This window comes from Psychrobacter sp. JB385 (genome assembly GCF_900163785.1).
GTDB lineage: Bacteria > Pseudomonadota > Gammaproteobacteria > Pseudomonadales > Moraxellaceae > Psychrobacter.
Map to the genome: position 1 here is coordinate 1 of NZ_FUKN01000011.1, position 57,671 is coordinate 57,671.

Here is a 57,671-nt window from a genome sequence, read left to right on the forward strand (position 1 = left end):
AGGCGCTGGTGTTGTTGCTAACGTATTGAACTAATCATTAAGTCTCAGTAATGAGATTATGAGTTAGTCATAAAAAAGCCATCCTAAACAGGGTGGCTTTTTTTATACGTATTGAAATAGAGATATAGAGTGAATCACTTATTTATATAATTATATTTTCATACTACTGGATCATTAATTAGTAAACGCGCGATAAGCTTCATGTATATAATTTCAGCCTAATAAAGGGATAGTTATGTTTTTGATAGAATTGTTATCAACCAATACAGTAGAGCTTGAGCAAGTGGTTCAAGCCGTAGCGAATATCGAAGCCATCGTCCAGCCGCAAGATGCTTGGAGCTATCAGGCTTTGCTTGAACTGCTTGAGCAAGACAGCATTAATATGCTGGTAGTGTACACACAAGATAAAAGTGCAAAGAGCAACGTAATTGGTTACTGCTTATATCAAATGGTGTTTGAGCAAGCAGAGATTTTGCGTATTGGCACGCATCCTGATTATCAACGACAACGCATTGCTTCGCAAATTATTGATAAGTTGCATAAAGTATTGCAGAGTAATCAAGTGGAAAATTTGTTGTTAGAAGTACGAGCAGACAATCATGCTGCGATAGCGTTATATGAAAAGCAAGCATTTACTATTATTCATAGACGCAAAGGCTATTACCAGTTACCGAACCAGTCCGCAGTTGATGCGCTCATCATGCAGCATGTCTATGGTGAGTGAAAAGCGTAAAGTGTCATTAGGAGTGATAAGCGTAGTTTCTTTGAAGATAAATTACTTATCTCAACCAGCGCCATCGTCTTTAATTTGATGGTATTTTCTTCTTACAGATATTAGTGTCTAATTGATAGCTGCTGTCTGCTTTCATCCGTGCGAGAACATCTATACGCTCGCTCAATAGCTCTACCATCACGCTTATATTGGCTTGCTGTTTTCGTACTTGTTCCAATTTTTGCTGAGTCAGCATCAGCTGTAGATCAATATCAAGCTGGCCATCATAATAATCATTGAGGCTGTCTTTGATTTCAGTCAGGGTAAAACCAATAGCTTGTGCGCTTTTGATCAGCTCAATACGTTCCAAACATTCTGGATGGAACTCAGTATATAGACGTGAGCCTGCTTGACGTTTGCGAGATTTTAGCAAACCTAATTGATCATAGTGGCGTACGGTATCTTTAGTCGTATTGGCTTTTGTTGCTAGAGCACCAATCAATAAAAACGAATTGTCAGGGGACATAATACTCTCGTTGGAAACTATGAATGGGAATAAGGCAGTGGGAACGCTTAACTCAATTTAAGCTGCCAAGGGCTTGGTATATCAAGTAATGAGACAGCTAGTGGGAGATAAGTGTCTTTTTGCCATTTGACCGCGCCTGTACTTATTAAGGTCTCTAACTGAGTCAAAAACTCAGCTCGCGGTAGAGTAGTGGCACCCAAGCTCATGAGATGATGATTGGGTAATTGGCAATCAACAAGGGCGACCTGACTTTGTTCACATAGCCGCATCAACCCCCAAAACGCGAGTTTTGACGCATTAGAGGCGCGATGAAACATGGATTCGCCAAAATAGATGCCGTTTATTTTTAGCCCATACAGTCCGCCAATGAGCTGACCTTTTTCATCCCACACCTCAATGCTATGGGCAAAGCCTTGCGCATGCAGTTTGGTATAAGCCTCAATCATCTCTTCATGAATCCAAGTGTGCTCGCCTTCAGGCAAGTCATTATTAAGACCATCGCTACGCGGCAGACTACAGGCATGTATGACGTCATCAAAAGCTTGATTTAAGGTCAATTGCCAACGTTCGCGTCTTGCTTGCTTGCGCAGTGACTTACTCGGTTGGTAATTAGATGGGACAATCACACAGCGCGGCTCAGGACACCACCAAGCGATAGGCTCATCTTCATTGAACCATGGAAAAAGCCCCTGTGCATAAGCAGATATCAATGTGTCGGGTGCAAGATCGCCACCCATCGCGACAATGCCAATGCCATCAGGATCGATAGAGATAGGATCAGGAAAGTCATAACGCCCAAGACTTTTTAAAGTCTCAGGCGTGATGTATTGATGGTTATCATTGTGCTGTGTGAAGTTATTCATTTAGTCTTCTTGATCAGCAGTCAGGGTTGAGGCATACGTATGGTCTTTCGCGGTTGCTTCACCGATGGCATCTAAGTACTTCTCCGCATCCAGCGCTGCCATACAGCCAGTACCAGCAGAGGTGATGGCTTGACGATAGACATGATCAGCCACGTCACCTGCGGCAAACACACCTTCGATACTGGTTTGCGTGGCATTACCATTAAGGCCACTATTGACGACCAGATAGCCATCTTTCATATCCAATTGACCTTTGAATAGGTCGGTATTAGGCTTATGACCGATGGCGACAAACATACCCATTGTATCTAATTGTTTGGTGCTGCCATCAATCATTGATTCGATAACGACACCATTGACGCCCATGTCATCACCGACGACTTCTTTGACTTGATGGTTCCATTCGATTTTGACGTTACCGTTTTTGGCTTTTTCAAACAGCTTGTCTTGTAGAATTTTTTCAGAGCGTAAGCTATCACGGCGATGCACTAAAGTGACTTCAGAAGCAATGTTAGAGAGGTATAAGGCTTCTTCAACGGCTGTATTGCCACCGCCAATCACGGCGACTTTTTGATCCTTATAAAAGAAACCGTCACAAGTGGCACAAGCAGATACGCCAAGCCCTTTGAATTTGGTTTCTGACTCTAGCCCTAGGTACTGGGCAGAGGCGCCAGTTGAGATAATCAGGGCATCACAAGTATAGGTGCCGTTGTTACCTGACAGCTCAAAAGGTCGTACATTCAAGTTAACATCATTGATATGGTCATAAACCAATTCTGTACCGAAACGCTCAGCATGAGCTTTCATACGCTCCATTAATGCAGGACCGGTCAAATCATGCGCATCGCCTGGCCAGTTATCAACTTCGGTGGTAGTGGTCAACTGGCCACCCACTTCCATACCCGTAACCATAACAGGTTTAAGGTTGGCGCGCGCAGCATAGACCGCAGCAGAGTAACCGGCAGGGCCTGAGCCTAAAATAATGAGTTTTTCGTGACGTGGAGCAGTAGTGTCAGTTGCCATGAGTTGTTCCTTGCTAAATATACGAATGAAAAATAAGAATAATATATGTTATAAAAAATGTGATTTGTTTGGTTTGTTTAATTGCAATGTGATAATAACATAAGGGCATATACCCAAAAGTGCAAGTTTGCTAAAACAAACACAGGCATCACTATAATCAAAGCATGTTTGCCTTGACGTTTGGCCTTAATGAATAGTAGTTATTTTATAGCGTTTACGCAAAATTGTTAGCGCTATCCTATCAGCTGTTTGTACTAATTGTACGGTTTTATGCATAAATCGCAGATTGACTGACTTTCTTGCCTGCTTTCTTTAGAAGACTGTCGCCACTATACCTATCTATTTGTTATTATAAGAAGTTATGCCAAGTACAGTTAGAGTAAAAAGACCATCGTTATTCACCATTGTCGGAATCAATAATGGCTCTTAATCCTATTGCTAGGTATATTTATGTCAGCACTTTATGTCAGCATGATTAGGCTTAGTCATGCGGCGACCATTTAGTATTAATAACAAGGCAGATCTTACGTGATATCAGCACCGCTTATTGAATATTTAAAAAAAGGAATATTTACCCTTCTAGGGTCGATACTGGCTGTTTATCTGTTCGTCATTTTGATGACGTATACAGGTAATGATCCGAGTTGGTCACACATCAGTAGTGATATGACCACAATCAATAATATGGGCGGCGAGACAGGTGCGTGGTTGTCCGACTTGCTCTACAGCTTCTTTGGCTTTGGTGCGTGGTGGCTGCTGGCATTTTTGATTTATGAGTCTATTCTTATTTGGTGGGACAATAAGCCCACATTCTGGCTGATGCGGTTGGTCGCTTACGTATTTTTGTTATTGAGTGCCAGTGCCTTGTTTGCTCAAATCGTGGCTTTGGTACAACAATTCACCAATCCTACAGCGACAGCACTTGAAGGCGTGGCTGGTGGCATCATCGGTCTTGAGTTGCAGGTACGCTTGGCGCAGCTTTTGACGCAGTGGGGGAGTGCGATTTTCTTGCTGGTATTCGTTGTCCTCACCGCGACGTTTGCTTTCAATATTCATTGGATGGCGATTTATCAGAGAATTACCGCCTTGTCTTGGTTTGGCTCAGGCGTGAAAAAAGAAAACACACAAGATACTGCCGCAGTCACTCAAAACATAGGTGCATTGAACACAAAAGACAAGCTCACAACAGGGACGAATTCAGATCAAGAAGCGCCAGCGTATGAACAGTTGCCCTTAGCCTTGCAATCCTCTGAGCAGGCGGCCGATAAAAGCGGTCGATTTAGCAATGTCTTGTCAGACTTTTTGGTAAAGTCTGGGCTCTCTGACAGTGTTAGAGCCTCTATGGAAGCGGCGGCACAAGCTACAACAGCCACCCAGACTCCCTTATCGGATCATGAAAAAAGTGAGTCTGTAGAGGCCACGTCATTCAAAAATGGTACAACTGAGAATATAGACAATCAAACACAGCCATCATCAAATCCGAGTCCTGTGGTCGTACCTGTGCGTAAAGTGGAGCCAAGCTTTGCGTGGAATGATGCCAATACAGTCGATGATTTGTTGGCGAGTGAGCAAATGACGTATAGTGCCAGTAGCATGAATCATTCTGATACTACCGCTCTGAGCTCTACTGATATGAGTGCTGAACCGATAAAAAGCGAAGCGTTGCAAGATGAGTTCGTCAAAGACGTGCTAACAGAGTTAGAAGTGACCGCAGAATCTACGCCAATAGTAGAGGAAGCGTTGTCTGTGGAAACAACCACAGCAAGACCCAAAACCAGAATCGTTCAGCCCTCTGTTGAGGAGCAATTGTATAACGAAACAACGAGTACGGATGCGGTGGTATCAACAGCAGAAGACACTACCGTCGCTGTCGATGCCTTAGCAGACGCATGGCTAGCAGAGCATGCCGATGTCTTAGAACCTACTGCGACAACGGGAATCGTGCAGTCGAATGAGCCCGTGTCTGACAGTCAGGCTGAGCTATCACACCATGCTACGTCAACCGCTGTACCAGCGTTATCAGTCGCTTCGCCAGTACTAGACAGTGTAGCTGCCGTATCAGAATCAGTGGATATGACACCCACCAATACGCCCCCTACCAATCCAACAGCGGCACCAACAGTCGCTACTATAGATACCGATGCTGCAAAAAACACGCAACCAGTCAAACCGACGATGAGTTTTGCTGTGCCAGAAGGCGATAGTAGCAACCATATCACTGATATGATGCCAGAAGATGACGACGCTGAGGCACCAGTTATGCCGCATATCAGCGATGATGACGCCTTTAGTCGAAAATCACGCTCAATGCAAACGGCTGCTTATCGTAGTAGCCTAACCCCGATTCCAGAGATGTCTATTCTTGATAAGCCAGATCCTGACCGTAAGCCTAGCTATACCATAGCTGAGCTTGAACAGCTCTCTGAGCTGTTAGAGATCAAGTTGCAAGAGTTCAATGTCAAGGCCAATGTCGTCAATGCCATCCCAGGCCCAGTAGTGACTCGTTTTGAGGTAGAGCTTGCTGCTGGGGTGAAAGCCAGCAAGGTTACGGGTATCTCGCGTGACTTGGCACGCTCACTCTCAATGGCGTCTTTGCGTGTGGTTGAGGTGATTCCTGGTAAGCCTTATATTGGTATCGAAGTGCCTAACAAACAGCGTGAAATGGTGCGTTTGATTGAGCTACTTAATACGGAAAAATTCAAAGACCCCAAAGCGCAAATCAGTATGGCGATGGGTAAAGACATCGGCGGTAACCCCATCATCACTGATCTTGCTCGCGCGCCGCACATGCTGGTCGCTGGTACGACGGGTTCTGGTAAATCGGTATTGGTCAACTCGATGCTATTGTCGATGCTACTCAAATACACGCCCAATGAGCTGCGTCTTATCTTGATTGATCCCAAGCAGTTGGAGCTGGCTAACTATAATGACATCCCGCATCTACTGACACCAGTCGTCACGGATATGACCGAGGCGGCCAGCAGTCTCTCATGGTGCGTGGCAGAGATGGAGCGCCGTTATCAGTTAATGAGTCTGCTTAAGGTTCGTAAACTCAATGAGTTTAATAAGAAAGTCATTGCAGCCGAAAAAGCTGGCAAGCCGATGCTTGATCCTTTGTGGCGACCCAATGACAGTGTCAGTATCAGTCAAGCGCCAAAGCTCAAAACCTTACCGATGATTGTCATTGTCGCGGATGAGTTTGCTGACATGATTATGCAGGTTGGTAAGCAAGCTGAAGAGTTAATCACGCGCTTGGCGCAGAAATCTCGAGCAGCAGGTATCCATTTGATGCTCGCTACTCAGCGCCCATCGGTAGATGTGATCACTGGTTTGATCAAAGCCAATATTCCTGTTCGCGCTGCGCTACGTGTCAACTCAAAGGTCGACTCACGGACGATTTTGGACAGTGGCGGTGCAGAGGACATGTTAGGCAATGGCGATATGCTCTTTCTCGGCCCAGGTCAAATCGAACCAGATCGTGTACACGGCGCTTATGTCAGTGATGAAGAGGTCAACCGTGTCTGTGATGCGTGGCGTGAGCGCGGCGCTCCTGACTATATTGACAACATGGCTGGCAACTTTGAGCTATCTAGCCCAGGTGGCAATGGTGGAGGTAGCGCAAACAATGCTTCTGGAGAAGATGATGGCCTGTATAACGATGCGGTGGCCTTTATTATGGAAACGCGTAAAGTCTCGGCTTCTAGTATCCAGCGTAAGTTCAGCATTGGATACAACCGTGCCGCGCGCATTGTAGATTCGATGGAAGAAGCGGGACTGGTCAGTTCCATGGGCAAAAGCGGTAAGCGCGAACTGTTGATGTAGTGCTTAGTATTAGGTTCATAATGAAAAAACGAGTCATGAAAGTGGCTCGTTTTTTTTATGAAATCAGCGGAATCCTATTTTTATAAGCTGAGAATTTAGAGCGAATTTTTATCATCAATCATGCTTTGATTTATTAAAACTGGGTTTATTTACAAAGATATGAGCTTAATCAAATATCTAAATGACCAATCAGTTTGTTTATCGATTATAGGCAGCCATTTTTTATACTAAACTGACAGTGGTTTATAAGATAAGTAGGCACTGATTTTAGTAAATATTATTTTTATTACTCTCCAAGGAAGGTCAGTTATGTTTAAAGAATACACTCAATATGATGCACTCGCTCTAGCGGCACTGGTTAACTCAGGCGAGGTCAGTGCAAAGGAGTTATTGGACGCAGCTGTTTATCAGGCCAATAAACTCAATCCTAAATTAAATGCCATTATTCACCGTTTTGATGAGCGCGCTTATAACGCTGCGCAAGCAGGATTGCCAAAAGACGTATTTACAGGCGTGCCTTATCTGTTAAAAGACTTGTCATTTAGCTTCGCGGATGAACCAATTACGATGGGCAGTCGCAGCGTCAATATCCTCTCGAAAAACGATAGTGAAATCGTCAAGCGGATGAAAGCGGTAGGTGTCAATACCTTTGGTAAAACCAATACGCCTGAGTTTGGTTTGATTATTACCACTGAGCCAAAAGCGCATGGTGCGACTCACAACCCTTTCAAGAAAGGCTATAGTGCTGGTGGCTCATCGGGCGGCAGTGCAGCCGCAGTCGCGAGTGGTATTGTACCGATGGCAGGCGCTGGTGATGGCGGCGGTTCGATACGGTTTCCAGCGGCTTGGTGCGGTGTATTTGGACTCAAACCAAGCCGTGGCCGTAATCCACTGGGTCCCAATATTGGTGAAGGCTGGGACGGGGCAGTTGCCGATCACGTGATCACACGTTCGGTACGTGATAGTGCCGCAATGCTCGATGCCACAAGTGGCGCGGAGATTGGGGCGCCTTATGTCATTGCGCCACCAGATGGGAATTTTTTGCAAGCAGCGATGCGCGCACCAAGGCCACTGAAAATCGCTTTACAGCAGCAGCCATTGATTGCCAATACTATAGTCGACAAAGAAGTCCTTGCTGTACTAGAACAAACGGCTAAGCAATTAGAGTCGATGGGTCATCAGGTCGTACCCGCTGAGCCAAATATCGATATTGAGCAGTTTTGGCATGACTTTCTTGTTGTCGTCTGCGCACATACCGCCTTTACGATTGACAATATCGAGCGCGAGTTTGGGTCCGCCCATGTCAAAAACCTAGAGCCACAAACCTACAATATGGCGCTGCTTGGACGTTCTTTATCAGCCGCTGACTTGGTTCACGCCAAACACGGTTGGCATAACAGTCAATATCAAACGGGCCTGTTGTTAGAAAACTACGATATGATTTTATCACCAACCGTACCGACACCTGCGGTCAAACACGGCGTGCTACCGCCTAGCCGTATGGATGAGATGATGATGCGTAGCGCTGGGGTGCTCAATAAAGGTTTTGATATGGGCAGATACGCTTTTAAGTCAGGCATGATTGAAAAACTCAGCGCGCCTGTACTAGGAAAAATGGGCTTCACGTTGTTGGGTAATGTCACAGGATTGCCGGCCATGTCAGTGCCAGTCGGCATGAGTAAAAAAGGCTTGCCAATCGGTATGCAACTTATCGGACGTATGAATGATGAGGCGACGTTATTGAGTCTGGCAGGCGAGATGGAGCGTGCGGGTTTATTTACCAAACCTGCTTTTGAGAAATAGGTTTGTACGCTTTGATTAAATAGCTGTTATTTAATAGCTATTACTTAATCAAAGCGATAAATATCCATGCCCAAACTATGATGTGCCATGCTTTGATGCACGACAGAGACACGTTGACCCGCGCCTAACGCAAAAAACAGTGGCAGCAAATGCTCATCACTTGGGTGAACGTGCTTATAGTTGGGATACTGTTGCCAATCTAGCGCAGTAGGAATGTCTGTCTTAATATTCTGTAATAGCCAATCTTTAAAACTTTTTGCTGCTGTATCAATACTGCCCGCTTGCCAACGCAGGGCTTGTAAGTTGTGCGTGATGCTACCTGAACCAATGATAAGAATTTGCTCTTCGCGCAAACGTGCAAGCTGTGCCCCCAGCTGGTAGCAAGCGACACTGTCATAATGCTGTGGTAAGGATATCTGCACAATTGGTATGTCTGCTTGTGGATACAGGTGAATAAGCGGTGCCCAGACCCCATGGTCACAAGCGCGCATCGGATTGATGCTGCATCTGATACCGCGCGCTGTCAGCTGATGCGCGAGCGACTCAGCAAGCGCTGGCTGACCAGCAGCAGGATATTGTAGCTCATACAGCTCTGGCGCAAAGCCTGAAAAGTCATGCCATGTTTTTGGTTGTGGGTTGCTGCTGATCTCAAGCTTGGCCGACTGCCAATGTGCCGACATAATGACGATGGCACGAGGCTTGGGTAGGTTTTGACCGATACGTGCCAGCGCACTGGTCGTGGCAGATTGTTCAATGGCAAGCGTGGGTGCGCCGTGCGAGATAAACAAGGCTGGCAGTTTAGCCAAGTTAGCCGCTTTAGAGACTATAGCAGACTTGTCTTTCCAAGCATCGGCAGACGTGATGGGCTGCGACGTATGACCCTGATGATCGCCACGTTGGGAAGTAATCTGAGAGGCGTTAGGTGTTGCGCGTTTTGGATATTTCATGTTGCAGTTATTAGGGCGCACGCCAGTTTTTCAATCCGTTTTGTCATGGTTATTTTCAGATAATGTATCGCAAACGTCACTTTGCTTAATTACCACGATGATAGGGGTGGTTGTTATTGATACTCATCGCTCGATACAGCTGCTCCATCAAGACAACTCGTACGAGAGGATGTGGCAATGTCAGCGCGGATAATGACCATTTTACATCGGCTTTTGCCAGTACTTCAGGTGATACACCATCTGCGCCGCCGATGACTAAAGCAATATCGTCCCCTTGCTGCATCGCATCTGATAATTTATCCGCCAGCCCTTCTGTCGATAGCATTTTACCTTTGACGTCCAATACCCATAATTGTTCGCGTCCAGTGGCATTATGAGCCGCCAAAATAGCGTGACCTTCTTGTTCTCGGTACTGAGCCAAATTGGCATCCGATGGGTTCTTTGCTCGCTTAGCAGCCGCGATTTCGATAATGTCGGTACTGAGCATGGGTTGAATGCGTTTATGGTATTCATCAAAGCCTGTCTGCACCCAGTTAGGCATTTTATTGCCGACGCTCAAAATTCTTACTTTCATAGTCCATACCACGTCAATAATTAAATAAATATCACAAGGTTTTGCAATTGGTTGCGGTCAATTACTGCTTTTTTGACCTGTTATTACATCAAAGGTGAAATCGTTTCTGAAACAGTCTGCTCTGTCTGTTGGTGCTGCGAGTCACTCGAGCTTGGCTTTGGAATGATGGTAAGCTTGGCATCTGACTCGAAGACAATGGCTTCAACCTCATCGAAGCTGTTTATCCCATCAGAGCGCATCGCACATTCTATCTCCTGCCGAGTCAAGCGCTCATCGCGCATCGCATCTGGTAAAAACTGCCCTTGATAAAAAACAATTCGTGGCTCGGATAAGATAAAACTGCTAAATTGCGGTGAGATAGAGGCGTACTTTGTGACCAAAAACTGCAACAAATAGAGCACCAAAATAGAAGACGCCCCTTCAACAAAAGGAACGTTTTTGAGCAAAATAGTGCTGGCCCCCAATGAGCCAATCATGACGGTCACAACCCAGTCAAAGTTGTTGAGCTGAGAGGTAGAGCGCTTGCCTGAGACTTTCGTCACCAGCACGATCAAGACGTAAATCATGGCGGTCGTCAGTACGATACGCCCAAGTTTGTCTATATTATCAAAAAAAAGCATGTCCATTAAGCGCGCTCCTATGGTAAGAATAAAACCGTGTGCCGCTAGGCATTGATTCATAAAAGACAGTAACTGATAAAGCTTACCAATTGATACCGCTAGCCTAACGAATTTTAAGCTTCAAAAGGAAAAAATTTGTAGCCAGTCATGGTGGTTTTATGAGGTTCGAGTCGCTCTTTAGTAAATTCAAACAGTCTTACGTTTGGGATCAAGTAAACGATTCAACAGCCAAATACTGATGCGAGCGCTAACCAGCGTCATTACCAATATCAGCATCAATGAAAACAGTAGCGGTAGGGGCTGTTGTGTGGTCATCTCGAACAATACTTCGCGGCTCGCCGCGTCAAACAACCAAAACCAAATCCCCAAGAAATAAATCACTGTCAAAACCCAAACGACAGCAATGCCGCCAAATACTAGGCGATTACTCTCACCTCTATTTAAAGCGCGTTGCTGCTGCTTAGTAAACTTATGCACTGCAATATAAGCGCCAACAATGATGGAGATCACTGTAACCAATGGTGAGTTCAGCGCCACTTTGGTTTGGATCATCATAAATACGGCACTGGAAAGCACATAACCAATCGCAAAAAACCCAATATATCGAGCCAGTTTCGGTCGTGGCAATTGATGAGCATTAAGTGATCGATTGTGCCCTAAATGCGAGGTGGAGTCGTTGAGCGTGGGAGTCTTGCGTGACATAAGCGGACCTTTATAAAGGTAAAAACGAGAAAAGATAAGTAATATAAGTCAATCAAATAGCGAGGCGCTAATAGTAAGATAAAAGTGAGTAAAGACCGCTTTAGAGACAGTCTTACACCTTTGCGCCCGCTTTCTAAGATTTGCGCTTTCGTTGTTTAAATTAGTGCTGCGCTGTCCAGTCAAGTGCCACGTCCAATACCGTTCGAGCATTATAGGCATTTAGTGCTTTCTCGCTGTTGATTAGTCCTACAATGACGTAATCCTGCCCTGATAAGCCTTTGACATAGCCTGCCATCGACGTCACGTTGTTCAATGTGCCTGTTTTGATCCATGCACGTCCAATGGCTTTTGAGTCAGGCAATCTATCACTGTGCGCTACGATGGTGCCACTCACACCAGCCACGCCCAAAGAGTTGACGTAACTATCAAAGTTTGGACGATCATAGGCATACGCCAGTAGCTCGCTTAAATTAGCAGCAGTAATCGTACACTCACGGCAGAGTCCTGAACCGTTGGTTAAATACGGCGGGGGCGTGTCTAGATTGGTCTGCCACCACTGATTGATCGTCTGTAACGCAGTCGCATAGTCTGTCGTTGGATTGCCAAATTGATATAAGCTACTGTTATGCACGCTGCTATTGTTCAAATCTCTGTTTTTCAAATGCTCGTTCTTATTGTCAAGAGCATCATTGGTCATCCCTTGCTCATTCGTATTTTTAGGATTATTCGTTTTATTGACAGCGACTTTAGCATGATTGTCTTGATGATAGGCGCCTATCGATAGCGCCACTTGTTCAGCCATGACATTGTTTGAAAAATGATTGATGTCATAAATTTGCTGTGCCAGATTTAGTGATGCATAGCTCACAATGGGTAGCGGCGATATCGGCCATGCGGCTAGTCCCTTTGCAGGATTTGTTTTTTTGCTTGCATCATAAGGCGTTTCTTGTGAGATGACGTCGCCACTCAGCGTATTGCCTAGCGCCTGCCATTTTGCTGCAATGACACGTGCCGTGAATTCTTTGGCATCAGGATAAGCAATATAAAAGGCATGTTCTTGGCAGCTGTTTGGCAAAGCCGCATTGAGTACCAATCGATTGGGTTGCCACTGCGGCGCAAGGCTGTAGCGCGCTTGACCACAAGCCGCTGAGCGGGTCTCTATGGTACTTGGCATTTGATAGTCTGCTAATTGCGGCGTATAGACCAAAGCCGCTTTGCCATTGTCTGCCGGATAGCTCTTGATACCGATGGTGCTAAAGTTGACCAAAAAACCATCAGGACTGGCATTATAAGGGCGCAGTGGATCGTTATCAAAGGCGGCTGGATCTTTAGTCACATTGTGAAAAATGGCACTATCGACAATCATATCACCATCGATATGGCGGATGCCTGCTGCCTGTACTTGATATAGCAGTTGCTCTAAACGCTCATGCGTCATTTTTGGATCGCCACTTCCTTGAATAATCAAGTCGCCATATAACCGATCGTTGACAATCACACCCGTATGATAAACACGCGTGTGCCAAACAAAATCAGCACCCAGCGTATCTAAAGCGATAAAGCTAGGAACAAGCTTCATGGTGCTAGCAGGAGTGCGAGCGATATCGGGCTGATAACTCAGTAAAGGAGAAAACGAGATGTTGATAGACGACGTCTTATCTTGGCTGTTGTTTGAATCTTGACGGTCATCATTGAGAGCTGCTTGGTTGCTATTTGAGAGAGGATTAGAAGATGAGTAACTATCTGCTAATGGCGTACGAATACTCTCAAGACTTTGGTAAATATAAGGATCATCAGTATAAGCATGTATTTTTTGCTCATACTTTTTGATCGTGCGTTTCTCAATAGTTGTCAAAGCACTGTGATACTCAGTCGAGTTTTGAAGATTTTTTTTACCCTCTTTAACAGGGTTTTGAGTATTTTTTGGACTGCTGGCTTTAGTATCAGTAGTAGTGTCCGTTGTGCTTGACGCGCTTACGCTATCGGCAACCTGAATGGGCGATGGTAAGTGGCTGGCGTTTTTATCACCGACAGGCACGATGACAATGCTCATATCGGAAGCGGACAAATCTGCACGGGTCAAAGCCGCTTGTATGGCCTCAGGTAAGGCGGCTTGTGCAAACACTGGCGCTGCGGTAGCTAAAAGAGCAAGCAAAGACAAGCGTTTACCTGCTTGCAAAAACGGATTCAAACGTTTGTCAAAAAACTTTGGTTTGGTGTCAGTGTTGTGATTGATATTGGCATTATGATGAGGGGTGCGGCGACGTTGAGAAGTAGGGGACATGAGCATCTATCGTTAGGTAAAAAAACAGCCTATGGTAACATGAGTTGCCGTTTTCGCGTAGACGTAGAGCAGGGTTTGAGCGTCTCTTTTGCGATATATTATAACTGTGAGCGCAGGTGCAAAAACGCCATCGCTGTCATGATGGCATCATTATAAGCGTCGTGTGCACCCATTTCGGGAATACCGTAATGCGCCAAAATATTGGTCAGATGCTGTGATTGATGAGGAATACCTTGTGTACGGTCGCCCATACGCCGAGCGTATAACTGACGTACATCAATCACTTGATTCGGTAATGTCGTACCCATATAGCGTTTGACCATCGGATTTAAAAACCCAATGTCTAGCCGCGTACAGAATCCAACAATCGGTCGATTGTCTATAAATGGTAGTAAACACGCCAGCATCTCATCATAGCTCATCCCATGCTCAACATCAGCAGTGCGTAAGCCGTGAATCACAATCGTATCGCGGTCTGGCATAATTGGTGGTCTACATACCAGATGTATGCCATTGCCAGTATCAATCGTATTGTCATTAATATGAATGGCTGCAATAGACAATAAGTGATGCTTTTTTGGGTTCAGCCCCGTCATCTCACAATCAATGGCGACCCATTGTTTGGCAAGGGGTTTGGTAAACATAGAGGCCAATTCTGGACGCTGTAGCTGAGTTTTTTGCCAAGTGCCAGATAACTGTTTTAACCAATTCATATCCGTCACGCACCCTTTTATGATACTTCTGTAGTCATGATATCTCTAATTGATAGTGCTGGCGGAGTTGGTTTTTGAAGCTTTTGGCCACAGCCAAGCATTCTTTGAGTAAGTCACGCTCAAGCGCAGTTAGCATCATTGGGTTTACTTGACGCGCCTGTCTATCATCTGTTGAGAGCGCAACAGATAGGCGCTGCGCCATAAAAAACTCTAAGGCTTCTAACAAAGTATCAGCGCGTTCTTGATTCAAAGCATGCACTTGCACCAGAGCCTTGAGACGGTTTTTGGTACTTGGGACGTCCAAGATATCGTTTTCTAAGGCGAGCGTACGTATGCCATGAACCAATGGAAAAATACCAGCTTTTTTTAGGTCGATGTCTGATGAGGCTGACTTACCTGCTAGTAATGGTACAAACTTCTGCCACCACTGATTGACATCACCAAATTGTAAGGCAGCGCGTGCGAACTGACGTACAAACATAGGGTCTGACTGGCGATGAGCAACTTGTAAATGGTGGCGTACCTGAGTGAGCAAGGATTCGTCACCGCAGACATATTCACCATCGAGGATAGCGGACAGATAGATGCCATGCATGGGATCGGTATTTTTCAACCATGAACCAATCTGTTTATTGAACGACTTGAGCGGTTGTCGCCACATTGGATTGCTCATCATAATATTGCCATCACATAGTGGATAGCCGAGACTGGCCAGATGCTCATTAAAGGTAGCGGCAAACTGAGCCAAGTTTGGATGCGCGTAGCCGTCGCGTATGATAAGCGCGTTGTCTTGATCGGTACGCATGATTTGCTCACCGCGACCTTCTGAGCCCATGACGATAAGACAAGTGTTTGCGATGACATCATCAGGTACGATCAATTGCCAAAGTTTGGTAAATACCTGCGCGTTTAGCGTCTGTACCATGCGGCTGATATTGCCGATTTTGACACCGTTGTGATGCTGCGCACGAATATAGCGACCGATCAACTCAACAGCGGTATGTAAGCTTGATAAATCGTCTGCTTGTTCAATTTGAATACTAATCAGTTGTGAATGGTGGCTGATGTGAGCGAGCATATCGCTTTGTCCGAGGATGCCTATGACCTCATGGTTGGTATCAAGTACTGGTAGACGATGAACACGGTAGCGAGTCATGGTCAGTAGAGCATCCCCAATCTCATCGCGTGCGTTGATGGTACGCAAGTTAAAATTGGCATAACGCTGGCATGGCGTTGTATTAGGATCTTGCTGCTCACTCACTGCGCGGCAAATATCGGTGTCTGTTAAAATACCCAATGAATGAGTGGGAGTGTGGGACAAAGAGACGTCATGATGTGAATGATTGATGGGTCGCACCAAAACGTGTTTTAGCCCTGCTGTTGTCATGATGCTGGCTGCATCAAATAAGCTGCTATGAGCCTCGACGATGTGGACGGGTAACAAGGTCACATCTGTCACAGGCTGCAACATGATCTGCTGCACTTCTTGTTGGTTGTTATCGTAAGAGCGAGCAAAAGCTTTGCTATGGCGGTGCTGCTGTAAGGCTTTCAAGCGTTCAGGCAGCTTGTCTGATAGTAGCTGACGTACCAAACGGTTTTGGGCGCTGATTTTGTCGATTGCCTCGCCACTGACTTGTAGTAGCAAGGTATCCTCAGCGGCTCGATACTGATAAGTCTTTACCACCTCAATGTTAGCATTGCTTGTCCTATCGTCTTGCAGGTGGGATATTACGATAGATTCAGGCAAGCGCCGACTGTCGAACCAGTCGTTGTCATTATAATCATCGGCTTGGTTACTACCCAAGTAGGAGGCGATAAACTCACCATCAAGTGATTGTTCGATCTGTCCTTTGATGACCACATACAGATTCGTTAACGCTTCGACAGGTAGACTTTCGCCTTTGGCAAGATAGCGGATTTGGGTATGCTTTCTAATGCTTTGTCGCTCAGCCAGACTTAAGACATCAAACGGTGGCTGAGTAAAATCAAGATGGGGCATGGCATCATCCTTGATGGCATATCGGCCAGAGTATGTACAATCGCATTATTGAAGCTATCTATTATGCTCGATTATGCACCAAGCAGCTGGCGAATGCGACCAATCGCTTCACGGCTCTCATCGACACTAGCAACCAGCGCAACACGCACATAACCTTTTCCTGGGTTGTGGCCATTGACTTCGCGAGATAAGTATCTGCCTGCTAAGGCATGGATGTTGGCCTGCTCATATAACGCTTTTACAAAGACTTCATCATCCCCCTCAAACTGCTCAGGCGCTTTTATCCAAAAATAAAACCCTGCCTCGGGCATCCGCAGCTCTAGTAGCTCACCAAGCTCAGACATCCATAAAGCAAATTTTTCTTGGTACAACTGACGATTGTGCGCCACATGTTTCTCGTCTTGCCAAGCGGCGATAGAGGCAAGCTGATGCGGTATTGGCATCGCGCAGCCCTGATAGGTACGATACTGTAAATACGCCTGCAAAACTTTGGCATCGCCTGCCACAAACCCTGAGCGTAGACCAGGCAAGTTTGAGCGTTTGGATAAAGAGTGAAACACAATACAGTTTTTAAAGTCATGGCGACCTAGAGCGGCGCATGCTTGCAACAAACCAATCGGGGCTTTGTCAAAATACAACTCGCTATAGCACTCATCGCTTGCAATGATAAAACCATACTGATCAGACAAGCGAATGAGATACTCCCAATCTTCCATCGTCATGACTGAGCCTGTCGGATTATTGGGACTACAGACAAACAAGAGCTGCGTCCGCGCCCAAACCTCTCTTGGTACTGCGCGATAATCGCCTTTAAAATCGTTATCAAGTGTGCAAGGCACAAAATATGGCGTTGCTTGCGCCAATATCGCTGCGCCTTCATAAATTTGATAAAAAGGATTTGGCATCACGATGGTAGGCGGTTGATGAGAGCCAGACGGTGCAGAATTGACGTCATTATCTACAGTGTGGTCAACCACTGCTTGCACCATACTAAAGATGGCTTCACGCGTACCCATCACTGGCAATATTTGGGTATCAGGATCCACATGTGTTAAGAAAAATCGTTTTTCGAGCCAATGGGCAATGGTTTGACGCAGCTCAAACAGACCGTTAGTGGTTGGATAATGACTTATTTTGTCCAAGTTTTCTCGTAGTACGTCCAGCACAAACGCAGGTGGCTTGTGTTTAGGCTCGCCAATTCCTAGCTTGATTTCACTGTAGGTAAGGGCTGGCGCGCTATTAGCAAGCAGTTTTGCCATCTTTGCAAAGGGGTAAGGATGCAGGTGGGTCAAGTTGTGATTCATAATTAGGATAACTATAATAGACAATTAATAATAAAGTTATAAAGAAAAGTTACATTCTAGCAGTGTGGCAATTCTCTTATTTTTTCTTTTTTTCATGGTAAGGCTGTTTGTTGGATGACGAATGAGTATCGCTCATCGAACCTTTAAAAATGTAGTGGTATTCAAAACCGTTAAATAAAAATTATCAATGACTAACGGTCATGAGTACGGAAAACACTATCAGTCTTCATGATAAAATATTATAAGGATAATTTGATATGCCTGGTGTTTCAAAAAATGAAGAGATAAACGCTGAACATATCAATCATGATAATGTAGGTAGTCATCAGCATCATACTCGATTGTATGAATTATTAAAACAACGAGAGCAGTATTGGTGGCAGGCTCGACAACAATTGCTGATTCGTAAAGAAAGAAAAATGGTTTGGTACAGCGAAAACAGTTTGATGATGTGGTTGCTATGGCAATTGGTTGGCTATGTGGTCGTTGCTATGGTGCTGATGTTAATCAGTAATTTGCTCGGTATAGTGCTGCCTTTGTGGCAATACATTGCTTTATTTGTCTTACAAACCGTTATTTTTGTTTTTATGCTGATGGCTAAAGGGCGAGCGGCCAATAAATTACAGCATAAAATTGATAAAGATGAAATGGTGAGTGAAGAAGCGTTTAATGAGATGGTCATCTTAGCCGAAGACAGTCTGTTTCCGGATGTACATGCCAATGCGCCCATTTCTTTAAAACAGTTGTACGATTATTTTGAAGGGCAGTTTCATTTGACCAGTCTGCATCGCTTGCTACAAAAGGAAGTCGATACTGGGCGTTTGTTACTGACTCAGCAGCGATTGGATGCAAGTATATTGCCGCCAGATCTTGCTGATGATGAGCTGGATGATCATGCCAGCGAAATGATATACAAAAGCATGATTTAAGACCGTTTTCCTTCTTTCAAGTCACCTTCGTTACCGTCAAACACTTCCTTTATCGACAAGTTTGGTTATTCAGCCATCTCTTTATCAACCGCATACCTCTATCAATTAACAAATCAATTCATAGAGGTATTGATCTATTGTATCAAGTCACCGTGGCTTTTTGCGTACTCAGGCTTTCGATGAGTGCTGATTTTAGGGCATCTAATCTATCAGTAGATAAGGGCTCATCATTTTGGTCGCTGATATAAAACATATCCTCTGCACGCTCGCCCAAGGTAGTAATACGGGCAGCATGTACCTCAATCTTTTGTTGTAAAAACACCTGTCCCACTCGCGCCAACAATCCAGGTTGATCCAGCGTTTCTAAGCTCATGATATGTTGGTCTGATGCGTCATTAAACTCAAAATTAATCACCGTCGTCACCTCAAAGTGTTTGAGCTGGCGAGGCATGCGCTTGTTGGTTAGCTTAAGCACCGTTGGATCTTTAAAGGCATTGATTAGACGCTGCTTAAGCTCCTGCTGGCTGTCTTCATCAACCAACAGTGTACCGCTAGGGTCAAGGAGCACATACGAATCTAAGGCAAAGTCGCGGGTAGCTGTAATAATACGAGCGTCCAATACATCCAAATTCATCTGATCGAATACGGCCATCGTGACGGCAAATAGATTCATCTGATCTTGCGTATAGACGAAGACCTGCACAGCATCAAGTGCCAGCTCTCGATGCTCGCGTAATACGACCAGTGGCGGGCTGTCTGCGTTAGAGGCAAGACCGATGGGCGGATGGTTCAAGATCGCTTCGGTATGCCATAGGATATCTTCGGCAATCTCTCGCAAAAAGTACTCATCACCCAAATCGTCCCACAATCGCAAGACTTCGTCGCGATTCATATGCTGATTTTTGACATTGTCCAGCATCTCCAAAGTTTGCTTGCGGGTAGCACTGATCATGTCTTGACGGTTGGTTGGCGCATCTATATCAGCCCGCAAAATGCGCCGAGTCTGAGAGTAGAGCTGTTTCATAAGGGTTGCCCGCCAGCTGTTCCATAACTGTGGGTTAGTCGCGTTCATATCGGCAACGGTCAAGACGTACAGATGATTGAGATGGGTAACATTGCCAACCAAATTTGCAAAAATAGTGACCACTTCAGGGTCTGAGATGTCTTTTTTCTGAGCGGTCATCGACATCAATAAATGATAACGGGTTAGCCAGCCGACCAAGTTGGCATCTGCTAAGCTCATGCCGTGCGCTAAACAAAACTCAATCGACTCCGTTTCACCAAGCTCACTGTGATTGCCGCCACGACCTTTGGCAATGTCATGGAACATCGCTGCCAATACCAAGATTTCTTTGCGCTCGATTCGTTGGAATATTGAGCTCACCAAGGGAAAGTCTTCGTAAAAACGGGGATCAGTAAAGCGGTGCAAAATTCGAATCAAAAATAGCGTGTGCGCATCCACTGTGTAACGATGGAACAGATCGTATTGCATCAAACCCGTCACTTGAGCAAAAGCTGGAATATAACTGCCCAAAACGCCACAGCGATTCATGGTACGCAAACGATGAAACAGATAATTTTGTTCTTTTAGATTGGCCAAAAACAACGCTTGATGCACAGGGTTGTCGCGGTACACCTGATCGATACCGCGTGCAGCGATCTTAAGCGCGCGCAAGGTATGAGTACGCACGTTTTTGATACCGTGCTGACCCATCAATAAAAACATCTCCAAAATTGCTTCAGGATGCTGAGCAAAAACCCTATGATGCGACATGGCGATTTGGTCGCCGATTTGATTAAAATGCGCGTTGATCGGCTGCTTTTTTGGTCGCTCGGCATCGGGTAAATGCGATTCTATGATTGTCTCATAGTAATGGTTGGTCAACATCTCAGACAATGTCGAGATTTTCATAGCGCAGCGATAATAATCCCGCATAAACCGCTCGACTGCCGCATTTGGCTCATCATCTGGCTGAGTCTCATAACCCATCAACTGAGCAATCTCGCGCTGATAATCAAACAGTAGCTTGTTTTCATTACGACCTGTCAAGACATGCAGGTAATGACGTATTTGCCATAAGTAACCCTCTGCAAAGCTCAGCTCATCAAACTCTTTTTCTGTCAAAAAGTTCTGTTGTACCAAATCATAAAGCTTACTGACGCGAAAATAGCGTTTGGTCACCCAGCCAACCAAATGAATGTCGCGTAAACCGCCTGGCGCTGTTTTGATATTTGGCTCAAGGTTGTATTCTGTGGCATTGTGCTGTAAATAGCGCTCTCTTGCTTCAGCAACCTTGACATCATAAAAGTCACGCGGCGACCACTGTTTATTGACAATCTGAATGGGCGTCTGTTGCAGCGCTTCGTTTCCAATCAATAACCGAGCCTCTAGCTGGGCACTGGCAATGGTATGATCAAGCGCGGCTTCCAAAGCATCATTGACGCTACGCACAGAGAGAGCCGGCTCTAACCCGATATCCCACAGTAGCGCCACTAAGCGATCTATTTTTTGATTGGTATCTGCACTCATCTCATCTGGATAAAGCAGCAAAATATCAATATCTGAATACAGCGACAGCTCACCGCGACCGTAGCCGCCTGTGGCAAACAGTGCCAAATCCGTCTTATCTAGCTCAAACCAAGTAAAGAGCGCAGTAAGCAAGCGATCAATAGCGCACGCTCGTGCCGCCACTAGCTGACGGATATTGACACCACGCTCCAGAGCACGGCTGATGTCGTCATTGATTTGGCTTAACCATTTTGGAATATCGATGAGTAGCTGTTCGGTATCATGCGTGTCTGCCAATAGTGATGTGTTGGCCGCTGTATTATTCAATAGCAAAGGTAAGGGCGTTAGATCAATAGTAGCAACATCACAATTCAGCATGAGAAGTATCCAATTAAGAGGTTGAAAATAAATCGTTAAAACCAAAGCGTTAAAATCAAGTCGTCAAAAGCAAAGAGCGATTAGGAATGATAAAACACGCGCCACACAAATCATATGAGAAAAAGTATAAAGATAAGCTTTACCGACATACTATTCAATATGCCCTAATTATGCGCCAAAAAAAAGACCGCCTAAGCGATCTTTTTTATATTATTGGGTCAAAAAGCTCAAATCTTCTTCAGGTCGCGTGGTAAATACCTCACAGCCATTGTCGGTCACAACCATCGTATGCTCCCATTGAGCAGACAACTTACGGTCTTTGGTGATCGCTGTCCATTCATCGGGCAAAATTTTCGTCTGCCATGTGCCTTGGTTAATCATTGGCTCAATGGTAAAGGTCATCCCCGTTTTTAGCTCAAACCCCGTGCCTTTTTTGCCATAATGCATGACTTGTGGCTCATGGTGAAACTCATTGCTGATACCATGTCCGCAGAATTCGCGAACGATACTGAAGCGTTCAGGCTCGACCACTTCTTGAATGGCAGCACCAATATCGCCTAAGCGTGCGCCGTTTTTGACAACACTCATGCCCGCATATAGGGCGTCTTGGGCCACTTTGCAAATACGCTGCGCCATGATAGAGCCGTTGCCTACGATCCACATTTTTGAGGTATCGCCATAATAACCGTCTTTGATGACGGTCACATCGATATTGATGATATCACCATCTTTGAGTAGTTTGTTTTCGGCAGGAATACCATGACAGACCACATGGTTGACAGAGGTACAAATCGATTTTGGAAAGCCATTGTAATTGAGCGGTGCAGGAATGGCTTTTTGCACATTAACGATATAATCGTGCGCGATTTGGTTAAGGGCTTCGGTACTAACGCCGACCTTGACATGCTCATTAAGCATCACAAGGACATCACTGGCAAGTTTACCAGCCACACGCATTTTTTCTATGGCTTCGGGGGATTGTATAAGGGATTTTTTAGTCATCATCGTCTTACTTATAGTTATGAGATTGGTATGGTGCATTATAGCATAAATGTGGGTAGTGCTGTTTTGCACGCATCGACCGTCTATTTGTTGATTAAGTTGTCATCTACCTGACAAGTCACTGCTTCTCTGGCTTTATAGATATGACTATAAAGTCATCAAAATACCGCCTAAACGCGGAAAAATTCATTGAATGTTGCTAAATATAGTCGTAATGTAATTTTGGTTGCTAAATGGATTAGCAAAGGTTTTCAGTGCTTTTTTGCAGGATGCAAGAATGAAAGGACTGAAAACGGCCTCACCTTAACGATACAAGGATGTTGTTATGAGACTCAAAGGTTATATACCTTCGGCAGACATGCCAAGCTTTTTTTTGCCCACACTTGCTACTATTGGTGCGGGTATCTTTATGATAATCATACAGACCAATTCTGCTCAAGCAGCGGGTCAGTATTATAATTGTGCCAATGCCAACGGTTGCAAGTTGGTTGATAGCCAATATTTCACATCGAGCTATACCAAAACGCAGTATCCTGTCGTCATGGCGCACGGTCTTGGCGGTTTTACCACGCTATTTGGGGTCATCGATTATTTTAATGGAATTCCTGGTGAGTTGATAAAAGGTGGCTCAGAGGTATATACCACCAAAACGTCCGCCGTCAATAACAGTGAAATCCGCGGTGAGCAATTGCTGCAACAAGTCAAAACCATCACTGCCATCTCAGGCAAGCCCAAAGTCAATTTATTTGGGCACAGTCAGGGCGGTATCGATATTCGTTATGTCGCTGGCGTCGCGCCAAAATACGTCGCCTCAGTAACGGCCGTCTCAAGTCCAGAGCAAGGCTCAAAAACCGCAGATTTTGTCAAAAAAACGCTTGAGCCAAACAACACTACTGGCGAGCCATCAAACGTCACCACGCAGCTGGTATCAGGCGTATTTAATTTAATTGGTGGCTTTACGGATATCGGCTCTGGCATCAGTTTTAAGCAGATACAACAGCAAGATGGCTGGAAAGCACTGGTTGCTTTATCCACCAATGGCGCTGCCAATTTTAACGCAAAATTCCCAGCCGCGATGCCGACCTCATACTGCGGGCAGCCTAGCAACACCAAAGTAGGTGGTATCAGCTATTATTCATTCAGTGGTGTGGGTCAGCTGACCAGTGCTGTTGACCCCAGCGATTATCTGTTAGCTGCAACGGGCGTGCCATTTGCAGGCGAGTCCAACGATGGTTTGGTATCTGCTTGCTCAAGTAGGCTCGGTTATGTGATTCGTGATAATTATAAAATGAATCACTTAGATTCAGCTGACCAAGTACTGGGTCTGACCGCATGGGGTGAGTCTGAACCAAAATCTATCTATCGCACCCAAGTGAATCGTCTGAAAAACGCCAGTCTATAAAGGGTTTATAATGATTGACAAAGATGGCTTTAATTAGACTTTGGCTATATTGATGCTGTTTTTGTTTATCAAAGTGACCAATCACCATATCCACTTATTTTCGCTACTAAGATATCTTTGCTATGTCAAATAATCGCCGTTCGCCTTTTTTAACTGTCGTGATGATTGCGGTGGTCATCCTCTTAACCGTGGCGATTATTTTATGGTTCAAACCAAACAATAATAGCGTTGTCTCTACCCAAGTGGCTTCCACCACAACAGACAGTCCAATTAATGATAGCGAATCGAATCTAGTCAGTTCTGACCAAGATACGAATACCAGCCCTACTCAGGGCAATACGTTACTTGTGACAGGTCTTGAGAACCTACCGCGCTCGTTGCAAGGCACGACGGTCGATGGTGAAATCATCATTGATGAAAATAAACAACTGGTCGTGACCGAGGGCTTACGGCGTTTATTCGATTACTTTTTGTCTGCATTTGGGGAGGAAGAAGAAAGTGTGATTCATGAGCGCATAAAAGCGTATATTCGTAATCACACACCAGAGCCTGCTGCCAGTCAAGCCATCGATATATTCAATCAATATGTGGCGTATCTTAAAGCCCTGCCAGAGATAGAGAAACGCTATGGCAACCTACAATTGCAAGCAACGCAAAGTGGTAAGCTCGATTTAAATGTCGTGGCGCAGCGCAAGCAAGACGTGGCAAAGCTTCGTCAACAGCATTTTGACAAGCCAACCATTAGCGCATTTTTTGGCGCAGAAGAGGTCTATGACAATTATAGTGTTGAGATGATTAAAATCAATCAAAACGAGCAGCTATCTGATACCCAAAAAGAAGTAGCAAGACAAGACTATATCAGCCGTATGCCAGACACTGTCACCAAAACTAACATTGAGCAGCAAGCCAATATCAATGCCTTAATCACTCGCACAGAGCAGATGAAAGCAAAAGGCGCGACGGCAGAAGAGTTATATAAAATGCGTCGTGAGTTGGTAGGCGCACCAGCTGCTGCACGGTTAGCGCAAGTGGATCAAGAAGATGCAAGTTTTGATCAACGTTTTACGCAATATCAAACCCAAAAACAACTGCTGTTGAGCCAAAACTCAAGCAATGCGCAAACCCAAATTGAGCAGATCGAACAGCAATTGTTTGATGAGAGTGAGCGTAAACGGTTGTCGGGCTATGCAGCGCTGCAACAACAAAAAGCTACCCGCTCTAATTAAATGCTTAATGAATCATGCAAAAAGCGTTAGCAGTTACTGGCATAGCTAGCAAGACTCCGTAGCAAAAAGACTATAAAGAAGCACAAATACTAGCGCAATCATGCACTCAATCTATAAAGACAACTGAGCAGTAGCTATGCATAATAGCTTGATTGTTTAGATATCTGAATAAAACCATAAACCAATGATAATAAAGCTCATGGTTAGGATAAAAAGCAAAGCTTCTTTTATGCAATTGCTTTTTATACTAACTGTGCTTAGTAACTTATATAGGAGTTTGTATGAAAAACATGACTAAAATGATGATGGCAGCGACGCTTGCTGTTGGTACACTGGCTGCTGGTTGTCAAACCACGCCAAGCGTTACAGCACCCGTTACTCAGGCGATTACTTCTGAGGCGCTACAAGCGCACAATTGGCAGCTGGTTGATGCCAAACGTATGAATGGTGAAAGAGTCAGTCAGCTGTTTATCAATCCAGCGAAACCATTGACGTTAAGTTTTTTTAAAGACAATGGCAGCGAGCGTGTGACGTTCAAAAACACCTGTAATAATATGGGCGCACAGTACAGTGTCGTCAATGGCAATGTACAGATCAAAAATGGTATCAGTACAATGATGGCCTGCCCTGAGCCGCAAGCGAGTTTTGACACAGCGACCCTAGCAACGGTACAAGGCAAATACAGCCTTAGTAAAAATGCCAAAAATGTCCCTGTCTTAACCATCAAAAATGACAATCAAGTGGCTTACTTTAAAGCCGTCTCTAAATAAGCCAGCGATATATTAGAATGATATAAATACTCTGGTTAGATTTGATAAGGCCTCACTGATATGTGGGGCCTTTTTTTGTCCAAAGTTTGTCGAATTTTGCGCTACACTAGAGTAAAGCTGCTGTCATACCTTAGCGATTTTATTGGATACTATTTTATGTTTAAAACCATTATGTCAAAACCAACCACGAATAACGTCACGATAAAAGGGGCGATGACGATTGCTATATTGGCAGCTCTCACTGGCTGTCAGACACTGCCGAGTGCTGAAATAAAAAAGCTGACCAGTACAGTGGATAGCAATCCACTGACCGCCGCTATGCCTGCCGTTGATCGTCAAGGACACATTGCTTATGTGGAAGAGCAAGGGTCAGGGAGCGCCAAAGTATCGGCACTATATAGCATCCGTCCTGATGGCAGTGATCGTCATCTCATCGATCAGATCACAGGTTATATCTATGCGCCAGCGTGGTCGGCTGATGGTCAACTGCTTGCTTATAGCAAACAAGCCCCGCGCGAGCATCCAAAGATTTATATTTATGATAAAAGCAGCAAAACGCGCAATCTGGTCGTCAATGCTGAAGGAAGTAATATGTCAGCGTCATTTTCACCTGATGGTCAACACCTGCTCTATAGCTCTACGGTTGGCGGCAATGCTGATATTTATAAGATGCGTCTAAGCGATGGCGAAACCAAGCAACTGATGACACTACCAAGTACTGAGGTACAGCCTAGCTATGCAGCTGACGGCAAAAGCTTTGTCTATACCAGTGACAAAGTCCGTGCGGGCAGGCCGAGCATCTATCGTTATACTTTTGCCACTGGCAATGCAACATTGATACCGACAGGAGGATATGCTGCCAGCCCGCAACTAAGCGCAGATGGTCAGCGCATGGCTTACCTAAATGGTCGTAAGGCTGCTGTCATGACACTAGCGACTGGACAAGTGACCAATCTGGCCGAAACAGGACTCGATGAACCGGCACGTCTATCTCCTTCTGGAAGTTATGCGGTCTATCCAACGCGTCATTCAAAAATCAGCGGGCAAGTAGGCGGTCAAAGTTTAGGACGTCAAAAAGGTGGCGATTTGGTTGTTCATTCGCTCTCAGGAAACACAAGTTACGCCATCAATAGCCAAAATGGTGGCGTCGTACGTTCACCCGTTTGGGGTCGTTAAGGGCGAAACCTATGTATTATGTAATGGAATGTATATATAATCATTAATAAAGAAACATAAGTTGATTCTAATTCGTCAGTTTTAGAAGTTGTTATTTAGCGCTTAAAGCAGTTGACGTTACCTGATCAAGCAAGAAGAGGACACGTACTATGCAAGAGTCTTTTTTAGTATTCCTTACTAAAATTAGTTTATACCCGACGGCTATATTTACAGGACTTGTGATGTTCGTGACTTTGTATTGGGTCGTGTCTTTAATCGGTCTGGCAGATATGGATAGCGTCGATTTGGGTGATGCAGGCGGTGATGTTGATGTCTCTGATTTATCGTCGACAGGATTCTTTACAGGTCTCATGCTCAAGTTTGGTCTTTATGGCGTGCCGCTTATTATCATACTGTCATTAATTAGTTTGATTGGTTGGGTACTCAGCTACTTATATACGAGTTTTTTACATCAATATTTTGACTCTGGCCTCTTATATTATGTATTTGGTACAGGCGCACTGGTCTTTGTTTTGGTGATATCGATGTGGCTCACGGGTCTTATTATTTCACCTATCCGCAAAAACATCGCCAATATCCCCAACCGCAATGCTGCGAGCAATATTGGTAAAGTTGCTACCGTACGTACACTCAGTGTGACAAACCAACATGGCGAAGCGGAGCTACATGATGGCGGCGCAGGACTCATCCTCAAAATTCGTTCGGATGCACAAGACAATCAGCTAAAACAAGGCGATAAAGTGGTGTTGGTAGAGTATTTAGGTGAGGCCAACACCTATCGCGTGACGCCTGTAAAAGATAACTAATCACACTAATCATAGTATTTACGATACCCACACTGCATTATCTTTGGTGAGACTCAGTTATAAGCAAATGCTAAAAAATACGCTGTCATCATAGTAAATTGTCAGTGATTTAATAATACATACAAAACAACTAAACCATTTTTAAAATGGTATCAGCAGGTTTTAAATTCGCTTGGAATGTTTTCATTAAAGGAATGAACATGGATATACTTATTATCGTCGGCGTAGTTGTGGTGCTGGCGTTTGTTTTCATTATGGCAGCCTTGCTCATGCTCAAGGCTTTTTATATCAAGGTTGAGCAGGGCACAGCACTGATTATTAATGGCGTTAATAAAATAGCGGTGCGTTTTGATGGTGGCTTTGTTTGGCCAGTGATCAACAAAAAAGAGCTGATGAAAATCTCGCTGATTACTTTAGAGGTGGACAGACGCGGCAAAGAAGGACTTATTTGCGCGGACAATATGCGTGCGGATATCACAGTCGCATTCTATCTACGGGTGAATGAAACCGAAGAAGATGTGCTCAAAGTCGCCAAATCGGTTGGTGTGGATCGCGCCTCAGATAAAGTCGCGGTCAATGAGCTATTCAATGCCAAGTTTTCAGAAGCGCTCAAGACCGTCGGTAAGCAGATTGATTTTGTCAAACTGTTCGAAAACCGCAGTCAGTTCCGTGACAGTATCGTCCAAGAAATCGGTAACGATCTCAACGGTTATGTCCTAGAAGATGTGGCGATTGACTACCTAGAGCAAACGCCAAAGACATCACTCGATTCAAGCAATATCCTAGATGCTGAGGGTATCAAAAAGATTACTCAGCTTACCGCTTTCCAAAACGTCATTACCAACGAACTTGAGCGTGACGAAGAGCTGGCCGTTAAGAAAAAGAACGTCGAAACTAGAGAAGCAATGCTGGAGCTGGAGCGTCAACAAGCCGATGCCGAAGCCAAGCAAAAGCGTGAAATCTCATCAGTGATTGCTCGTGAGACGGCTGAAACTCGTAAGATTGAAGAAGAAGAGCGCAAAAAGTCAGAAACTGCCATTATTATGGTTGAGCAGGACTTGGCGATTCAGCGTGAAAATCAACAACGTGAAATCGAAGTGGCGGGTCAGAACCGCTTACGTGCTGTGGTCATCGAAGAAGAAAAAGTCACGCGTGCTCGCGATCTAGAAATCGTCTCGCGTGAGCGTGAAGTTGACTTGCAACGTATCGAAGCCGAGCGTGCAATTGAGCTTGAGAAAAAAGAAATCGCCAACGTCATTCGTGAGCGTATCGCAGTCGACAAAACCGTGGCACAAGAAGAAGAGCGCATCAAAGAAGTTCGCGAAGTCAGCGAAGCGGAGCGCTCTAAGCAAACGCGCGTACTGGCTGCTGAAGCGGATGCTGAAGAGCTCAAAGTGCGTCAGGTGAAAAAAGCGGAAGCCGAAGAGTTATCTGCCAAGCACAAAGCTGTCGAGATCACCACGCTGGCTAATGCCAATCTGGAAGCCTCTGCGAAAGATGCAGAAGCAAAAATCAAAATGGCAGAAGGTATCAAAGCAGAAGAGTCAGCGCATGGCTTTGCTGAAGCGGCGATTCAAGAGGCTAAGTCAGTGTCGCTTGAAAAAGAAGGTATTGCTAAAGCCAATGTCATCAAAGCAACTGGACAGGCTCAGGCTCAAACAGACCGTGAAAAAGGCATGGCTGAAGCCGAAGTTATCGCGGCTCGCGGTGCGTCTAAAGCAAAAGCTGAGCGTGACATCGGTATGGTCGATGCAGAGATTGTTGCCGCTCGCGGTGAATCTAATGCCAAAGCCGAGCGTGATGTCGGTATGGCCAATGCTGAAGTTATCGCTGCTCGCGGTGAGTCAAATGCCAAGGCAGAGCGTGACGTTGGACTGGCAAAAGCCGAAGTCACTCGTGCGCACTTCCAAGCCGAAGCAGACGGTCTGGTCGAGAAGTTCAATGCCATGGGTAGCATGAGCAAAGAGGCACGTGAGCACGAAGAGTTCCGCATGGGTCTTGAGACCGCGCTACAAGAAGCATTGGCATCTATTGATGCAGGTAAAGAAATTGCCAAAGAAAACGCCGAAGTCTTGGCAGTGGCGTTACAAAAAGCCAAAATTGATATCGTCGGCGGTGAAGCGCACTTCTTTGATAACTTTGCCAAGTCATTGTCGATCGGTAAAGCCATTGATGGCCTAGCGGGCAAGTCAGACACGTTAAGCGGTATCATCAACGGGGTCATGGCCAATCAAGCCATGAAAGCAAACCAGTCAAATGATGACAGAACCGCTTAAATGATGTGCGATTGGTATGAATATTAGTTGTTATAAATGCTCTGTTATCTAGATAGCAGAGTACTATGGCCCATTCGCGCTAAGCGTTTTAAAGCGCGATAGCCAACTTATTATTTATGATGAGTTGGCTAATCTAAAAAATCGCATCACTTCTACTGATTTTTTAGATTAGCCAAGCGCTTCTTTATCTTCAATGATTCCTTATTGCCAAAATATAAAAATGGACGAGCAACGATGGCGGACACGCAAAACCCAACCAATTCAGATAGCAAAAGTGATCCTAACGCGAACCAAGCAAACCAAACCGATCAGGCCGTTGCCTCAGGCAACGCCTATGAGCTCATCAAAAAACGCCTGACAGAGCAAGGCAGCCGTCTGGAACAACTGACCGCCAAACTAAATGCTGCACGCCTGACGGAATTTGGTAGCACTCAAATGCAGGTGATTGCCCGCACGCGTATCCGTACCGAACACAACTGTGTGGCGCAGGATATGGTGCAAGTTGGCGATTATCTGCTATTTGGCTACAACGTGTTTATGGGGCTAAAGCGTGCCAGCAATGTTAAGGATGTGCTATCGCTATATCGCTTGATAGACCCTACTGAGAAAGGCGACAGCGATGAGAGTCAGAAGGGTAATGCTGGTGATAGTGCGGAGCAAGAGTATCAGCTCGAAGAGGTCGATTTAAAAGGGACGTTCTTAGATCAAGATGCCTTTGTACAAGACTTCAATGAGCTCTATCGCTATTACAAGCAAACAGGCCTGATTCAACTGACTGTTAAAGACAGCAAGTTGCTGTTGGCATTTCAGATTGGCGAACGTATCACTGATATTCGCGTGTTTCGTTTTGCATTAGACTTTAGCCAAGGCACACCAGAGGCTGCCCAAGTCGCCTACGTGGACAATCGCGGCGAGCGTGATATCGAGTTGCCGCCAGCCTATGACTTTGATTGGATCGAGACCACGCGCGATCAGATGGTCAATGGTAAGTATCCGCACATGAATATCTTGGATACGATATTTGTGGAAACCGTCGGCGGTGATTTGACCATTAAAATTGAGGACAACACTCAATCAGGGCAGGGCATCTATAGCGAGCCTGTCAATGACCGTACCCAGTCGCTCACCGATGCCGAGATTGCCTATGCTAAAGTCGGTAGCCTGATACTGCTAAAAATATTACCGTACCGCGAAGAGCAGTACCGCTATTTTGTTTATAACACCTTGACTGAAGCGGTGCTACGTTTGGACGCGATCGGTCAGTCGTGTGTGCAGTTGCCTGAAGATCATGGCATCATATTTCCGGGTGGTTATTATCTACAGACGGGCGAGTATAAGCTGTTCGATGCCAACAGTGTCGGTGCCAAAAACTTAAAGTTTAAGCGCAAGATTATCTCGACCAATGGCGAGGATGTTCTGTTCTTATTTTATGACAGAGAGCTGGGTATCACGGGGCTGTTTCCTTATAACCTGATCAAAAAACAACTGGCAAACCCGATTTATTGTAATGGTATGGCGCTGGCAGACAACGGTCGCTTGGTATTGTTCAGTGACCAAAGTGAGCCGTCGCGCATTCACCCGATGCAGATATGGCACACCCCTTATGCCTCCCCTGAATATGTGAGCGAGTTGCCTGAAAGCACGAGCTTCTACGGCAAAATCGGTAACAAAGAGCTGGTACGCGGCATCTCTGATCTTTATAGCATTACCCGTCTCATTGACAATCAAAGTGTGTCGCAAAAACTCTACGAAGAACTGTCAGACAATACCAGTCGCCTCTTTGATAGCTACTACTGGCTGTCTGAGCCAGAGCTGACCGATGTCGCCAGTAGTATTAAAGAAGTGACGGCGACCGCTGAGCTGGTTATTGATGAGTTTGCTAAAGTTCAAAGTATCCAAAAACAAACCCAAACCGCGCTTGCCGATGCAGAATCTCAGCAAAATGAGATCTTGCGGCAGATACGGGTCACGACGTTTGAGTCTGCCAGCGACTATGTCGATCAGCTGTCGGCATTAAGACGACAAAAGGGTCGCTTGGTCAGTCTGGAGGATTTGCGTTATTTAGACAGTGATAAATTAGAAGCATTGCAGGCGCAGCTAGAAGAAGCGGAAAGCGATCTTGCCGAAAAAACCGTACTGTTTTTAAGCGGTGATAAAGCATTATCAAGCTACGAAGGAATATTGATCGATGTCAGTGAACGTCTTAACACGGCGGAGACCAATGCTGAACTCAAACCCGTACTAGATAAAATTGACGAGACCGCGCAAGGGTTAGACTTGTTGACCGAGCTACTTGGTACGTTGGATGTTGCCGATGCCACGGTACGCACGCAAATCATCGATGACATCTCGACCATTTATGCTAGCCTCAACCAGAGCAAAGCCAAGCTCAATCATAAACGCAAAAATTTAGGCTCGGCTGAAGCGGTTGCGCAATTTGGTGCGCAGTTTAAGCTGTTTGGACAATCGATTGCCAATGCCTTATCCATTGCCAATACGCCTGAAAAATCAGATGAGCAAATGGCAAAGCTACTGGTGCAATTAGAGGAATTAGAAAGCCAGTTCGCGGATCCCGAGACCAATAGTGGCGATCAGTTTTTAGCCGATATCATCAGCAAACGTGAAGAGATTTACGAGACCTTTGAAAATCATAAGCAGCAACTGCTCGATGCACGCAATCGCAAAGCGCAAAATCTAGTCGATGGGGCACTGCGAATGCTTGAGAGTATCAAGAAGCGCACGCAAAGCACAGGCGTCACGGGCTTTACCGAGGAAGAAGCGCTCAATACTTACTTTGCGTCAGATGGTTTGGTGCAAAAAGTGCGCAACATCGCAAAAGAGTTACAGGCGATGGGCTTTAGCGTCAAAGCTGATGACATTGATGCGCGCCTAAAAGCCATTCAAATCGAGAGCTACAAGAGTCTAAAAGACAAATCGGACTTATTCGAAGATGGCGGTCAAATTATTAAGCTGGGCAAGCATCGCTTTTCGGTCAATACGCAGCCATTAGATTTGACCTTGCTCAGTCGCCAGCAATCAGATGGCAAGCGCGTGCTCAATTTGCATCTGACGGGTACCGACTATTATGAAGTGCTCAATAACGCTGAATTAAATGCTTTGCGTCCGTATTGGGAGATGAATATCGCCTCCGAATCTGACAAGGTATACCGCGCCGAGTACTTGGCGTATAGCATTATCGAGAGTGCCAAAAACAGCCAAGACAGTCTGACCGAAACGCGCCTATACCAAGCATACGACGAAACCGTCATTACATTAGATATCAATGGTGAGATCGATAATGACAGTCCGTTGGCAAAGCTGGTCAAAGCCTATGCGACCCCGCGTTATCAGCTCGGTTATGACAAGGGCATTCATGACCATGATGCCACGTTACTATTGATGCAAATACTGCCAACGTTACGTGAGGCTGGACTATTGATTTATACCCCGCAAGTACGCGCACTGGCACAATTGTTCTATTGGCAGTTAAATATCGTGCAAGCGTTGGGGCTAGATAGCCTACGTCAATTTGGCTACGACAATTGGCTGGATGAATCAGTGTTGACTCGCGCAAATAACTGGACGGATAGAGCCGCTACCGCTGAGCAACTGCGTCGTGCCCTTGGTAGTGATACAGCAAAATCCTTACTGGTCGAGGATATGAGCCAAGTGATGTACCGTTTTGTCGCGGCCTATCGTGACGAACGTATTGGCAGTAGTAATGGTGCTAATCAGATATCAGATGCCGCATTGGAGTCAGAATCAGACTCAACTATCAGCGATATTCATAACACCAATATCTTTAAACCAAGCTATGTGCAGCTGGCTTGCGAATACTTAGTCAACGTCATGGGACAGTCAGCGGAGCCAAATGCCGCCGCATATAACACAATGAACTGGCAAACCAGCAGGCAGGCCGAGCAGCTGTGTGAGCAGCTTAGCCAAACGCTGAGTAGCTCACCCGTCAGTACGCAAAATACGGCCAGTTTTGCGCAACTACAGTCCTCAATCGGTAAGCTTGGCTTCCAACCAAAATCAGCCTATAAGCTATTAGCCACATGGTTTCATGCGTTGCTTGATAAGACTTATGGTGGTACTGAGTCGGCTGATGACACGGATGAGGCAGGTGAGGCGCTTAGTGAAACGCAGCTTGCTGAGCATCAAGAAAAAGAAGCGCTACGCAAGCAACAGCTAGAAAGTGGGCGTCATTATGTGCCCGAGGCCATTGCTGTCTTACTTACCCAGTTAAATGATACTCAGCGTGAAGCTTTGGTACAGCGTCTGATTGACTCAGGTGCGAGCTTTGATAAAGGCGGCGCAAATAAAGGCACAGCTAATGCCGCTTCCACCTTATCGTTCTCTTCACCTCAAGCGTCATCATCAACGTCACTGACCAGTATCAATAACCCGCTCAATCAAGTGCAAAGCTTTGCGCGTCACACAGGTAAGGTGTCGCTTGAGATACAAGTCAATAATCTACTGGGTGAGCATTCGCGTATTCATCAGCAGAGCCTAACCTTTGCCGTTGATGACTTTTTAAATCGTTTGCATCATCATGATACCCAAGTGATTCCTGCCTATCGACGCTATCTGGCGATGCGCTCAGAGATATTACACGAATCAAAAGAAACCTTGCGACTGGACGAATTTATGCCGCGTCCCTTGTCCTCATTCGTGCGTAACCGTCTGATTAATGAGAGCTACCTGCCACTTATTGGTGATAACCTTGCCAAGCAGATGGGCACGGTCGGCGAGGATAAGCGGACCGATTTGATGGGTATTCTCATGATGATATCGCCACCAGGTTATGGTAAAACCACCTTGATGGAATACGTGGCAAATCGTCTCGGCCTGATCTTTATGAAGATTAACTGTCCGTCACTCGGTCATGACGTCACCTCATTAGATCCCGAAAAAGCGCCCAATGCCACGGCAAGAGAAGAGCTGAATAAAATCAACTTAGCCTTTGAGATGGGCAGTAACGTCATGCTGTATCTTGATGACATTCAGCATACCCATGCGGAATTTTTGCAAAAATTTATCTCATTGGGTGATGGTACACGTCGTATTGATGGCGTCTGGCAAGGGAAGACCAAAACTTATGACATGCGCGGCAAAAAGTTCTGTGTGGTCATGGCGGGTAACCCTTACACCGAAAGCGGCGAAGCTTTTAAAGTCCCTGACATGCTCGCCAACCGCGCCGATATTTACAATCTAGGCGATATCATGAGCGGTATGGAAGACATCTTTGCCCTCAGTTATATCGAAAACTCCCTAACCTCGAATAGTGTCCTCGCACCACTAGCAAATCGTGACCTAAGCGATGTACATCGCCTGATTAAAATAGCTAAAACGGACAATGCCAACCTCGCCCAAGCGCAAAGCAGCGATCTGACCTATCCGTATAGCACCTCAGAGATTAACGAAATTGTCGCCATCTTGCGTCATATGTTTAGGGTGCAAGCAGTCATTTTGGATGTCAACCAAGCCTATATTGCCTCCGCTTCGCAAGACGATAAATACCGTGTCGAGCCGATATTTAAGCTACAAGGCAGTTATCGTAATATGAATAAGATGACCGAAAAGCTGTCAGCGGTCATGAATGAGAATGAGCTAAACCAGCTGATAGACGATCACTATCTGGGCGAGTCGCAGCTATTGACCCAAGGCGCAGAGAGCAACTTGCTCAAGCTTGGCGAGATGCGCGGTACCTTAACCGACGCAGAAAAAGCGCGTTGGGCGCAAATCAAAGCCGACTTCTTACGTAACAAAGCCATGGGCGGCGAAGACGGCGATACAGGCGCGCGAATCGTTGCGCAGTTGGTGGACTTGGCGAGCGGCTTCAATACCATCAGTCGTCAGTTTGAGACGTACTTAACCAAAAATGACCCAGAGCAAATCGCGCGCTTACGAGAAGCAGAGCGTAAGGCCCAGTTAGAGTCTCAGATTGAGGCGCAGCTGGCCTCACAAAAAATCCTCGCCGATAGCGTGATCAATAACGCCAAAGTCGTCAGCGATAGTATCGATAATGGCTTTGAGAAAAGCGTGAGCCAATTACTACAGATATATAAGCACGATCATAAAGCCGAGGGCGAGTACCTCAAGCAAAACCAAGACGTGCAAAAAGCCCTGATGGTGCAACTGGTCGATGCCGTTGAACAACTTGCACACAATATGGCAGATAGCTTATCTCGTAGCTTAGCCGAAAGCCTAATTAAAAATGATGATAGTAAAACCGTAGAGAGCAATGCGCCTGATATCCATGAGCAGACCACACTGATGGCCAATGCCCTCAAGCAGGCGCTGGCACCACTGACGATGCGCATGGATGAGAAGCTCGCGATTGATAGCAGTACTGATCAATCTGGTAAGCTGATCGTCAACAGTCTCAATCGCTTAAATAAAATATTTGACGATTATGACTAGTAACTGTGACTAATAGCAATGATACGTAGTAGGCTATAGTGACACGCGACCGATGTCGTAAACAAACCAATGAGAAATGTATGGCGCACAAAAAAAAGAACGTCCGAAAAAAACTCTGTCCTGTCTGTGAGCGTGAGTTTAGTTGGACGAAGAAGCTCGATAAAAACTGGGAGAGCATGGTCTACTGCTCAGACCAGTGCCGTCGAATTAAGAAGTATGAGGGCGTCGAACATCAAAAGTAAGACTTCACCATAACACGAATAGTCAAAAGTAGATGGGGGCAAACAATGGCACATAAAAAAGTAAACTTACCGCAAAAAACCTGCCCAGTCTGCCAGCGCCCATTTACGTGGCGTAAAAAATGGGAGAAAGACTGGGAGCAGGTGATTTATTGTTCTGAGAGGTGTCGTCGGACAAAAACGCGCGATTGATTTTGAATTGTAATAAGCATTCAACTTAAACGTAGTCCACGTTTAACGATAAGGAGAGACAGTTGTCTCCCAATTCTGTCATATTTCATTTACTTATAAAGGAATTTTATGAAGAGACTAGCACTAGCTGTAATCACCTGTAGCTCTATACTTGCTCTTTCTAGTTGTATGGTGTACGACGGACGCTCAGAACAATATAGACAAAAGCTTATCAGTAAAAGTCTAGTCTCCGCACAGGAGCGTGATAATATTTTGGCAAAGGCGCAGGCTTTACCTGAAGTAGATAGTGATCAGCCCAGATGGTTACTGGTTAGAGAGTACGATAATATTCTCACTTCAGGAAATGAAACAACCAAAAGCTATTTAGACGTTAATAGCATTCTACAGTTCAAAAATGTCGCATTTGGCAAGGTTAAAAAAATCAGTCCTAATAAAAACTACACAGTGACCAATTATAGGGTATTTTGCCAAGACGGGTACATTAGAAAGTATGAAGTCGATAACTATGACGAGAATGGCGCAAAAAAATCTGAATTTATATCGTCACTATCCGAAAATGGCTATGATGAACCTATAGCACCTAAAGATGAAAACATGGCAAAAAGCATATGCGCATTGGCAGGATTTTATAAGGGAATGGACCCAAACTTGCAATCGATATCAGCACCATCTAAATAGCAAAAGCCATCTTCAATGGCTCATAGAGTTAACGGTTATAAATGCGATTGAAGATGAAAATTATAATTATGACCTTTCGGAAATAAATCTACGCCAAAGAACCTGCCCCGTCTGCCAGCGCCCTTTTACATGGCGCAAAAAGTGGGAAAAGGACTGGGAGCGGGTTATTTATTGTTCTGAGCGGTATCGGCGGAGTAAAAGTAAATCAGATTAAGTTAATTCAAGATAGTAAGGTAAATTATGAGTAAGCATTTTGAGCATTCAAGCTTTCGAGAAAAGCTTATTGAGCACTTATTTATTGGTGAGATGTTAAAGCTATCATGGCTAAAAGATGATTGCCAACTAGAGGTCATGAGACCTGAAGTTGATAATGCAGGTTGTGATGTTGTCCTTGAAGACAATAATATTATTCGTCATATTCAATTAAAAACTTCAAAATTTGGTGCTAAAACACCAAGTCAAAAGGTCAACGTTCGTTTAGCTAGTAAGCCTTCAGGATGCATTGTTTGGATTATATTTGATGAAGAGACTTTAGAGCTATGCTCGTTTTATTTTTTTGGTGCTGAGGCAGGCAAGCCACTAGCTGGGCTAGAGAATGCTAAAGTCGCAAAACATACTAAAGCGAGTGCGGATGGTATAAAAGCTGAGCGACCTAATATCCGCACTATTAGCAAAGTTCAATTTGATCGTTATGACAGTATTGAAGCTTTATATAACGTCTTGTTCGTCCCAAAGAGTTAAGGTCAGTCATTGTTTTTCTTGATATGCTCGAATATTTTTTCACATATTAATTTTGCTGATTCTGTGAGCGTCCATTCCTCTTCTTCCATCAAACCCACAATATCGCGACAAAACTCTGACTTATTCTTTATGGTTTTTTGTCCACCTTCTGAGAAGATAAAAGAACTCTTATCTTTAGGTATGTCGGGTACTATTTCGTCTGCGCGCATTGCTTCAAGTATATTATCTAGATAGTCGCCAATACCTAAATCTGAGGTCTCATACCTATTATCAAAATACTCATCATATTCTTCAAAATGCTCTAGTTTCTTCTTTCTACCTTGGCTAGATAATCCATTTTCAGGACACATGGAAAAGAATTTCTTTTTTAAAAGGTTAGTAGGTAACGTATTTTCTGTCTCTTTACCTTGAGTAATGATCATATTATCGTTTAGTTGACTTTGTAGCTCTGTAAATCTAGGCTTGCCTCTCAAGTCTGCATCAGCAACTACGAGAGCGTGCGAAGTGGTTAATATAGCAGGAAGCCCTTTATCGGAGCTACTATTAACGTCATCAGGGCAGTCTACTTCAAAATCCCAATGGTCAAGATTAGAGCCTTGATACTCTACAAATGCATAATGATAACCATCGATGAAACGTGAATAATCTTGCCATTTCTCTTCATCAGTCGTCTTTAGTTCTTCCAAATATTTCTTTAAATACTGAACAAAATATAGACGGTCAGTAATACCTTCTATCCAAATGGTACAGTTTGCTAAAAATACAGAAGACGGTGAGACACCCAGTGTGCGTAATATAGTACGGTCACCATCACAACGTTTGATTACCGTCTCGTATTTGTTCTCTTCGTCACTCATTTGCTTTTTATCTACACGATACAAAGCAATACGTTTGTCTTCGTTAATCATATCAAGCAAGTAATTTGAATGACTGGTCGCCATGTAATAATGGTCAGTTTCATTCAATAAAAACTTCATTAACTGTTTAACGTAGCCAGCATGCAAATGCATTTCTGGTTCTTCAATAAAAAAGAAAGAAGGTTCGGTAGTTAAGAAAGCTTTATAAGTAAGGATGATAATTTGTTGTAAGCCATCACCAAGTTTTGAGATAGGAAACTGTTCTGCTTCACCTATTTTAATTTCTATACTGTCAGTCCTCAAATGAGGAATAATAGTTATAACTTCATTATTAAAAAAATAATGAGACAGTTTTTCTTGATAGCTTTGAATTCTTTGGCGCTCTTCAGGTTTACCTAACAATGAGTCAGTTAATAAGCCAAAAAAATCTTCGCCTGAGATTATTTCGTCTTTCTCAAAACTATAGTCAGTAATTGTTCTAGAAAGTAAAGGATAGTATTCTGATTCAGCATCAGTAGAGGTTATTTGTGAATTCAACTTTCGTAAGCTTCTCAAGCTATCAATGTAGTAAAACTTTAAAGCTTTAAAACTTAAAGAGTCTAAAGTATTTTTAATATTACTCAGACCTTCTATCAGTTGATTTATATCATCGATAAGTTTACGGACTTCATGAGGAAGCTTTCCTGTAACTATTGCATATTCTAAAGTATTATATTTTATTGAGCTAGTTCTATATGTGATATGAGCTTCAATAGCTTTTCTTGTATCTGTTAGAAAAGAGCCAGTATTTTGCCATTGTCTTACGATATCTTCTAAGCTATATAAAGAGTTGTCAGGTATTTCTAACTGATGCTTTGAAGAGTGGTTGCAAATAAAGCTATTAATGATGGAGATATAGTCTTTATAAGCTTGAGGATACTTAAAATCTACACTATTTATTTTTAATTTGAATATAAACTCGCGCATGAATCTACTTTTACCAGCATTGTTTGCGCCTACAATAATATTTAAACGTTTTAACTCAAAGGGACTATTTCGATTCAAACCGTTGCCTGAATTGAAATCTGTATATCTCTCTTTAAACCAAAGCTTTATAGTTTCTTCCATTGATATAACCCTAGTCATTCACAAATCTAAATTCCATCAACATTAAAGCAACCATAACTAAGACACAAGTAATAAAGCCCTTGATTATTTAGCATCGCTCTTCGCAAAAATATTCGCAACCAACGCACCACTAAAGTTATGCCACACACTAAATATCGCACTAGGTAAGGCAGCGACAGGGTTGAAATACGTCGCGGCAAGGGCAGCGCCCAGACCAGAATTTTGCATGCCTACTTCCACCATAATGGCACGGCGTTGCTTCTCCGTAAATCCAGACAAGCGCGCGATCACATATCCCAAGGTATATCCCAACATATTGTGTAGAGCAACGACAATAAAGACGATGGCACCGCTATCTAAGATGGTCGCCTTAGACACTGCCACCACCGCTGCGATGATAATTGAGATACCCAACACCGACACCATCGGCAATACCTCGGTGACGAACGCGATTTTTTTACCCAAAAACTTATGGAAGATAACACCGAGTAATATAGGTAAGATGACAATCTTGGTAATGGTCATCATCATACTGGCTAGGTCGATATCGATTAGCTGACCGGCAAACACGTTTAATAGAATAGGCGTCAAAAAGGGCGCAAGTAAGGTAGAGATAGAGGTAATCGCGACACTTAGCGCGACATCACCTTTGGCCAAGAATGTAATCACATTACTAGATGTACCGCCAGGGCAGCAACCGACCAAGATGACACCGACCGCGATTAAAGGATCAAGGTTAAAGATGACCGTTAATAGGTAAGCAATCAAAGGCATCAGCGTGAACTGTGCCAACAGTCCGACCAATACAGGTTTGGGGCGTTTGACAATCTCTAGGAAATCTTCGGTTTTGAGCGTCATACCCATACCAAACATGATGATGCCAAGTATTGGTACGATCAAAAATGCCAATGAAGCAAAAAATGTGGGAAACACAAATCCCAACACAGCACTGACCAATGCCCAGATTGCAAAGGTTTTGCCAATCCAACTAGAGAGTAATGCAATCTGATTCATAGCCTGTCTCAAAATAACGAAAAATGAAGAAGACAATAATTTAGCATGGTTATTGCCAGCAAATGATAAAAGTATTTTGCTATGAACGTAGCGATAAGTTTGCTGATAGTAAATGAAGGATGCGCCATAAAAAATGGCTTACTCATATAAAATGAGTAAGCCAAGAGATAATGATAAAATGTCTATCGTTGATGCGCTTCAAAGGCGTTGTCACCCTACTAGCATGAATTTTACGCAGCCTCTGTCGGCGTAGGCACAGTAAGCAAGTAAAATTGTACTAGTAGCGCATTTCAATTTATATAGCGGTTTTTTTAAATCTATAGATTGGGATTTAACCACTTCTCAGCCGTTTTCATATCCCAGCCTTTACGCTCAGCATAACTCTCTAACTGATCACGACTGATTTTACCGACGTTGAAGTACTCACTATCCGGATGCGAGTAATAAAATCCGCTGACCGATGACGCAGGCCACATCGCATAGCTTTCGGTCAAGGTCGTACCGATTGCCTCGACCGTACCGAGCCAATCAAACAATTTGCCTTTTTCGGTATGCTCAGGGCAAGCGGGGTAACCAGGGGCAGGGCGGATGCCGACGTATTTTTCTTTAATCATCTCATCATTGGTGAGTGACTCAGTTGGCTGATAGCCCCAATAATCTTTACGGATCAGCTCGTGCAGATGCTCGGCAAAGGCTTCGGCTAGACGGTCAGACAGCGCTTGTACCATGATAGCGTTATAGTCATCACCTGCTGCTTTGTATTGCTCAGCGAGCGCTTCTGTCCCGACGATAGAGACGGTAAAGCCGCCCAAATGATCGGTATGCGTGTCTGATGGCGAGATAAAGTCCGCTAAGCTCAGGTTTGGCTTACCACTGGCTTTGTCGCTTTGCTGACGTAAATGCTCGAACTGATAGGTCGGTTTGCCACCATCAGCAGGCGCATCGTCATACACGGTGACGGTGTCTGAGTCAGTACGGCGCGCTGGCATGAGTTTGAACACGCCTTTTGCCACGATTGATTTTTCCTCAATCATTTTGTGTAGCAGCTCTTCCGCATTTTCAAACAGATCACGCGCCGCTTCACCCACCACATCATCTTGCAAGATTTTTGGATATTTACCCGTCAGACCCCAAGAGATAAAGAATGGCGTCCAGTCAATATAGGGCAACAGATTAGTGATTGGATAGTCATCCAATATCACTTGACCTAACTTGTTTGGCACTGGTGGTACGTAGTTTTCCCAATCATACTGAAAGCCAATTTTGACCGATTCAGCATAGGTGACTTTGGCGGCTTTCGGTTGACGCTTAGCCAGACGCTCGCGTACTTTGACATACTCTGCGCGGGTCTCATCTATGAGGGCGGTACGGTGCTCTTTGGATAGCAGCTTGGTGACCACGCCGACTGAGCGCGAGGCATCCGAGACATAGATGACCGCATCGTTTTGATACTGCGGTTCGACCTTGACGGCCGTATGCGCTTTCGACGTTGTGGCACCGCCGATCATCAAGGGTAGAGTCATGCCGCGCTCTTGCATTTGCTTGGCGACATAGACCATCTCATCGAGACTGGGGGTGATCAGACCTGACAGACCAATGATATCGACTTTTTCTTTAATAGCCGTATCGAGGATGGTTTCGCACGGTACCATCACGCCCAGATCGACGATATCGTAGCCGTTACAGCCAAGTACCACGCCGACGATGTTTTTGCCGATATCATGCACGTCGCCTTTGACGGTTGCCATTAGGATTTTGCCTTTGACTTCGCCTTCGACTTTTTCCGCTTCGATATATGGGTTTAGCCATGCGACCGATTGCTTCATCACGCGAGCAGATTTTACGACTTGCGGTAAGAACATCTTGCCCGCACCGAATAAATCACCGACGATATTCATACCGTCCATGAGTGGCCCTTCAATGACCTCGAGCGGTTTGGGGTATTTCTCCCACGCTTCTTTGGTATCTTCTTCGATAAAGGTGGTCACGCCTTTGACCAATGCGTGCGCGATACGCTCTTCTACCGTACCCTCACGCCAGCTCATATCGACGGTGCTGTCTTTTTTCTTCCCGCCATCTTGGTAGTTTTCAGCGACGGTCATTAGGCGTTCGGTCGCATCCTGTCCCGTCTCACCTTGGTTGCGGTTGAGCATGACGTCTTCGATCGCATCACGCGCTTCCTTTGGAATATCATCGTACAGCTCAAGCATGGCTGGGTTGACGATACCCATGGTCAGGCCATTTTTGATCGCGTGGTATAAGAATACGGAGTTGATCGCTTCACGAATCGGGTTACCACGGAAACTAAACGACACGTTTGACACGCCACCCGAGACCATGGCATTTGGTAGGTTTTCCGTAATCCAGCGTGTGGCATTGATAAAGTCCGCACCGTAGTTATTGTGCTCGATGATACCCGTGGCGACGGCAAAAATATTGGGGTCAAAGATAATGTCCTCGCTAGGGAAGCCCACTTCATCGACCAATACGTCATAGCTGCGCTTCGATATCTCAATTTTGCGCTCGTAAGTGTCGGCTTGACCATCTTCATCGAACGCCATGACAATAACGGCGGCACCATAGCGCATACACAATTTGGCGCGCTCGACGAACTCAGCATGACCTTCTTTTAGGGAGATGGAGTTGACGACAGATTTACCCTGCGTACGTTTTAGGCCTTCTTCGATGATGTCCCATTTGGACGAGTCAATCATCAGTGGCACACGGCTAATATCCGGCTCGCCTGAGACGAGGTTGACGAAGTGAATCATGGCCTGCTTGGAGTCGAGCATGCCTTCGTCCATATTGATATCGACGATTTGCGCGCCGCCTTCAACCTGATCACGCGCCACATCCAGCGCCTCAAGATAGGCTTCGGTCTTAATCAGCCTTAGGAATTTTTTGGAGCCTGTGACATTGGTACGCTCACCAACATTGACAAACAAACTGTCAGCATTGATCGTAAATGGCTCTAGACCTGACAAGCGACAGGCAGGCGCGATTTCAGGAATCACGCGTGGCGGATAGTTTGCGACCATTTTAGCGATTTGACGGATATGCTCAGGCGTTGTACCACAGCAGCCGCCAACGATGTTTAAGATACCCGCTTTGGCAAAGCCTTCGAGTAGGGCAGCGGTCTCTTCAGCGGTTTCGTCATATTCGCCAAACTCATTGGGCAGACCCGCATTTGGATGCGCAGAGACATAAGTATCAGCGATATTCGATAGCGTTTGAATGTGCGGACGTAGCGCATCAGCACCTAGCGCACAGTTAAAGCCAACAGATAGTGGTTTGGCATGGCGAATCGAGTTATAGAACGCTTCCGCCGTTTGACCAGATAGCGTGCGACCTGACGCATCAGTGATTGTACCCGAAATCATAATTGGCAGCTCAAAGCCGATATCTTCGAACACACCCGTGATGGCAAATATCGCCGCCTTGGCATTGAGCGTATCAAAGATTGTCTCAATCAAAATAAGATCGACGCCGCCTTCTATCAGGCATAAGGTCGCTTCACGGTAGTTTAGGACCAGCTCATCAAAGGTAATGTTACGAAAGGCAGGGTCATTGACATCAGGTGATATCGAGCACGTGCGTGAGGTCGGGCCCACCACACCAGCGACAAACCGCGGCTTCTCAGGCGTCTTGGCGGTAAATTCATCAGCCGCCTCGCGCGCAATTTTGGCTGCTGTCTTATTCAGCTCAGGCACCAAATACTGCATGTCATAGTCAGCCATCGATAGACGCGTACCGTTAAAGGTATTGGTCTCGATGATATCCGCACCAGCCAACAGATGATCGTGATGAATGTCTTTAATCATGTGCGGCTGGGTTAGCACCAGCAAATCATTATTGCCGCGCACATCTTGATCGATATCGGCAAAACGCTCACCACGATAGTCTGCTTCTTCTAGCTTATAGGTCTGAATCTGCGTACCCATCGCGCCATCTAACATCAAAATGCGTGATGCCATTTGCTCGGTAATACGGTCGCGCGCGGTGAGCTGCTGTTCCTTATAAGGAAATACAGCAGGCGGCGTCAAAATAAAGTCATCAGCGGATGATGAGCGAGAAGTAGTATCAGAGTGAGAAGAGGTCGGTGAGGTCATCGTTTGAGTCATAGGAGCGCTGCTTATATCGTCAATGTCATAAAAGGAGGGAATAACAAACAGGGTGCAATTTTCATAAAAATATTGGGCAAATCCATCATATTTTAGCATGAAAATCATATAGTAAGCGGTACAGTCCTTATTCCTGTTTGGCAGTACAAAGAGTAAAAAAATATCGAGAACAAGAGATGGTGTCAAAGGCAGCTCTATCAAGAGAAAGCGTGAAAATGACTCTCATTTCGGTTCAAGATTACATAACGTGTGGGTCTTGTAAATCAAAGCAAACGCTCTCTTATGAAAGACAGACGCAACTTACACCACAACTACAAAAAGTAGCGCAAATTCGAGTTTATAAATATTTTTTATATGTTAATTTAATTTCAGAAGGATTTGTTTTTCGTAAGCAATACTTACTAGTACATGTGGATGATTCTATTGACTTAATCGTAGTATCTATCATGAGCGTCTTAATAAACAGTGGTTAGCATTACGAAAAGAAAATCTGATCTGTAAGACAATAATTTTGTGGTTAACAAATAATTGAATCATTAAGGAAAATGTTATGAAAATTACGAAAATCGCTACCCTTGGTACGTTAGCACTTTCAATTGCAGGCCTAAGTGCTTGTAACAACATGATGCCAAACAAAAGCGCTGATATGAAAGCGCCAATGCATAGTCAACAAATGGCAAAAATGAACGTCGTACAAGTTGCTCAAAGCAATCCTGATTTTTCAGTACTAGTCGAAGCCATTCAAGCGGCTGGTCTAACTGGCATGCTGTCTGATCCTAACGCTCACTACACAATATTTGCACCGACCAATGAAGCCTTTATGCAGGCGCTAAAAGAAACAAACATGACTAAAGCGCAGTTGTTTGCTGACAAAGCGATGCTAAGAAAGGTACTAGGTTATCACGTCATCAGTGGCGATATGGCAATGTACAAAAAAGATGTGAAGCCAGGTAATGTCATGACCGCAAGCAAAGATACGCTTATGGTGACAAATCAAGGCAAATTGATGGATGAAATGGGCCGTACTACCAATATTATCAAGACAGACATTCCTGCTAATAATGGTGTAATTCACGTTATCGATAGAGTACTAATGCCTAAATGATAATCAAGCATAAATAAGTAATGTTTCAATAAGCAGCGCTTAGGATATGTTATACGTCCCTTCTATAAGATGAGGCTGGTATTAGTACCAGCTTCACTCATTCACAACTTAATTAACTATTTGATAAGCACCTAAGTGACATTTTAGATATCGTCTAAAATTCTTTGAATCTAAAAATCTATTTAAATAGTTATTACTATTAACTCACTTTACCAAAAACTTTAGACCATAGGCATGAAGTTTTCGACTTCGGTATCAAAATGAACACTTTTTTCTGATTCAAATCTATAAAAAAGAAAACGCTAATGACTGATTTTTTTGCATGCATATCAGCGTATGTTCTGCTGTGAAAAGATCGAGTATCGGTTTAGAAAATGGCTTCTTTACTATTATATTAGCCATTATTCAAATAATTCCTTGTTTTGTACACGTGATTGATACAGTCTCGCTACCTAAGTACGCAGCAATTTAAAATGAATCAGTTAGAATCATAGTCATTGGAATAACAGTATCGATGTCCTCGAACTGTGTGACAGGTTTTACTTGCCATGCACAAGTCCATAAGTCATCTGCTGTTATATGCACATATTGAGCAGAATGGTTTGTTTAACAAACGATTTAACCCATTATTTATTTATAAGGAAATACCTATGTTAAAGAAGAATTTATTATCGATCGCAGTTGTTACAGCCGCTATGTCACTGGCCGCTTGTAATGATAAAGAAGCCGCTACTGATCCTGTAGAAACTGATACAACTACTGAAGAAGTAGTTGTAGAGCCAGCGGTAGGAACGGCTCCAGAAGCAGAAGCTGAGCCAATGGCTGACCCAATGGCCGAAACTGATGGCATGGCGACGCAAACCATCGCTGAAGTAGCCGCTGGTAATGAAAACTTGACCATCCTAACAGCAGCGCTACAAGCCGCTGGTCTTGACACCATGTTGATGGATCAAGGTACTAAATACACCGTATTTGCACCAACTGATGATGCTTTTGCGCCAGTATTAGAGAAGTTGGGCGTAACCAAAGAAGAGTTATTGGCCAATACTGACTTGCTGAAAAAAGTACTGCCTTACCATGTAGTGCCAATGGAAGTGAAAGCTGCTGACATCCCTTATGGTACTGATATCAAAACTGCTAATGGTGCAACTATTACTATCAGTGATGACAATGTCATTACCGATGCTACTGGTGGGAAAGCAAATATCACAGGTACAGACATCATGGCAACCAATGGTGTGGTTCACACTATCGACGCAGTATTAATGCCTGAGTAAGCTGCTGCTGTCAGTAATTTTTTATCAGATATTTCTGTAATAAAGAAGCCTAGTCATTGAGCTAGGCTTTTTTGTGCTCAGGTATCAACTATTTATAAAAGAATAATCTATAAGTACGATCTAGGCGGATTCAAAGTCATGTCTTAATATACTTCACTCAACTCTGCTCAAGACAAATGTTACTTATAGATATTACACATACGAAAAAGGCCCGAGACGATTGTCTCGGGCCTTTTTATAGACTGCTTAGATGATGACTATGATAAAGACGACTATCGAATGTCTTTACGTAGTGGATCAGCTGCCATTCTTTGTTGCTGTTTTAGATGACGCTCTTCCCAGTAAGGAGCGTTTTTGATACCGAACGTGGCTGGGTCAAAAACGTAGTCCGTAACACCAGCTTTAAGTTGTGCTTCGTAGTCTTTTAGCATGGTTAGGGTTGGACGTGCAACCAAGAAGATGACCAAGATACCCACAATGTTTAGCCAAGCCATGAGGCCAACACCGATATCACCAATAGCCCAGATATAACCTGCTGAGTTTAGACCACCGTAAGCTACCATGATCATGATAAGCACTTTGACTAAGAATACACCAGTTTTATGAGCGCCACGGCCAAGAAAGCGTGTCAAGTAAGCCACGTTGACTTCAGCAATGTAGTAGTAAGCTAGGATGGTTGTAAAGGCAAAGAAGAATACAGCGATGGCGATAAAGACATTACCAAATGAGCCGTATACCGATTCCATTGCCATTTGTGTAAAGGCAGGTGCGTTGATTTCAGTAGTAGCAGCAACGTTCTGTACGATGAATTGACCATCTGGCAATGTACCTTGAATGTTGTACATACCAGTAGACAAAATCATGAATGCAGTTGCAGAACAAACCAGTAAGGTATCAACATATACTGAGAATGCTTGTACTAGACCCTGCTGTGATGGATGCTGAACTTCAGCAGCGGCTGCTGCATGAGGTCCTGTACCTTGACCCGCTTCGTTAGAGTAAATACCACGTTTGACACCCCAACCGATTGCAGCACCAAAACCTGCTTGTGCCGTGAATGCATCGCTGATGATCAAACCAAATACATCAGGGATCAAGCTGAAGTTACTGAACATGATGATCAAAGCTAAAGCAATATAACCGACTGCCATAAATGGAACAGCAAATTCAGTGAAGGTTGCAATACGTTTGATACCACCGAAGATGATGATACCTAGTACGACTAAGATGATGGCCAAGCCCACCAAACGCATAGAGCCAACTTCTAAGCCTGCCACGTTCATGACAGTACCTTCGCCCATTACCTGTGCAAATGCACTGATAACACCGTTTGCCTGTACACCAGGTAAGAACATACCACAGGATAAAATAGAAGCGATGGCGAAGAGGATGCCGTACCACTTTTGACCAAGGGCACGTTCGAAGTAGTAAGCAGGGCCACCACGATACTCGCCAGTGACAACGTCTTTTTCTTTATAAATCTGTGCGAGTGTTGATTCAACATAAGCAGTAGATGCCCCTAAGAAGGCAACAACCCACATCCAAAATACTGCACCTGGACCACCGAAGCCGATAGCAGCTGCTACCCCAGCGATGTTACCCATACCCACACGCCCTGCAAGAGAGACGGCAAGTGCCTGAAATGATGAGATACCATCAGTACTGGATTTACCAGTAAATAGTAGCTTGATCATTTCACCGAATAGACGTACTTGTACGAAGCGCGTCATGATGGAATAAAACAAGCCTGCGCCTAAACACAGATAGATCAGCGCGGGGCTCCAGATAATTCCGTTTACTAAGTTAACTAAACCTTCCATATTTATATCCCTAGTACTGTCTCAAAGTGGCTCTGTATGCTCTAGGAGTAAGCTAACTGGTTAACTTACTTATTTAAGTTAAGCAGTTAAATTAGCTACATTGACTTATATATAGTTAAGTCTCATACGTGTTTAGCCAATAAGAATGGACTGTAGTTGTCCGTATTCATCCGCTTGGCTTGCTAGCAACAATACCTATTTGCATAGCACTTATCATTCGTAATATTAGTACCAGCTGCATGTAAAACGCTTTTGCTACATTAATTACTCTTGTATCTTATTATGACGTGATAAATAAGATTCGTGATAAGTAGAGCAGCGGATAAAATAGGCGTTTATATAATTGAACACTCATCATGATGGTGTTCAACTTGCTATGAGCCGTGCCAGTTGAATACACTACTGATAGGGCGTATTGAACGTACTAGAAGATATTTTATGGCTTGATGAGGATTTTACACCTCAATTACCAACTCTCTAATACGTATCAAAATATAAGTCCACTACCAAATGTATTCAAACCGTACGGCTACGTAACTGCAATTTGCCATATTTTTATCCTAATTACTAGAATTTTCTTTATGGATAGATAGATATATTTGAATTTAGTACGGGAGATTTGGTCATAAAATAGGGGAAGCGTCAGTGTGCTTAGCTTTGCTGATTAGTGACTGTGCATCCTTATATAGCAGCGGCTAATGCTTGACTTGTAAAAAAAGTTATATAAAAGCCATAACAGCTTACAATTGGGGTTGTGTTTTGGTAACGGTCAATTGTAAAACCATTACGATAGCGCCATCATTGACACAGTATTAAGCAGACAGTATATAAAGTAAAAGTACAAAGGATATACATTGCTTAAGTAATCATGCTCGATAGTTTGTCAAAAAAATGCAAGCTTACGATATATAGAGTATATATGTCGTCAGTAGATTAAAGAATAACTGAAAAACTATTAAAAAACGTGTTACCAGCTATTTGTTATTTATGATTATTAGGAGAAACAACGATGACGCGTAAATCTATTATGAAACCAGCATTGTTAGCAGCACTATTGACGACGTCTACTGTCGGCTTGAGTGGATGTGGGTATAACAATCTTCAAGCGCAAGACGAGCAAGTAACAGCGTCATGGTCAGAAGTGGTCAACCAATATCAGCGCCGCAGTGATTTGGTGCCAAACTTGGTAAAAGTCGTACAGCAATATGCGACACAAGAGCAAGAGGTCTTCACACAAGTGGCTGAGGCTCGCTCGCGTGCTGGCGGGATTACGGTCACGCCTGAAGTGCTAAACGATCCAGAAGCGATGGAGCGTTATGCTGCTGCGCAAGAGCAGATGACAGGAGCACTATCGCGTTTAATGGCCGTATCTGAGCGTTATCCTGAGCTAAAATCGGATGCTTTGTTTCAAGATTTACAAGCCCAGCTTGAAGGGACTGAAAATCGTATTGCCGTCGCACGTAATCGCTACATCCAAGAAGTACAGGGCTACAATACGACAGTACGCCAATTCCCAACCAATGTGACTGCAAAAGTCTTTGGCATGCAACCTAAGCCAAACTTTAGTGTCGCTAATGAAGAGGCGATTTCGACCGCGCCAAGTGTCGATTTTGGCGGTAACGATGCTGCGACAGCAGAGTAGGATTAAGGTCAACCAAAGCGATAGAATAGTAGAGCGGTCGTTGCCGCTCTATTTGTTTGATGATAGCTCACATGTGTTTTAAAGGTGTTGATGGACGTGGATGCCTATTAATTTAGTATAGAGGTCACTTGAGGTGGTATAGATTAGATGAATAATTCAAAAGCAATCTTATCAACATTATTATTTACACTCAGCATGGCTAGTGCGTCAGTACTTTATGCTGCGCCTAATGCCGATGTGGGAAATAGTGTGGCAGCTACCGATAATACCTCGACTATGCAAGATCGTAGTGTTGAGGATATGGTCGCTATTGCCAAAGCTGGTGAGTCCAACGAAGCCATCAATGATGCGGTATTAGGCAACGAAGCTATCAACGGCGCTGTGTTAGGTAACGATGCCATTAATCCCAAGGCAGCTGACAACAATGAAGCCACTGCTTCTGCCTCAACACCTAGCCGTCCTGCTGTACAATCAAGTGCGCCTAGCATTGATGCGGATAAGCTAATACTAAACGAGCCAGTCGTTGATCAGGCCAATATCTTAAACCCGCAAGAAAAACAGCGCTTAGAGACGCAGCTTCGTGGTATTTATCAACAAGGCTTGGCTCAGGCAGCTGTGGTGATTGTGCCCACGACCAATGGCACCCCCATTTTTGATTATGCTCTCCAAGTGGCCGAAAAGTGGCAACTGGGTGACAAAGATATCGATGATGGTTTATTGATAGTCGTTGCGGTCAATGACCGTGATATGTATATTTTAACGGGCTATGGTTTAGAAGGGGTATTACCCGATGCCGCTGTCAACCGGATCATTCGTGAAGACATCACGCCACTGTTTAAACAAGACAATTATGGCGCTGGTATTTTGGCGGGCGTGGACGCACTCAAAACACGCTTGACAGCTGACCCAGAGGTATTAGCCCGTGCTGATGCCCAAGCGGCTGAACGAAGCACACAACAAGGCTCAGATGAGGTACCAGCACCTATCTTTTTGTTTATCATGTCGATGATATTTGGTAGCTTTATTACCAAAATATTGGGCCGTGTGTTTGGCTCTATCTTGACCGCAGGTGGTTTTTTTGCAGGCTCACTCGCGTTAGGTGGCGGCTTTTTCATGACCCTGATTATGGCGATATTTATCTGGATGTTTTTGATTTCGCGAGGCGGCGGTGGTAAAGGTGGTGGCGGTAAAGGTGGACGCAGAGGCGGTGGTCTGATTTTCCTACCTGGTATGGGCGGTGGTAGTGGTGGCGGCTTCGGCGGTGGTGGTTTTGGTGGCGGCGGCTTTGGCGGTGGTGGTGGTGGCTTCGGCGGCGGCGGTGCTGGCGGTTCTTGGTAATTGATTCACTAAACAACCGTCAGTAATGACGTATTTGAGGAAATATTATAATGGCAGAAAACAACGCTTCAACTTCCAGCTTGGCTCGCTGGTGGCGTCAGGTATTGTTTGTCCCTTTATTACATAGTAAATGGCTGACAGCGGACGCAAGAGCACGTCTGACAAAAAGAGTAGAAAGCGCTGAGCAAGGGCATCGCGGTGAGGTTTTTTTAATTGTAGAAAATCACCTACCCATTGAAGAGGCCTATCATATAAATTGCCGTGAACGAGCGATTGATTTATTTAGCGAGTATCGGGTATGGGATACCGAAGAAAACACAGGCGTTTTGGTTTATGTCAATATTTGTGAGCACCAGTTAGAGATTGTGGCGGATCGCGGTATCAGTGCTCATGTTAGTCCCACCGTTTGGCGTGCGATGTGCGAAAAAGCCATATCAGGCATCGCCAACAAAAAAACAGAAGAGAGCGTGGCCGAGTTGCTAGATGAAGTCGGGCAAGTGCTTCGTCAATATTATCAGCTAGAAGACAATCCATCAGGCAATGAGTTGTCCAACACGGTAGTGTTTTTGAAGTAACTGATGTTTAAAAGCAATGGATTTTTAAAGGTAACGATTGTATCTGTCTTTCTCATCCACCCTTTCATTGATGAGATATATAGATTGGCATGGTTGATTTTAGTTTATGGGGTTTTGAGGCGAATTCAAATATAATAGCGTTTCTATCGATAGAGAGGATAGATATACACATTGCGCGTATCTATCCTCTGTATGAGTAGGCCTTAATACAAAACCAGTACTGGAACACTATGATTGATTTAATAAAGAAATTACCAAAAGCTGAGCTGCATTTACATATAGAAGGTTCTCTAGAGCCTGAGCTGATGTTCAGATTGGCCAAAAAGAACCAAGTAGACATTCCTTACAAAGATATAGAAGATGTACGTAGCGCCTATAATTTTACCAATCTACAGACCTTTTTAGACATCTATTATGCGGGTGCCAATGTTCTTCTTACGAAAGACGATTTTTATGATTTGACGTGGGAGTATGTCCTAAAATGTGTCGAAAACAATATCATCCATACGGAGATATTTTTTGATCCACAAACGCATACTGCTCGGGGCGTTCCTTTCGATGCGGTTATTACAGGCATAAAAGAAGCGCTACAAGACGCCAAAGCCAAATATGGCATCACGTCTTGCATTATCATGTGTTTTTTAAGACATCTATCGCAAGAAGACGCATTTGAAACGTTGGATGCGGCACTCAAATACCAAGACGATATTATCGGTGTGGGTTTGGATTCTTCAGAGCTTGGTAATCCACCTTCAAAATTCAAAGACGTGTTTAAAAAGGCAAAAGAAGCAGGCTTCAAACTGGTGGCTCATGCAGGTGAAGAAGCTGATTTTTCGTACATTTACGAAGCATTAGATATCTTGAGCATTCATAGGATTGATCATGGCGTACAATCTATAAAAAGTGCCGAGTTGATGCAACGATTAAAAGATGAGCAAATGCCGCTTACGGTCTGTCCGAACTCGAACATTGAGCTAAAAGTTTTTGAAACCTATCAAGAGCATAATATCAAAGAGCTTTTAGACTATGGCTTGAATGTCAGTGTCAACTCTGATGATCCAGCGTACTTTAAAGGTTATATGAATCAAAATTTCATCAACCTACACGAAAATCTTGACCTATCAGAAGATGATATCGTGACCTTGGTCAAAAACTCGTTTAAATCAGCATTTATCAGTGATGAGTTAAAAGAAGCCTACCTAGCAAAAGTTGATCTCGCTTTACAATGAAGGTTGAGTGATTTTTAACTCAGTCGCCTCTAATTGAGTAAATACAAAAAAGGCTTAATGGTTGATAAAAACCGTTAAGCCTTTTTTGGTGCTACTGTCTTAGATTGCCTATCGCTTATCTAGTATCATCTTTTATAGATACCTCTCGATTTATGAGCCAGTGATCTGCTTGACCAGTACAGGCATGATGATTCCTGCTTTTTCTTTTATGATGATATCAACGGTGGTATTGGGCGTTGGGTTCGGATTTATCTCGATAACTTTAGCGCCATTTCGCTTGGCTAACTGTGCAAGGCCTGCTGCTGGATAGACGAGGCTGGATGTACCAATACTGATAAACACCTCGCAATCAGCAGCGGCTTCTTCTGCCGTCTGCCATGCTTGTACTGGCAACGATTCTCCAAACCAAACAATGTCTGGTCTGATATAACCACCACAGTGCGAGCAAGTGATCAACGTCTCAGCGTCCTGTCTATCAACATCACTATTATCTAAAGCTTCACTATTTTGTGAATGATTTGATGCGCTTGTATAAGGTGTTTGGCATTGACTGCAACGATTGCGTGCCAGATTGCCATGCAGATGAGCCACGGTACTACCAGCTTGCTCGTGCAAGTCATCCACGTTTTGAGTGATGAGGGTTAGTTGCTGATGGTTGACTTTTGCGTGATGCTGCCAATATGCTAAGGCCTTGTGTGCAGGATTGGGTTTTTTATCCGCGATGAGTTGCCTTCGCCATTGATACCATGACCAGACCAGCGCTGGGTCACACGCGAATGCCTCTGGTGTGGCCAAATCCTCTGCCCTATAGTTTTCCCATAATCCAGTTTGCTTATCCCGAAAAGTTGGAATGCCACTTTCTGCTGAGATTCCCGCACCCGTTAAAAGACAAATACGCTGTTTTGATGCCAATAGTTTGGCAGCGTCCTGTACTTCTGCTATTAACGCTGGTGATAATTCTGCTAACATGAGCCAACCCTTGCTAATAATGGATACCTTTCTCATGATAGACGGAATGTGGTGGCTTGTCATATTGTTCGTTGTGATCGCAGCCTTGTGGTTATTGGCAAAGTCGCGTGGCGTCAAAGCAGACAAGACATCTTATAACGGGCAATCAAAACCGACAAAAGCTGCCGCTAACGATGGTCTACAAAAGACGTCAGCTTTATTAAAACAGTATTTTCCTACTTACCGAGTCACTCGCAAAGCCAACCATCTATTGCTCAGCCAGCAAGACCAGAAAGTTGCGATGATTACGATGGATAAAAAGATTGCCATAGGTCAGCGACGTCTTGGAGATGTACCTGTGATTAATTATCACCGTGTACCCAGCCGCGCCCAACTAACGGCCAATTTGCAGGATATGCAATAGATCAATGCTCGCGAAATTTTAGAAAAGTAGAGACACAGCACAAATAGGCATGAGTCATCAGGATAATAATGAAGAAGTATAACAAGAATGATTGGTGCGCTCGGCGGGAATCGAACCCACGACCCTCGGCTTCGGAGACCGATACTCTATCCAACTGAGCTACGAGCGCATGATAACGACGACATAGAATAATACAATACTTAAACGAGTGTTATAAGCCGTATAAAGTGTCGAAAAATAAAGACCGCCTAGTCTAACAAATAAAAGCCATAAAGCCAATGAGTGAAGCCCATGATTCAGGTTTTTTAAGAAAAAACAGGATAGTCATTAAACAGGCATGGCAATTTACCTGCCTTTTCCCTTATAATGTCAGGGAGAATTCATATTTATAATCACCGATTACAAGTGTGCTGACACGCGGGATGGCTGTTTGCTATTGATGACGATTGCTCATCAAAGGAGGACAGACAGAATGTCTGAGTCGTGTAGGCCTCTGTATCTGTAATAAGAGAACGTGACGAATGAGAAAAGTAGTTATGTTATCGGCAGCTGCCATTCTAGGAATCGCTAGTATCGCGGTGAGCCAAGCTGAAGACGTTGCAGGCACATCTACTGTAACCGTTTCTGACGTAGCAGAAGGGCAGGAAGTCGTAGACAATCTTCCTGAAAAGCTAGGCGAAGACACCAAAGCCGCTGCCGTGACTACCGATGGCGAAGCCGCTACAGATGAAGCTGCGCAAGTGGATGGCGAAGAAACTGCTGCTGCGGCACCTGCTACCGAAGAAGAGCCTATCCCACAAGACACGCCACAAGTACAAAAGCTGATCGCCCTCTATCCCAATCTGATTGCTCGTATTCAGCCTGTGGCCAAAGTATGTTTCGAAGACGACGAAGTTTGTGATGTGACAGCTCGCGTAGCAGGGCCAGCGCCAGGGGACGGACCGCGTGACGGTAAAGCAGTATACAATGCTGTCTGCCATACGTGTCATGCCGCAGGTTTACTGGGCTCTCCTATTTTTGGTGATGCTGGTGCTTGGGGCCCTCGTATCTCAAAAGGTAAAGACACGTTATATACCCATGCTATCAATGGTTTCAATGCCATGCCTGCTAAAGGCGGTGCTGATATTCCTGATGAAGAAGTTCAGAATGCTGTAGATTATATGGTTGAATCGGCAAGCTAATCTTTATTGATTAATCTTCAAGCTTTTACGATGTATATCTATAAAGCGCCTATTTCATTTGATGAAGTAGGCGCTTTTTTGATGATAAGTAATATCAATCTGTTACTTCTTACGAGTGAGAGTTGAAATCTGGGTCTGACAACCTCACTTCATGACATTGTCCTATCTAGATATTAGGGCGTGTTGAATATTTATATACCGTCGCTGCAAAGCAATATGGTCGCATGTTCAACACGCCCTAATATGCTATAAACATTCATAATAGATATAGAGGTACTCATGTCTGATGCACCAGCACTGATGATAAAAGATTTATCCAAAACTTATGATAATGGGTTTTCGGCATTGAAAGGGGTTGATTTAACCGTACCACAAGGTGGATTTTTTGCAC

General features: G+C 44.4%; 43 protein-coding genes and 1 tRNA gene (1 of these 44 running past the window's edge). 25 read left to right on the plus strand and 19 right to left on the minus strand.

The genetic code is table 11. The features are described from left to right. Positions 1 to 235 precede the first annotated feature (235 nt). A complete protein-coding gene (rimI, locus tag CZ794_RS05590; RefSeq protein WP_087040695.1) occupies positions 236 to 724 on the plus strand; it encodes a ribosomal protein S18-alanine N-acetyltransferase in 489 nt (162 codons plus the stop codon). A gap of 79 nt (positions 725 to 803) precedes the next feature. Here rimI and CZ794_RS05595 read toward each other — a convergent pair whose 3' ends face one another. The 3 genes from CZ794_RS05595 to trxB are packed head-to-tail and all read right to left on the minus strand — an operon-like array spanning position 804 to position 3,124. Further along, entirely contained in the window at positions 804 to 1,238 is a 435-nt protein-coding gene (locus CZ794_RS05595) for a MerR family transcriptional regulator (protein ID WP_087040696.1), read from the minus strand. Between the two features lie 47 nt (positions 1,239 to 1,285). Beyond that, positions 1,286 to 2,101, minus strand: coding sequence for a leucyl/phenylalanyl-tRNA--protein transferase (aat, locus tag CZ794_RS05600; RefSeq protein WP_087040697.1), 816 nt, complete (start codon positions 2,099 to 2,101; stop codon positions 1,286 to 1,288). Next, the gene (gene trxB, locus CZ794_RS05605) at positions 2,102 to 3,124 is read right to left on the minus strand and encodes a thioredoxin-disulfide reductase (RefSeq protein WP_087040698.1); all 1,023 of its coding nucleotides are present in this window, start codon (positions 3,122 to 3,124) and stop codon (positions 2,102 to 2,104) included. 528 nt (positions 3,125 to 3,652) lie between these two features. On the opposite strand from trxB, the gene CZ794_RS05610 reads away from it, so the two are divergent. After that, positions 3,653 to 6,946, plus strand: coding sequence for a DNA translocase FtsK (locus CZ794_RS05610; RefSeq protein WP_087040699.1), 3,294 nt, complete (start codon positions 3,653 to 3,655; stop codon positions 6,944 to 6,946). Positions 6,947 to 7,255: 309 nt separating this feature from the next. Then, positions 7,256 to 8,749: an amidase gene (locus tag CZ794_RS05615; RefSeq protein WP_087040700.1), complete on the plus strand. Its 1,494-nt coding sequence runs from the start codon at positions 7,256 to 7,258 to the stop codon at positions 8,747 to 8,749. 44 nt (positions 8,750 to 8,793) lie between these two features. Here CZ794_RS05615 and CZ794_RS05620 read toward each other — a convergent pair whose 3' ends face one another. The 8 genes from CZ794_RS05620 to dapC form a co-directional block, all read right to left on the minus strand. Next, positions 8,794 to 9,696 carry a class III extradiol ring-cleavage dioxygenase gene (locus CZ794_RS05620; protein WP_087040701.1) on the minus strand — a complete coding sequence of 301 codons (903 nt, stop codon included), beginning with the start codon at positions 9,694 to 9,696 and terminating at the stop codon, positions 8,794 to 8,796. 85 nt (positions 9,697 to 9,781) lie between these two features. Next, positions 9,782 to 10,270, minus strand: coding sequence for a 23S rRNA (pseudouridine(1915)-N(3))-methyltransferase RlmH (rlmH, locus tag CZ794_RS05625; RefSeq protein ID WP_087040702.1), 489 nt, complete (start codon positions 10,268 to 10,270; stop codon positions 9,782 to 9,784). An 83-nt stretch (positions 10,271 to 10,353) separates the two neighbouring features. Further along, positions 10,354 to 10,896 carry a DUF421 domain-containing protein gene (locus CZ794_RS05630; RefSeq protein ID WP_087040703.1) on the minus strand — a complete coding sequence of 181 codons (543 nt, stop codon included), beginning with the start codon at positions 10,894 to 10,896 and terminating at the stop codon, positions 10,354 to 10,356. A gap of 180 nt (positions 10,897 to 11,076) precedes the next feature. Next, positions 11,077 to 11,592 carry an ABZJ_00895 family protein gene (locus tag CZ794_RS05635; protein ID WP_087040704.1) on the minus strand — a complete coding sequence of 172 codons (516 nt, stop codon included), beginning with the start codon at positions 11,590 to 11,592 and terminating at the stop codon, positions 11,077 to 11,079. A gap of 160 nt (positions 11,593 to 11,752) precedes the next feature. After that, complete coding sequence (locus CZ794_RS05640; RefSeq protein ID WP_256958881.1) at positions 11,753 to 13,876, minus strand: D-alanyl-D-alanine carboxypeptidase/D-alanyl-D-alanine-endopeptidase; 2,124 nt, start codon at positions 13,874 to 13,876, stop codon at positions 11,753 to 11,755. Between the two features lie 98 nt (positions 13,877 to 13,974). Continuing rightward, the gene (locus tag CZ794_RS05645) at positions 13,975 to 14,589 is read right to left on the minus strand and encodes a 3'-5' exonuclease (RefSeq protein ID WP_087040705.1); all 615 of its coding nucleotides are present in this window, start codon (positions 14,587 to 14,589) and stop codon (positions 13,975 to 13,977) included. Between the two features lie 34 nt (positions 14,590 to 14,623). Continuing rightward, positions 14,624 to 16,588: a DUF294 nucleotidyltransferase-like domain-containing protein gene (locus CZ794_RS05650; RefSeq protein ID WP_087040706.1), complete on the minus strand. Its 1,965-nt coding sequence runs from the start codon at positions 16,586 to 16,588 to the stop codon at positions 14,624 to 14,626. 71 nt (positions 16,589 to 16,659) lie between these two features. Further along, complete coding sequence (gene dapC / locus CZ794_RS05655; RefSeq protein ID WP_087040707.1) at positions 16,660 to 17,892, minus strand: succinyldiaminopimelate transaminase; 1,233 nt, start codon at positions 17,890 to 17,892, stop codon at positions 16,660 to 16,662. Positions 17,893 to 18,149: 257 nt separating this feature from the next. On the opposite strand from dapC, the gene CZ794_RS05660 reads away from it, so the two are divergent. Beyond that, a complete protein-coding gene (locus CZ794_RS05660) occupies positions 18,150 to 18,821 on the plus strand; it encodes a hypothetical protein (protein WP_087040708.1) in 672 nt (223 codons plus the stop codon). 142 nt (positions 18,822 to 18,963) lie between these two features. On the opposite strand, the gene glnD is transcribed toward CZ794_RS05660, so the two are convergent. Both glnD and map read right to left on the minus strand, forming a co-directional pair. Continuing rightward, complete coding sequence (gene glnD, locus CZ794_RS05665; RefSeq protein WP_087040709.1) at positions 18,964 to 21,708, minus strand: [protein-PII] uridylyltransferase; 2,745 nt, start codon at positions 21,706 to 21,708, stop codon at positions 18,964 to 18,966. A gap of 210 nt (positions 21,709 to 21,918) precedes the next feature. After that, complete coding sequence (gene map, locus CZ794_RS05670) at positions 21,919 to 22,710, minus strand: type I methionyl aminopeptidase (protein ID WP_373407899.1); 792 nt, start codon at positions 22,708 to 22,710, stop codon at positions 21,919 to 21,921. A gap of 325 nt (positions 22,711 to 23,035) precedes the next feature. Here map and CZ794_RS05675 point away from each other — a divergent pair, with 325 nt between their 5' ends. The 12 genes from CZ794_RS05675 to CZ794_RS05725 all read left to right on the plus strand — a co-directional run bounded on the left by CZ794_RS05675 (position 23,036) and on the right by CZ794_RS05725 (position 38,642). Beyond that, positions 23,036 to 24,112 carry a triacylglycerol lipase gene (locus CZ794_RS05675; protein ID WP_087040711.1) on the plus strand — a complete coding sequence of 359 codons (1,077 nt, stop codon included), beginning with the start codon at positions 23,036 to 23,038 and terminating at the stop codon, positions 24,110 to 24,112. Between the two features lie 122 nt (positions 24,113 to 24,234). Further along, positions 24,235 to 25,338 (plus strand): lipase secretion chaperone, encoded by a 1,104-nt coding sequence (locus tag CZ794_RS05680; RefSeq protein ID WP_087040712.1) that lies wholly within the window; start codon positions 24,235 to 24,237, stop codon positions 25,336 to 25,338. 281 nt (positions 25,339 to 25,619) lie between these two features. Next, a complete protein-coding gene (locus tag CZ794_RS05685) occupies positions 25,620 to 26,108 on the plus strand; it encodes an META domain-containing protein (protein ID WP_087040713.1) in 489 nt (162 codons plus the stop codon). 156 nt (positions 26,109 to 26,264) lie between these two features. Beyond that, positions 26,265 to 27,284 (plus strand): PD40 domain-containing protein, encoded by a 1,020-nt coding sequence (locus CZ794_RS05690; protein WP_087040714.1) that lies wholly within the window; start codon positions 26,265 to 26,267, stop codon positions 27,282 to 27,284. A gap of 149 nt (positions 27,285 to 27,433) precedes the next feature. Further along, positions 27,434 to 28,090 carry an OB-fold-containig protein gene (locus tag CZ794_RS05695; protein ID WP_143515704.1) on the plus strand — a complete coding sequence of 219 codons (657 nt, stop codon included), beginning with the start codon at positions 27,434 to 27,436 and terminating at the stop codon, positions 28,088 to 28,090. A 200-nt stretch (positions 28,091 to 28,290) separates the two neighbouring features. After that, positions 28,291 to 30,366, plus strand: a complete 2,076-nt coding sequence (locus CZ794_RS05700) for a flotillin family protein (protein WP_087040716.1) — start codon at positions 28,291 to 28,293, stop codon at positions 30,364 to 30,366. A 234-nt stretch (positions 30,367 to 30,600) separates the two neighbouring features. Further along, the gene (locus tag CZ794_RS05705) at positions 30,601 to 36,792 is read left to right on the plus strand and encodes a DNA repair ATPase (protein ID WP_087040717.1); all 6,192 of its coding nucleotides are present in this window, start codon (positions 30,601 to 30,603) and stop codon (positions 36,790 to 36,792) included. 80 nt (positions 36,793 to 36,872) lie between these two features. After that, positions 36,873 to 37,034, plus strand: a complete 162-nt coding sequence (locus CZ794_RS05710) for a DUF2256 domain-containing protein (protein ID WP_075106903.1) — start codon at positions 36,873 to 36,875, stop codon at positions 37,032 to 37,034. 45 nt (positions 37,035 to 37,079) lie between these two features. Continuing rightward, the gene (locus CZ794_RS05715) at positions 37,080 to 37,223 is read left to right on the plus strand and encodes a DUF2256 domain-containing protein (protein WP_087040718.1); all 144 of its coding nucleotides are present in this window, start codon (positions 37,080 to 37,082) and stop codon (positions 37,221 to 37,223) included. Between the two features lie 108 nt (positions 37,224 to 37,331). Then, positions 37,332 to 37,901, plus strand: coding sequence for a hypothetical protein (locus tag CZ794_RS14065; RefSeq protein WP_179207254.1), 570 nt, complete (start codon positions 37,332 to 37,334; stop codon positions 37,899 to 37,901). A gap of 82 nt (positions 37,902 to 37,983) precedes the next feature. Further along, a complete protein-coding gene (locus CZ794_RS14275; protein WP_373407900.1) occupies positions 37,984 to 38,115 on the plus strand; it encodes a DUF2256 domain-containing protein in 132 nt (43 codons plus the stop codon). Positions 38,116 to 38,141: 26 nt separating this feature from the next. Further along, positions 38,142 to 38,642 carry a hypothetical protein gene (locus CZ794_RS05725; protein WP_087040720.1) on the plus strand — a complete coding sequence of 167 codons (501 nt, stop codon included), beginning with the start codon at positions 38,142 to 38,144 and terminating at the stop codon, positions 38,640 to 38,642. A gap of 2 nt (positions 38,643 to 38,644) precedes the next feature. On the opposite strand, the gene CZ794_RS05730 is transcribed toward CZ794_RS05725, so the two are convergent. The 3 genes from CZ794_RS05730 to metH form a co-directional block, all read right to left on the minus strand. Next, positions 38,645 to 40,606: an AAA family ATPase gene (locus tag CZ794_RS05730; protein WP_179207255.1), complete on the minus strand. Its 1,962-nt coding sequence runs from the start codon at positions 40,604 to 40,606 to the stop codon at positions 38,645 to 38,647. 84 nt (positions 40,607 to 40,690) lie between these two features. Further along, positions 40,691 to 41,620 carry a bile acid:sodium symporter family protein gene (locus CZ794_RS05735; protein WP_087040722.1) on the minus strand — a complete coding sequence of 310 codons (930 nt, stop codon included), beginning with the start codon at positions 41,618 to 41,620 and terminating at the stop codon, positions 40,691 to 40,693. Between the two features lie 317 nt (positions 41,621 to 41,937). Further along, complete coding sequence (gene metH / locus CZ794_RS05740; RefSeq protein WP_087040804.1) at positions 41,938 to 45,741, minus strand: methionine synthase; 3,804 nt, start codon at positions 45,739 to 45,741, stop codon at positions 41,938 to 41,940. A 550-nt stretch (positions 45,742 to 46,291) separates the two neighbouring features. Between metH and CZ794_RS05750 the strand changes: the two genes are divergently transcribed. Both CZ794_RS05750 and CZ794_RS05755 read left to right on the plus strand, forming a co-directional pair. Beyond that, positions 46,292 to 46,846: a fasciclin domain-containing protein gene (locus tag CZ794_RS05750; RefSeq protein WP_087040724.1), complete on the plus strand. Its 555-nt coding sequence runs from the start codon at positions 46,292 to 46,294 to the stop codon at positions 46,844 to 46,846. A 650-nt stretch (positions 46,847 to 47,496) separates the two neighbouring features. Beyond that, the gene (locus tag CZ794_RS05755; protein WP_087040725.1) at positions 47,497 to 48,123 is read left to right on the plus strand and encodes a fasciclin domain-containing protein; all 627 of its coding nucleotides are present in this window, start codon (positions 47,497 to 47,499) and stop codon (positions 48,121 to 48,123) included. A gap of 272 nt (positions 48,124 to 48,395) precedes the next feature. Here the strand turns inward: CZ794_RS05755 and CZ794_RS05760 are convergent, their stop codons facing one another. Beyond that, a complete protein-coding gene (locus CZ794_RS05760; RefSeq protein ID WP_087040726.1) occupies positions 48,396 to 49,943 on the minus strand; it encodes a sodium:alanine symporter family protein in 1,548 nt (515 codons plus the stop codon). A 1,009-nt stretch (positions 49,944 to 50,952) separates the two neighbouring features. Here CZ794_RS05760 and CZ794_RS05765 point away from each other — a divergent pair. The 4 genes from CZ794_RS05765 to CZ794_RS05780 all read left to right on the plus strand — a co-directional run bounded on the left by CZ794_RS05765 (position 50,953) and on the right by CZ794_RS05780 (position 54,727). Beyond that, positions 50,953 to 51,585, plus strand: coding sequence for a LemA family protein (locus CZ794_RS05765; RefSeq protein WP_087040727.1), 633 nt, complete (start codon positions 50,953 to 50,955; stop codon positions 51,583 to 51,585). 147 nt (positions 51,586 to 51,732) lie between these two features. After that, on the plus strand, positions 51,733 to 52,923 hold the full coding sequence (locus tag CZ794_RS05770; protein ID WP_087040728.1) for a YgcG family protein: 1,191 nt from the start codon (positions 51,733 to 51,735) through the stop codon (positions 52,921 to 52,923). Between the two features lie 50 nt (positions 52,924 to 52,973). Further along, on the plus strand, positions 52,974 to 53,498 hold the full coding sequence (locus tag CZ794_RS05775) for a TPM domain-containing protein (RefSeq protein WP_087040729.1): 525 nt from the start codon (positions 52,974 to 52,976) through the stop codon (positions 53,496 to 53,498). A 230-nt stretch (positions 53,499 to 53,728) separates the two neighbouring features. Beyond that, positions 53,729 to 54,727, plus strand: coding sequence for an adenosine deaminase (locus CZ794_RS05780; RefSeq protein WP_087040730.1), 999 nt, complete (start codon positions 53,729 to 53,731; stop codon positions 54,725 to 54,727). A 150-nt stretch (positions 54,728 to 54,877) separates the two neighbouring features. On the opposite strand, the gene CZ794_RS05785 is transcribed toward CZ794_RS05780, so the two are convergent. After that, positions 54,878 to 55,696, minus strand: coding sequence for an NAD-dependent deacylase (locus CZ794_RS05785; RefSeq protein WP_087040731.1), 819 nt, complete (start codon positions 55,694 to 55,696; stop codon positions 54,878 to 54,880). 34 nt (positions 55,697 to 55,730) lie between these two features. Here CZ794_RS05785 and CZ794_RS05790 point away from each other — a divergent pair, with 34 nt between their 5' ends. Then, the gene (locus CZ794_RS05790; RefSeq protein ID WP_087040732.1) at positions 55,731 to 56,099 is read left to right on the plus strand and encodes a hypothetical protein; all 369 of its coding nucleotides are present in this window, start codon (positions 55,731 to 55,733) and stop codon (positions 56,097 to 56,099) included. A gap of 92 nt (positions 56,100 to 56,191) precedes the next feature. Here the strand turns inward: CZ794_RS05790 and CZ794_RS05795 are convergent. Then, positions 56,192 to 56,268 (minus strand) — tRNA-Arg (locus CZ794_RS05795). Positions 56,269 to 56,620: 352 nt separating this feature from the next. Between CZ794_RS05795 and CZ794_RS05800 the strand changes: the two genes are divergently transcribed. Then, entirely contained in the window at positions 56,621 to 57,280 is a 660-nt protein-coding gene (locus CZ794_RS05800) for a cytochrome c5 family protein (protein WP_087040733.1), read from the plus strand. Positions 57,281 to 57,559: 279 nt separating this feature from the next. Beyond that, on the plus strand, positions 57,560 to 57,671 hold the 5' end (the start) of the coding sequence (locus tag CZ794_RS05805; RefSeq protein WP_087040734.1) for an ABC transporter ATP-binding protein. It continues 851 nt past the right edge of the window; only the first 112 of its 963 coding nucleotides appear in the window; its start codon is at positions 57,560 to 57,562; its stop codon lies off the right edge, out of view.

Coding starts and splice junctions, on each gene's coding strand:
- rimI (WP_087040695.1), top strand. CDS start 236: ATGTTTTTGATAGAATTGTTATCAACCAATACAGTAGAGCTTGAGCAA.
- CZ794_RS05595 (WP_087040696.1), bottom strand. CDS start 1,238: ATGTCCCCTGACAATTCGTTTTTATTGATTGGTGCTCTAGCAACAAAA.
- aat (WP_087040697.1), bottom strand. CDS start 2,101: ATGAATAACTTCACACAGCACAATGATAACCATCAATACATCACGCCT.
- trxB (WP_087040698.1), bottom strand. CDS start 3,124: ATGGCAACTGACACTACTGCTCCACGTCACGAAAAACTCATTATTTTA.
- CZ794_RS05615 (WP_087040700.1), top strand. CDS start 7,256: ATGTTTAAAGAATACACTCAATATGATGCACTCGCTCTAGCGGCACTG.
- CZ794_RS05620 (WP_087040701.1), bottom strand. CDS start 9,696: ATGAAATATCCAAAACGCGCAACACCTAACGCCTCTCAGATTACTTCC.
- rlmH (WP_087040702.1), bottom strand. CDS start 10,270: ATGAAAGTAAGAATTTTGAGCGTCGGCAATAAAATGCCTAACTGGGTG.
- CZ794_RS05630 (WP_087040703.1), bottom strand. CDS start 10,896: ATGGACATGCTTTTTTTTGATAATATAGACAAACTTGGGCGTATCGTA.
- CZ794_RS05635 (WP_087040704.1), bottom strand. CDS start 11,592: ATGTCACGCAAGACTCCCACGCTCAACGACTCCACCTCGCATTTAGGG.
- CZ794_RS05640 (WP_256958881.1), bottom strand. CDS start 13,876: ATGTCCCCTACTTCTCAACGTCGCCGCACCCCTCATCATAATGCCAAT.
- CZ794_RS05645 (WP_087040705.1), bottom strand. CDS start 14,589: ATGAATTGGTTAAAACAGTTATCTGGCACTTGGCAAAAAACTCAGCTA.
- CZ794_RS05650 (WP_087040706.1), bottom strand. CDS start 16,588: ATGCCCCATCTTGATTTTACTCAGCCACCGTTTGATGTCTTAAGTCTG.
- dapC (WP_087040707.1), bottom strand. CDS start 17,892: ATGAATCACAACTTGACCCACCTGCATCCTTACCCCTTTGCAAAGATG.
- CZ794_RS05660 (WP_087040708.1), top strand. CDS start 18,150: ATGCCTGGTGTTTCAAAAAATGAAGAGATAAACGCTGAACATATCAAT.
- glnD (WP_087040709.1), bottom strand. CDS start 21,708: ATGCTGAATTGTGATGTTGCTACTATTGATCTAACGCCCTTACCTTTG.
- map (WP_373407899.1), bottom strand. CDS start 22,710: ATGACTAAAAAATCCCTTATACAATCCCCCGAAGCCATAGAAAAAATG.
- CZ794_RS05675 (WP_087040711.1), top strand. CDS start 23,036: ATGAGACTCAAAGGTTATATACCTTCGGCAGACATGCCAAGCTTTTTT.
- CZ794_RS05680 (WP_087040712.1), top strand. CDS start 24,235: ATGTCAAATAATCGCCGTTCGCCTTTTTTAACTGTCGTGATGATTGCG.
- CZ794_RS05685 (WP_087040713.1), top strand. CDS start 25,620: ATGAAAAACATGACTAAAATGATGATGGCAGCGACGCTTGCTGTTGGT.
- CZ794_RS05690 (WP_087040714.1), top strand. CDS start 26,265: ATGTTTAAAACCATTATGTCAAAACCAACCACGAATAACGTCACGATA.
- CZ794_RS05695 (WP_143515704.1), top strand. CDS start 27,434: ATGCAAGAGTCTTTTTTAGTATTCCTTACTAAAATTAGTTTATACCCG.
- CZ794_RS05700 (WP_087040716.1), top strand. CDS start 28,291: ATGGATATACTTATTATCGTCGGCGTAGTTGTGGTGCTGGCGTTTGTT.
- CZ794_RS05705 (WP_087040717.1), top strand. CDS start 30,601: ATGGCGGACACGCAAAACCCAACCAATTCAGATAGCAAAAGTGATCCT.
- CZ794_RS05710 (WP_075106903.1), top strand. CDS start 36,873: ATGGCGCACAAAAAAAAGAACGTCCGAAAAAAACTCTGTCCTGTCTGT.
- CZ794_RS05715 (WP_087040718.1), top strand. CDS start 37,080: ATGGCACATAAAAAAGTAAACTTACCGCAAAAAACCTGCCCAGTCTGC.
- CZ794_RS14065 (WP_179207254.1), top strand. CDS start 37,332: ATGAAGAGACTAGCACTAGCTGTAATCACCTGTAGCTCTATACTTGCT.
- CZ794_RS05725 (WP_087040720.1), top strand. CDS start 38,142: ATGAGTAAGCATTTTGAGCATTCAAGCTTTCGAGAAAAGCTTATTGAG.
- CZ794_RS05730 (WP_179207255.1), bottom strand. CDS start 40,606: ATGGAAGAAACTATAAAGCTTTGGTTTAAAGAGAGATATACAGATTTC.
- CZ794_RS05735 (WP_087040722.1), bottom strand. CDS start 41,620: ATGAATCAGATTGCATTACTCTCTAGTTGGATTGGCAAAACCTTTGCA.
- metH (WP_087040804.1), bottom strand. CDS start 45,741: ATGACTCAAACGATGACCTCACCGACCTCTTCTCACTCTGATACTACT.
- CZ794_RS05750 (WP_087040724.1), top strand. CDS start 46,292: ATGAAAATTACGAAAATCGCTACCCTTGGTACGTTAGCACTTTCAATT.
- CZ794_RS05755 (WP_087040725.1), top strand. CDS start 47,497: ATGTTAAAGAAGAATTTATTATCGATCGCAGTTGTTACAGCCGCTATG.
- CZ794_RS05760 (WP_087040726.1), bottom strand. CDS start 49,943: ATGGAAGGTTTAGTTAACTTAGTAAACGGAATTATCTGGAGCCCCGCG.
- CZ794_RS05765 (WP_087040727.1), top strand. CDS start 50,953: ATGACGCGTAAATCTATTATGAAACCAGCATTGTTAGCAGCACTATTG.
- CZ794_RS05770 (WP_087040728.1), top strand. CDS start 51,733: ATGAATAATTCAAAAGCAATCTTATCAACATTATTATTTACACTCAGC.
- CZ794_RS05775 (WP_087040729.1), top strand. CDS start 52,974: ATGGCAGAAAACAACGCTTCAACTTCCAGCTTGGCTCGCTGGTGGCGT.
- CZ794_RS05780 (WP_087040730.1), top strand. CDS start 53,729: ATGATTGATTTAATAAAGAAATTACCAAAAGCTGAGCTGCATTTACAT.
- CZ794_RS05785 (WP_087040731.1), bottom strand. CDS start 55,696: ATGTTAGCAGAATTATCACCAGCGTTAATAGCAGAAGTACAGGACGCT.
- CZ794_RS05790 (WP_087040732.1), top strand. CDS start 55,731: ATGATAGACGGAATGTGGTGGCTTGTCATATTGTTCGTTGTGATCGCA.
- CZ794_RS05800 (WP_087040733.1), top strand. CDS start 56,621: ATGAGAAAAGTAGTTATGTTATCGGCAGCTGCCATTCTAGGAATCGCT.